A 56,547-nucleotide genomic window follows, 5' to 3' on the forward strand; every position below is an offset into this window, starting at 1 on the left:
GCTTATTCCATCTCTGCGCAATGAAGTCGCACAGAAAGATATCAAAGGCATTCACGACTTTATGCAGAAAATAGCAGCCCACAGCGACGCCAGTTTTATTGTAATTGGCGATAATAAAGGGCTGCATCTGTTCCATTCGGTGTTTGCTGACCGGGTAGGCAAAACGCTGGTCGGCGGGGATAACGACGAGGTGTTGCACGGTAAAAGCACCACCACCATTCGCAAGGGTGGTTTAGGCATTTCGCTGCGCAGCAAAGCCCCCATTTTTAACGATGCGGGACAGGTGGTCGGGATTGTCTCGGTGGGCTATCTCACCAGCTATCTTGATACCATCACCGTCAATAAAGTCGTCAATATTCTAATAGCCGCCGTACTGTTGTTAATCGCCCTGTTTGTCTTTTCCTGGTTTTTCACCCGCAGTATTAAAAAACAGATATTCTCTCTTGAGCCACGTGAAATCGGCCTGCTGGTGCGCCAGCAAAAGGCGATGATGGAGTCGATCTATGAAGGCGTGATCGCGATCGACGACGACCTGCGGATAGAAGTGATCAACCAGGCGGCGCGTAAGCTGCTGGGCCTGAGCCAGCCTGCACGCGAGCTGCGTGGTCAGCTGATTAGCCAGGTGATTGCCCCCGTTCCGTTCTTCAACACGCAGACCATGCTGGTGAAAGATACCCATGACGAAATCTGCCGCTTTAACGATCTCACGGTGATTGCCAGCCGGGTACGGATCATGCTGGAAAATTCGCTGCAGGGCTGGGTGATCACCTTTCGCGATCGCAATGAGATCGACTCCCTCAGCGCCCAGCTCAGCCAGGTGAAACGTTATGTCGATAACCTGCGCATCATGCGTCATGAGCAGTTGAACCGCATGACCACGCTCTCCGGCCTGCTGCATATGGGTCGCTACGAAGAGGCGATTGGCTACATTCAGGCGCAGTCGGAACACGCGCAGGAACTGCTGGACTTTGTCTCTGCACGCTTTAGCTCCCCGACGCTGTGCGGCCTGCTGTTAGGTAAAGCTGCGCGCGCACGGGAAAAAGGCGTTGAGCTGATTTTCGACCCGGCCTGCCGGATGGATAAACCGTTCCAGCCCCTGCTCGAATCAGAACTGATCTCGATTATCGGGAACCTGCTGGATAACGCCATTGAAGCGACGCAACGCGCTCCACTTCCGCATGAGCCGGTCGAAGTGCTGATAAAACTGAACGAACAGGAACTCATCATAGAAGTGGCCGACCAGGGCGTCGGTATCAAACCGGAGATCCGCGAACAGATATTTGAACGCGGCATCACCACCAAAACACGCGGGGATCACGGTATTGGCCTGTATCTGATCGAAAGTTATGTCACACAGGCTGGCGGGGCGATTGAAGTTGCCGATAACACGCCACGCGGTGCCATTTTCTCTCTGTTTATTCCCGCCACGGGAACCGCACGGCGTCCCGCACAGGAAATGGAAGATACTGATTATGCAACATGAACTTATCGACGTACTGATTGTTGAAGACGAGAACGAACTGGCGCAATTGCACGCGGAGCTTATCAGTAAACACCCGCGTCTGAGGCTGGCAGGGATTGCCTCATCGCTTTCAGACGCGCAGGCACAGCTGGAAAGCAAGCGACCACAGCTAATGTTACTGGATAACTACCTGCCGGACGGCAAGGGCATCACGCTTATCAGCAACCCAATGCTGGCTCGCGCCAACTGCTCGGTGATTTTCATTACCGCCGCCAGTGACATGGACACCTGCAGCCAGGCTATTCGTAACGGCGCGTTTGACTACATCCTGAAGCCGGTTTCCTGGAAGCGGCTCAGCCAGTCGCTGGAGCGCTTTGTGCAGTTCGCTGAGCAGCAGCGCGTCTGGAAGATTGTCGACCAGCAGAACGTGGACTCGTTGTATCAGCTACAGGCAAAAAACTACCGCCTGGATAACGGCAGCAAAGGCATTGAGGAGAACACGCTGGCGCGGGTGCAGACGCTGTTTAACGACAAGGCGACGCACTATTTTTCCGTGGATGAGGTGGTGAGCGAAACGGGGCTGAGCAAAACCACCACCCGGCGCTATCTGGAGCACTGCGTAGAGGTCGGGTTCCTGAGCGTGGAGATGCTGTACGGGAAGATTGGGCATCCGAGAAGGATGTACCGAAGGGCAGAGGCCTAAAAGATTTTTGTAGGCCCGGTAAGCCTGCGCCACCGGGCAAATCGCCGGGTGGCGCTAGTGCTTACCCGGCCTACGTTCGGGCAGAGGTCTACTTCAACACATACCCATACAACCGCTTAATCCCGTCCGCATCTTTTTCGCTGTAAACGCCCTGCAGTTCCGGCGAGAACCCCGGCAGCAGATTGACGCCCTCTTCCAGCGCCAGGAAGTACCGTTGCACCGCACCGCCCCAGATTTCACCCGGCACCACACACAGCACGCCTGGCGGGTAAGGCAGTGCGCCTTCAGCGGCGATACGGCCTTCAGCATCACGAATACGCACTAACTCCACGTTCCCGCGAATATATTCCTGATTCGCATCCTGCGGGTTCATCGCGACCGCAGGCAGACTCTCCTGACGGAACATCGCCTTTTGCAGATCCTTCACGTTAAAGCTCACGTAGAGATCGTGCATCTCCTGGCACAGCTGGCGAAGGGTGTAGTCGCGATAGCGCACCGGATACTTCTGGTAAATGGTCGGCAGCACGTCCGCGAGTGGCGTGTCGTCTTCAATATGCTGTTCAAACTGGCCGAGCATCGCCACCAGTTGCGCCATCTTCTCGTCGCTTTCGGCAGGCGTCAGCAGGAACAGGATCGAGTTCAGATCGCACTTCTCCGGCACGATGCCGTTCTCACGCAGATAATGCGCGAGGATGGTTGCCGGAATGCCGAAGCCAGTATAGTTACCGGTTTCCGCATCAATGCCCGGCGTGGTCAGCAGCAGCTTGCACGGGTCGACAACATACTGTTCGCTGGCATAGCCTTCAAAACCGTGCCATTTCGCACCCGGCTCAAAGCTGAAGAAGCGACGCTCGCTGGCAATGGCGTGAGTGGGATGATCCTGCCACGGACGCCCCGCCACCACTGGCGGAATAAAGGGTTTGATCATACGGCAATTGGCAATGATCGCCTTGCGCGCCTCAATGCCAAGCTCGACACACTCCGCCCAGAGCCTGCGCCCGCTTTCGCCTTCGTGGATTTTGGCGTTCACGTCCAGCGCAGCAAACAGCGGATAAAACGGACTGGTGGAGGCGTGAAGCATAAACGCATTGTTGAGGCGCTTGTGCGGGCAAAAACGTGCCTGGCCACGGATGTGGTTATCTTTTTTATGGATCTGCGAGGTTTGCGAGAACCCGGCCTGTTGTTTATGCACCGACTGAGTCACAAAAATGCCCGGATCGTTCTCATTCAGTTCCAGCAGCAGCGGCGAGCTGTCCGCCATCATCGGGATAAACTGCTCGTAGCCCACCCACGCGGAGTCAAAAAGGATGTAATCGCACAGATGGCCGATCTTGTCGATCACCTGACGGGCGTTGTAGATCGTACCATCGTAGGTGCCAAGCTGGATCACCGCCAGACGAAACGGCCGTTTCTCTGTGGCCTTTTCCGGCGCGACATCACGGATCAGATTTCGCAGAAAGGCGTCGTCAAAACAATGCGCGTCGATGCCACCGATAAAACCAAACGGGTTACGTGCCGCCTCCAGATAAACCGGCGTAGCACCCGCCTGGATCAGCGCACCATGGTGGTTAGATTTATGGTTGTTGCGGTCGAACAGCACCAGGTCACCGCGGGTCAATAGCGCGTTGGTCACCACTTTGTTGGCGGCCGACGTGCCGTTCAGAACAAAATAGGTTTTGTCTGCGTTAAAGACTTTTGCCGCGAACTTTTGTGCATGTTTGGCGGAACCTTCGTGGATCAATAAATCACCAAGTTTCACATCGGCATTGCACATATCGGCGCGAAAAATGTTCTCACCAAAGAAATCATAGAACTGCCGCCCTGCCGGGTGCTTTTTGAAAAACGCGCCGTGCTGGTGACCAGGGCAGGCAAAAGTGCTGTTTCCCATCGCCACATACTGACTCAGGGTGTCAAAAAAAGGCGGCAGCAGGTTCTCTTCATATTGGCTGGCGGCAGATTCCAGTTCCAGAAACTCCTGTGCTTTACCCGAGATCACGGCCGTGACACCATCAGGAACATCCGTCGGCTCTTGTGAGAACATAAATACCGGAAGCTGGAAGCCTGTGCGTTTCAGTAACGCCAGAATGCCGCTACAGCTTTCAGCGACCGTAATGACGACAGCCGCCACATCGGTGAAGTCGGTATTATCCAGCGTCACCTTTTCACGGTGCGTAGACACGGAGGACACCAGCGCGCGGCTGACGGCAATTTTCATGGATTTCATAGGCGCAGTTACCCTCACCGAATGGTGAGACAGGGAGGAGAAAATTCGCGCAATCATGTCACTTTTTATTTTTAGGTGCAACAAGGAATCAGTATGCACTAAAACTTCCAAAGCTAAGCGTAATGCAGTGTTGACGTGTCATAATCATGCAATACCAATGATTAAGTAACAGGAGTTAACGGTGGTAATTGGACCCTTTATCAACGCCAGTGCGGTATTACTGGGCGGCATACTTGGCGCAGTGTTAAGCCAGCGGTTACCGGAGCGTATTCGCTCATCCATGCCCTCCATATTTGGCCTGGCCTCGTTAGGCATTGGTATCCTGCTGGTGATCAAGTGCGCCAACCTGCCGGTGATGGTGCTGGCAACCCTGCTCGGCGCACTGATTGGTGAATTTTGCTATCTGGAAAAAGGCATCAACAACGCGGTAAGCAAAGCCAAAAACCTGATTTCACGCCCCGGCAAGGCGAAGAATGGCAGCCACGAGTCGTTTATTCAGAACTACGTTGCGATAATTATTCTGTTTTGCGCCAGCGGCACGGGGATTTTCGGCTCGATGCAGGAAGGGATGACCGGCGACCCCAGTATATTGATTGCCAAAGCATTCCTCGATTTCTTCACCGCCACCATTTTCGCCACCACGCTCGGCATTGCTGTAGCGGCGATTTGTGTACCGATGCTGATCATCCAGCTGGCACTTGCCACCTGCGCCACGCTAATTCTGCCGCTGACAACGCCCGCCATGATGGCGGATTTTACCGCCGTCGGTGGCCTGCTGTTGCTGGCAACGGGGCTGCGCATCTGCGGAATTAAAATGTTCGCGGTGGTGAATATGCTACCCGCGCTGTTGCTCGCCATGCCGCTTTCCGCGCTCTGGACGCACTTTTTCGCTTAAGTTTGCGGCGAACTGGCGAGGGATTGTGCAGTCTGTAACGAAAACAACAAATTTCGTTGACGGCGGAAGGCGGATCGGGTTTAATGCGCCCCGTTGCCCGGATAGCTCAGTCGGTAGAGCAGGGGATTGAAAATCCCCGTGTCCTTGGTTCGATTCCGAGTCCGGGCACCACTATTTAAAGAACCCGCCCAAAAGGCGGGTTTTTGCTTTTCTGTTACCGGATCGTCACCCACCACCACCCTGCCACCATCGTTCCGATGACAATCGTCACTCCCGCCGCCACATGCAGCAAAAAATCGACCGGATGTACTTCAACCGGATGGCAAAACGACAGCAGCGTTAACGCCATACAAGCCACGCCTGCCCCTGCCGTTGCAAGCGTACGCAGCGGATACAGTGCCCGTGTACGTCGCAGATAACCGATTACGATCGCCACCATTGGCGCACTGACCGCCATCATAAAGACATAGCAGTTCACCTCATCCGGGTGGTGATCCTGAACGTGCGTCTGTCCGAGGCTTAACATCACGCTCCCCAGCCAGATCGCAATCAGCGGTATAAACCCTCTCCAGCCAAGCGGTTTTCGCCCGGCAATGCTCAGCAGAAACGCATTGCGGATAGCCAGCGTCCCCGTGACAAATGCCACGATCAGCTGAAGCGCCGCCAGCAGTGCGCCCGACTGCGTCCAGTCCGTCGCCACACGCTGGAACACCAGGCTGCTTAACCAGCCGCACGGCAGAGCCATCAGTAACCAGGCGGCGACCCGTCGGTTACTTGCCCAGGTCCGTCGTATCGGCCTGGCATTCTGGCTCAGTTGCTCAATTAAAAGATCATGATCGGCCATGGTTTGCTCCCATCCGGCGAAGGTTGGTTAATGCTCTGTGTAATAACGATTTCACTGCCGCTACGCTTAAGTTGTTGCGTACAGCCGCCTCAGCGAGACTCATCTCTTGCAGATGGATATGCTCTACAATCTGGCGCTGACGTGCCGGAAGCTGGTCCAGTATCAGCGCCAGTTGCTCCTCTTTTTCATGATGGTCGGTGGTATCCGCGTAAACATCATCATCGACACGCTCTTCATCGGTTTCGCGCTGCCAGTGACGCCCGCGCTTGCGTAACGCATCGACGGTGCGGGCCTGGGCTATCGCCATCAGCCACGGCAGAAACGGACAGGCGGGATCGTAGGTATGACGCACCCGGTGAACCGTCAGCAGAACATCCTGGATAACATCGTCAACCAGTACGCTGTCGGTAATCTGCTTGCGGACAATCGCCCGAATAACCGGAACAATGGCCCGCAACAGCTGTGTATACGCGTTGCGATCGCCCGTCTGCGCTTGAGCCATCAGCGCGGGCCACGCATCACGCGGAGCCAGGCCGTTATCCATATTCCGCCACAATGGTTACCTCATGCTTTTTTATCGGCTGCCTGATTGAGGGCATTGACCACGATGGAGGGTGTCAGCACCTGCGGCAGCACTTTTGGCGCGCTACCGTCCGCCGGGTAGACCACATACAACGGCAACCCACCCTGCCCAAACGTATTCATAGCGTCGTCGATATCGGCGTTAAATTTGGTTGAGTCCGCCACCATATAAACGGTGCCCGTGCGCGAAAGCGCCTGTTTGACCGCTTCCGTCGACAGCGACGTTTTGTCGTTCACCTGGCAGGTAATGCACCACGATGCCGTAAAGTTCACAAAGATCGCTTTGCCCTGCCCGCGCATCTCTGCCACCGTCTGCGGCGACCATTTCACAGGTGTGATGTTTTTGGCGCTCTGCACTTCCGGCTGCGAAGGCTGCGTGTGCATCACACCCGGCAGCGGGCCGATGGCGGCAATCAACAGCACCATCGTGACGGCCAGCAGCGTTTTATACGGCTTGCCGGTATAGCGCCTGCGCTGAGCCATGCCGTACAGCCATGCCGCAAAGCTCACCACCACGGCGCAGGCAAGCATAGCCGCCAGCGCCGTGGTGCCTGCCTGTTGTGTCAGTACCCACACCAGCCAGGCGAAGGCTCCCAGCATCGGGAAAGCAAGCCCGCGTTTGAGAATGTCCATCCAGGCTCCTGGCCGCGGCAGGCGTTCGGCAATGGCCGGAAAGAGCGAAATCAGAGTAAACGGCGCAGCAAACCCGAGCGCCAGCGCCAGAAAAATCCCCAGTGAAACGGCCGGAGGCTGCACCAGTGCATATCCCACCGCGCCAGCCATAAACGGCGCTGAGCATGGCGTGGCAACCACAATCGCCAGCGCGCCGGTTAATGCCGAGCGCGTAAACGCGCCACGTCCAACCTGGATTTCACCCGCCCGCTGCAACGACAAGCCCACTTCAAACACGCCAAGCAGGTTGAGCGCCGCCCCAAGAATAATCAACGCCAGCGCGGCAATCACCAGCGGCGACTGAAGCTGGAACCCCCAGCCGACGGCCGTTCCCCCCGCACGTAGCGCCAGCAGAATGGCGGCCAGTACCAGCATGGTAAAGATCACCCCAAGCAGAAAGCCCAGCCCTTCGGTGCGCGCGCTTTTGGTGTCGCCCTGATGACGCAGAACACCCAGCGCCTTCAGGGAAATGACCGGGAACACGCAGGGCATAAAGTTGAGAATAATGCCACCCACAAAGGCGGCGAGAATGGCAGTGAGCATAGCGAACCCCGGTGGCTGAATTACGAATGCGAATTTGCGTACTTTTTCACAGCATCCATGGTTTTCTGGATATGCTCGTCAGGGTTACGGTCCGTGTAGCTCAGCAAAATTTTGCCATCCGGCGCGATGACGAACGAAGTACGGTCAGAAAGGGTTTTACCGTTCATCTGCATCAGGGTCTGGTACTCCGACGCCACTTTCGCACCAGGGTCGGCTGCGACGGCAAATTTATCCCGGCACTCCAGTTTCGAGAATTCGTCCACCTGATCCACATTCCCGGCGGTAACACCCACGACGGTTGCGCCCAGCTTTTTGAAATCATCGGTCGCTTCAGCGAAGGCGTGCGCCTCAAGGGTACAACCTTTGGTAAAAGCCGCCGGGAAGAAATAGAGCACCACCGGGCCTTTCTGCAGCGCCTGCTGGAGCGAGAAAGTCAGCGGTTTACCGCCGAGCGCACCTTGCAGGCTGAAGTCCGGCGCTTTCGCACCGGCTTCAAGCGCGGCGTGAGCGCTCATCGCGAAAAGGGAAAAACTCAGTACGGCAGCGGCTGACAAGGTTTTTAAACGTTTCATGGTCGGCTCCATCAGGGAAAAAGGTGCTGTATGAATAATAGTTCGCACGCTAACGCCCAAAGGTTTCGCTCGCCGATAAAAAAAATCCGCAAGGGTTACTTGCGGATCGGCGTTTAACCCTGGTGAAGGTTATTTGTCTTTCAGCACAATCAGCGGTTCAATATCGCTCTCTTTCTTCACCACCAGCGATTCATCCCCGCGCAGGCACGTTCCGCCGTAGTTCCCGCCCACGGTAAAGGTACAGACCTGAATGTACTTACCGTCAACCTTCGGCAGGCACCACAACTGCTGGTAGATGTTTTTGCGATCGACAAACTTACCGCTGGATTTATCCAGCAGTTCATCCTGGGCGCTGATCAGGTCAATATTGCTTCCGCAGCGTCCGGCAATCGGTTTGACGGCATAACCGGTCTGTTTCAGCAGATCGTTAACCTCGAAGTCGGTATCGAGCAGATAACGATGGTTCGGGAACAGTTGCCAGAGCACCGGCAAAATGGCCTTATTGCCGGGAATCACCGTCCATAGCGGTTCGAAGACCAGCACTTCCGGGCGCAGCAGGACATCAATCAGGCGCACTTCTCCTTCAGGGTGCCCGGTGCGGATCGGCACCGCAGCGTATTCGGTCTCACTCACCTCACGGATCTGCTCAATCGCCGTCTCCCACGCCCAGGTTTTCCACACGCAATTAACATGACGGCCTTCGTCGTCAATCAGCTGTCCGGCGGTATCCCAGCTCAGCGCCCCCAGCCCGTGCAGGATTTTAGTGTCGAACCCGGCCTGCATCAGCGAACGCTGGATAAAGAGCGCGTGGTAATCCTCTTCGACATCGTTGTCCTGCATGATGTGAACAAATGGACGCGCGTGGCTGTGTTTCCATGCACCGGTAAGTTCTTCCAGCAACCCTTCCGCCGGGTTGTGTCCGGTGCCGCGATAGCCGTTTTTCACCCACTCTTCGAGAATTAACCCGCCCTCAGTGTGGCATGAGGCAGAGTCGGCGTTGTACTCGTACACTTTGATGCCGCGCTCATCCATACAGAAATCCATACGACCGGTGATCATATGGTGGCGACGCCACTGCCAGGAGAGGCGCAGGCGCGGCCAGAGGATTTTCGGTATGTCAAAAAGTGCCAGTAAGTTGTCGTCTTTCAGCACTTTGTCGGTCGCGTGCAGGTACATCAGGTGCAGTTCGTTGGTGGCCTTGATCAGCTCCTGCTCGGCGCTTTCGGTGATAGTGAAATACTGGCAGGGATCTTTATTGATCACGTGACCGTTCGCGCGAACATACGCCTGCTGCAGGGCATCGTTTTCGTTGAGCCATTTCCCGTCGAACTGGCGTTTGTTCTTCAGCCGTGCACCGCTGATTTTCAACTGCTCGCCGTCGGGTTCCGGCTGCGGCAGACTATGTTCGGTGTCATCCGTCTGGATCATCCAGCCCAGAATTTCGGTGTCGTTGAAGGTGTCATGCAGCGTGTAGCAGCCGTTTTCCACGGTCATTCTCAGCTCACGCGTCCACTGCTGGCCCAGCGGGAGGGGAGAATGGATAACGTTCTGCTCGGCGATACGCACTTTATCGTTCAACAATTGGGTGATCACCGCAACGTGGCCGGTTTCGTGAAACTCACCGCCCTTTTGCCAGATCAACAGCGCCCCGGCCTGCGGTGTGCGTTTCGAGCCATTCGCAAACGCCTGAAGCGGCAGAATATTGTCGTTCACGACTTCACGTAAAAAGCGCAGGGAAAAAATCTCCCACGCCATGCCGACGTCAGTGAAGACACAACCGTAGTTGAGGAACAGGAAACGGCGCGCAAACTCAACACACTGCCATTTATGGCCCATGTATTCATTGCTGATATAGCTTCGGAAATCCGCATCTTCCGGGTAATGACGCGGATCGAGGCTGCCGTAATTTGAAGAGTAAATCGCCACGCCACCCGGCGCATAGCCTAACAACGTCCCAAACGGAGCGTCACTGCTTAACTTTCCTTTACGCATCTTTCCAACCTAAAACAGGCAGGCGGCAATTTTTTGAAGGGTTGTCGTCGTCTGCACGTTGTAATTAACCTGACAGAGGTGGATTCATCATACACCTACCCTATCCATTACGCTCACATCGTTAAACGGTTCATGCATCTCCTGCTACACTGCCTCAACACATCACATAAAAAGGCAGGCCAACATGTCAGACAACACTTATCAGCCACCGAAAGTGTGGGAATGGAAAAAGAATAACGGCGGCGCATTCGCCAATATCAACCGCCCGATTTCCGGCGCGACGCATGAGAAAGATCTGCCCGTCGGTTCGCATCCGCTACAGCTCTACTCCCTGGGCACGCCGAACGGCCAGAAAGTGACCATCATGCTTGAGGAGTTACTGGCGTTGGGCGTGACGGGGGCAGAGTACGACGCGTGGTTAATTCGCATTGGTGAGGGCGATCAGTTCTCCAGCGGTTTTGTGGACGTGAACCCGAACTCGAAAATACCGGCACTGCGTGACCACTCCACCACCCCGCCAACGCGCGTGTTTGAATCCGGCAGCATCCTGCTATACCTCGCAGAGAAATTTGGTCACTTCCTGCCAAAAGATCCGGCGGGCCGTACTGAAACGCTCAACTGGCTTTTCTGGCTGCAGGGCGCGGCACCGTTTCTCGGTGGCGGTTTCGGCCACTTCTACAACTATGCGCCGGTGAAGATTGAGTACGCGATCGACCGCTTCACGATGGAAGCCAAACGTCTGCTTGATGTTCTGGATAAGCAGCTGGCGCGCGGGCGTTACGTGGCAGGTGAAGAGTACACCATCGCCGATATGGCCATCTGGCCGTGGTTTGGCAGCGTGGCGCTCGGCAACGTCTATAATGCCGCCGAGTTCCTGGATGCAGAAAAATACACCAACGTGCAGCGCTGGGCGAAAGATGTGGCGAACCGTCCGGCGGTGAAACGCGGCCGTATCGTTAACCGCACCAACGGTGAGCTGAGCGAGCAGCTTCATGAGCGCCATTCGGCGAGCGACTTCGATACCCATACCGAAGATAAACGTCAGGGCTGATAAATTGCCCGGTGGCGCTGCGCTTACCGGGCGATCTGGTTTTACAGGCCGGGTAAGCGCAGCGCCGCCCGGCTGAATTACACGCCGAACCCTGCTTTGAGCAAGATCGTTTTTGCCTTTTCCGATACCAGATAATCCGCCAGGTCTTTCCCCTGTGCCGTCATCACCGCGCAGGCATACTCCGCGCGCGGGTTAAACGGTGCGGGGATGTCGATAACCGTCAGCCCATCAATCTGGCACAGTTTCTGAGCGTAGCTCGCATAACCGATAAACACCTCAGCCTGCCCGCTCCCGATGATCCACTCCGCCGCCAGCTTACCCGCAGGAATGGGGGGTGAATCACGTCCCCCTACCCGCGCCCTTGCCCGCGCTCTCACTGCCTTACCAGCCTCACCCATGCGGGTAAACAGTGCTTGCGTGTAGTCACCCGACGGATCGGCTCCGGCCGTTGAGGTGGCGATCCGTAACTCACTACGTGTGAGCAGCGATAACCAGTCATCACCCTCGCGCAGCGCATCGCTGCGCACCGTCAGGCAGAGTGTGTTGCTGGCAAACGGTACAACCGCTATCGCCCGGCCAGCGGCCAGCAGCGTCTGTGGATGTGCCCTGTTCGCTGACGCGAAGAGGTCGCACCGCTCACCTGCTTCAATACGTTCACGTAACAAACCAGCCGGACCAAACGCTGTTTCAACGGGTTCCTGAAAGTGCGCCATTAACGGCTGCCAGACCGCCCTCAGGCTCCCCGCCGCCAGCACGCGCATCAGTCGATGCCCTGGTAGGTGGTGCGGTAGAAGCGCTGATACCAGTCGTTTGCCACTTTGCGCATATCCACGTCCTTGAATTTTTCCGGGTAGAGTTTTTTCGCCATCCACAGTTCACCAATGCCCATTGCTTCCGGCATCGGGTAGCCCCAGGCTTTGGCGTAGTCCGGCATCAGGTAAACGCGCTTATTTTTCACCGCATCGATGACCTGCCACTGCGGGCTGGTGTTGATCTCATTGACCACGGACGGGTAGCGATCCTGCACGAAGATCACCTGCGGGTTCCAGGCGATCACCTGCTCCATCGCCACGGTTTTAAAGCCCTGGATGGTCGACGCAGCCACGTTAACTGCGCCCGCATGTGCCATCATCAAACCGGTGTATTTCCCGGAACCGTAGGTGGTGAGTTCCGGGTTAGCCATATACGCGCGAACGCGTTTTTCTGCCGGGATATCCTTAAGGCGCTCGCTGACCATCTTGCGGCCGTTATCCGTAGCATCAATCAACGCTTTGGCTTCTGACTGTTTATTGACGATCTCGCCAATCAGGGTGATCCCCTCGCGCAGCCCCAGATCATAGGCTTGTTCTTCATCGGCCATGGTCGGGTTCATTTTGGCTTTTTCACCGACGGCATCGTGACGCAGGGAGATCGCCACGACCGGAATACCAAGACGGCCGATCGCGTCGATCATCTCCTGCGGCGCATAGTTGGTGACAAACACCACCTGCGGCTTCAGAGCCACCAGTTTTTCCGGGTCGACGTGGGTGAGATCGCCCAGTGCCGCTTTCTGGTTCAGCTCAGGAGCCAGACGCGCATAGCCATCGCCAAGCTGCTGTTTCCAGTTCGCCATCACGCCGACGATTTTGTCGGTGGCGTTCATCTGCACCAGCAGGTTAAGAGTCTGATGCTGGAGTACCACCACGCGGTCGACCTCATCAGGAAGGGTGACGGTACGGCCAATTTGATCGGTTATCTGACGGGATGCCTGGGAAGATAACGGAAGTAAAATCAGTGCGCTAAAGACGACTGCCTGCCAGAAACGTTGCTTCATAATGCCCTCATATTTTCGTTATGCAATAGATTATACAACGATTAACCTGGTCAGTCGTGGTGTGCTTAGGGGGTAGAAGCGACAAGTATGATGACCCCGCAGGCTGGGTCAGGCACAACCGCTATCCGACAGCATGTCAGTCCTTAACGCAAATCACTCTCTTTTTTCAACATCATATTTACAAGCCCCCATAATCTGGCAAGAATCATTCTTATTTCCCCTAAGATTCTACGCATGTCAGAACAGGCGCTAAAACAGCAGATTCAAAATCTGAAAAAGCACAACGCCCGGCTTGTCAGGCTGGCGCGTGACGCCCGCAGCAAACTCAGCGCGGCGCTTGATGGCACAGGCCTGTGCCTGTGGCAGCTCGACGTGCCGACAGGGAAATTGATCATCTATAACCGCCGCTGGGGTTCGATGTTGGGCTATCAGCCAAAAGAGCTGAGCGCCCAGTTTGAGGTCTGGCGCGATCATCTGCACCCGGACGATAAACAGCAGGTGCTGGATGCGTTCTACGATCACCTGCACGGTAAAACGCCCTTTTATGAAGCGCTGCATCGTATGCAGCATAAAAACGGTACTATTACCTGGGTGCTGGATCGCGGACGCGTGAGCGAATGGGACGAGAACGGTAAGCCGCTGAAGGTTACCGGCACCCACATTGATATGACCAAAGAGAAGCAGTACGAGGAACAGCTTGCACAGCTTGCCAACCATGACCCGCTCACCGGGCTCGCCAACCGTCATGCCTTGATTAAGCACTTCGAAGCATTAAAAGACGCGGGGCCGTTGTGCGTGGCGTTTATCGACCTGGACAACTTTAAAACCGTTAACGATACCTTCGGTCATCGCTGCGGTGATGAACTGTTAATCCACCTCAGCCAGCGTCTGCGAGAAAATTGCCCGCAAGGCACCATCGTGGGCCGTCTCGGCGGGGATGAATTTGTCCTGCTGCTGCCCTTTCCGCTCTCCAGTTTGCTGGTTAACAGTACGGCACACAGCTGCCTGCGCGCAGCGCTGACGCCGTTTGAACTGGATAACGGCCAGGCGCAGGTTGGCGCATCGATTGGTATCGACGAAGTGCGCAGACAGGATGATTTTGTTAATGCGCTGAGGCGGGCAGATCGTTCGATGTATCAGATTAAACATACCGGGAAGAATGGTGTGGCGATCGGCACCACGTTGATCTCAATTTCCCGCACGGGGGCAGACGCATGAAACAGAACCGGCAGCAGCGCATTACCGAACTGCTGAGCGGCTGTGACTGGCTGACCACGGATGTACTCGCCGCACAGCTTGCCGTCAGCAAAGAGACGATCCGCCGCGATCTGAACGGACTCCAGCAGCAGGGGAAAATTTTACGTCAGCATGGCCGCGCACGGCTGATCCACCCGGACAGCCGTGATAACGGGGAGCCGTTCGGTGCACGGTTAAAAAGCCACTATGCCGATAAAGCCGATATCGCCCGCCACGCGCTGGACTGGATCAGCGCAGGAATGACGCTTGCGCTTGATGCCAGCTCCACCTGTTTTCACCTGGCGCGTCAGTTGCCGGATATCGAACTCACCGTTTTCACCAACAGTCTGCCTGTCTGCCTTGAGATGGCAAAACGCGAGAATATTACGCTGATTTCGTCCGGCGGTACGCTTGAGCGCAAATATCGCTGCTATGTGAATCCGGCGCTGGCCACTCAGCTTAAAGGGCTGGAAATCGATCTGTTTATCTTCTCCTGCGAAGGCGTCGATGAGCAGGGCACCCTGTGGGACCCGGTCGAACACAACGCCCGCTTTAAAGCACACCTGCTACACCGCGCCAGCCAGTCACTGCTGTTGATCGACAGAAGCAAATTTCAGCGCTCAAGCGAAGTGAAAATCGGCCAGCTTGCGCAGGTCACCCACGTGATTACGGATGCTCACCCTTCCAGGCGGTAACCTGCCATAAAATAGCGCAACGCAGCATTCGAGTGACTCTCTCTGAAGAAGTCCATCACCATGTCCCGATCCAGGCCGTAACGACGCGTCAAAATACCCGCCTCCCAGGCGCTAAGCTGACGATCGCCGGTTTTCTCGAACATCCGGTGTGAAAACCCCAGCACGAAACCACGTTTATAGTCCGAACAGAAATGTGCCACGTTCTTTGCCGTATCAGCCTGTGCGGCGCGCATGCCTGCCATCAGCCCTTTACCAAAATGATTATCCATCGCTATGCCCTCAATCGTTATATATAAAATTATATAGCGATATTTTGAGCGATAGCCAGTGAAAATTAAGGCCGCACAAAGCGGCCTTACGGGGCAGAAATTAAGCGGTGAGGCGGAATTTTTGCACCGAACGTTGAAGCTCTTCGGTCTGACGTTCAAGCGCGGACGCCGCAGCGGAAACTTGCTCCACCAGCGAGGCGTTCTGCTGAGTGACGCCATCCATCTGAGTTATGGCAATCCCTACCTGAGAAATGCCCTTACTCTGCTCCTCAGACGCGGAGGCGATTTGCTTCATGATGGTGGTCACTTCGGTCACATCGCGCAGAATCGCTTCCATAGTGGTGCCAGTGTCGTTCACCAGTTTTGCCCCCTGCTCCACGCGGGAAACAGAATCAGCGATCAGTCCTTCAATCTCTTTTGCCGCGTTGGCGCTGCGGCTTGCCAGGTTGCGGACTTCACCCGCCACCACAGCGAACCCGCGTCCCTGCTCACCCGCACGCGCGGCTTCCACCGCGGCGTTGAGTGCCAGGATATTGGTCTGGAAGGCGATACTGTTGATCACGGTGGTGATTTCGGCAATTTTCTTCGAGCTGTCAGAAATACCGCTCATGGTCGTGACCACATCGTCCACCAGCGAACCACCGCGGCTCGCTGTCGTCGATGCTATATCCGCCAGTTCGCTGGCCTGACGCGCGCTTTCAGCGTTCAGTTTTACCGTCGCAGTGAGCTGTTCCATGCTGGCCGCCGTCTCTTCCAGCGCAGCAGCCTGCTCTTCAGTACGTGAGGAGAGATCGTTGTTACCGCTGGAGATCTCAGTCGCCCCGCGCCAGATATTTTCACTGCCGGAGCGAATAGTGCTGACCGCTTCACGCAGGCTGTCCTGCATTGCGCTCAGCAGCGGCACCAGTTGTCCCACGCAGTTACGGCCGAAAGGTTCAATCGACTGGCTGAGGTCGCCCTGCGCAATCTGGCGGAACTGCTGGCGAATGCGGGCCAGCGGTTTCACCAGCATCGCCGCCAGGTAGCGGTCGGTAAAAAGCAGGATCAGCAGGCCGATAACCGTCGCCGTGATAATGACTGTGCGGGTCATGCTGGTGAGTCTGTCAACCACCACGCGGGTACTGTCGAGCGCCTTTGCCGCGGCGTTATTAAAGTTCTCCGCTGCCGCACCGAATGCCCGGCTCAGCGGCGGCGTGACATTGTTCGCCTGCTGGCGGTAACCATCCAGTGAAGCCTGTTTTGCCTGCTGCATCTGCGGAGTTACGCCCTGGTCGAGAAGCGCCTGCCAGGCCCCAATGACCTGCGCAGAAACCTGTTCGTCCATCGGACCCGGAGAGATGGCCTTCATCTCAGCCAGTTTTTTGCTCATGTTATCGAGCGCCTGCTGGGCAGAAGCCAGATCCGGCGTGCCGCCCGCCGCTTTGGCCTCCATCGCACGGCTCAGGCGAGTGACGAAGCGAAAATATTGATCGTTGCCCTGGCTGAGCACCGTCATTTGTTTAACCAGCAGACGATCGACATCATTACCGTCGGATACCCTGGACAGTGACCAGGTACTGTACAGGCCAACGCCTGCCCACATTAAACAAAAGATCCCCAGTATCGTCAGCATGACGAAGCGGATGGTGAAATTACGAAGCATCTGCATAGAACTTTCCTTGCCGTGAGGGTGAATTCGCCCAGAGACGAGACTTACCCTCGTTATCGGCAGGAACAGAGGAAAATATAACCTTTTGTGATTATTTTTAAGTTCAGATATCTGTCAACTGAGGTACTTTTCAAACCAGCTTAACGTTCGCTTCCAGGCCAGCTCCGCTGCGGGCTCATCGTATCTTAGGGTAGAATCGTTGTGAAATCCGTGGTTTACGCCCGGATAGATATACGCCTCATAGACCTTATTATTCGATTTAAGCGCTGCTTCATAGGTAGGCCAGCCTTCGTTAATATTTTTATCGAGTTCGGCATAATGAAGCAAAAGCGGCGCTTTTATTTTCGGCACATCTGTGGCGGCAGGCTGGCGACCATAAAACGGCACCGCGCAGTCCAGCTCCGGATACGCGACGGCTGCCGCATTCGAGACGCCCCCGCCATAACAGAAACCGGTGATCCCCACCTTGCCTGTTGCATCGGGGTGCTTCTTCATAAATTCGACGGCAGCGAAGAAGTCGTTCATCAGCTTTGTCGGGTCCACTTTCTGCTGCAACACCTTCCCCTCTTCATCGTTTCCGGGATAGCCGCCAACCGAACTTAAGCCGTCCGGTGCCAGCGCAATGTACCCGGCTTTTGCTACACGCCGCGCCACATCTTCGATATACGGGTTCAGGCCACGGTTCTCATGCACCACCACCACGGCAGGCACTTTGCCGTTGGCTTTAGTCGGTTTGACCAGATAGCCGCGCACTTCACCATGCCCGTTGGGTGACGGGTAGGTAATGTACTCCGGGAGGATATCGGGGTCGGTAAATTTGACCTGCTCTGCCAGGGCGTAGTTGGGTTTCAGCATATTGAACAGCGCCAGCGCCGTCACGCCGCCAACAGCATAGCGAGCTGCGAGATTCAGGAACTCACGTTTGGTGATTTTTCCGTGAGCGTAATAGTCGTAGTAATCGAGTAATTCCTGCGGAAAATCTTTAGCTGTCAGGCGCGTCATCGCTTATCTCCACAATTTGTGATTTGATAAGCATAGAATGAAAACGTTGTTTCGAAAATTCATCGACAAGAAAGGAGACATCATGTCCTGGCACCCTTACACCGGCCGCTATGAAAGTATGCAGTACCGCCACTGCGGGAAAAGTGGTCTGCGCTTACCGGCGCTGTCCCTCGGTCTGTGGCACAGCTTTGGCCACGTCCAGCCGCTTGATTCCCAGCGTGCGCTGCTGCGTAAAGCGTTCGACCTCGGTATTACCCATTTTGATCTCGCCAATAACTACGGGCCACCGGCGGGCAGTGCCGAAGAGAATTTTGGCCGCCTGCTGCGCGACGATTTTGCCGCGTATCGTGACGAGCTGATTATCTCCACCAAAGCGGGCTACGACATGTGGCCGGGGCCGTATGGTTCGGGCGGCTCACGTAAGTATCTGCTCGCCAGCCTCGACCAGAGCCTGAAGCGCATGGGCGTGGAATATGTTGATATTTTTTATTCCCACCGCGTGGACGAAAACACGCCGATGGAGGAGACCGCCGCTGCGCTGGCACATGCCGTTCAGAGCGGCAAAGCGCTGTACGTGGGGATTTCCTCCTACTCAACGGAACGCACGCAGAAAATGGCCGAACTGCTGCGCGAGTGGAAGATCCCGCTGCTGATCCACCAGCCCTCCTATAACCTGCTTAACCGCTGGGTAGACAAGACCGGGCTGCTGGATACGCTGGAGGCAAACGGCACGGGCTGTATCGCCTTTACACCGCTGGCGCAGGGGTTGTTAACTGGCAAATACCTGAACGGCATTCCTGACGGTTCACGTATGCAGCGCGAAGGCAAAAAGGTGCGCGGTCTTACTGAAAAAATGCTCACTGAAGCCAACCTGAACAGCCTGCGTCTGCTGAATGAGATGGCCCATTCCCGCGGGCAGACGATGGCGCAGATGGCGCTGAGCTGGCTGCTGAAGGACGAGCGCGTCACATCAGTGCTGATTGGCGCGAGCCGTCCGGAACAACTGGAAGAGAACGTGCAGGCACTGGTTAACCTGCGCTTTACTGACGATGAGCTGAAGCGGATTGACCAGCATGTTGCGGATGGAGAGTTGAACCTGTGGCAGGCGTCGTCTGATAAGTAGTGCGGTCTTTTATCCTCTCCCCACAGGGGAGAGGAGTCATTTACTTCTTACTGATTTTATCCAGATATCCCATCACAAACGCCGACAGCACAAACGTCAGGTGAATAATCACATACCACATCAGTTTATTGTCCGGGACATTCTTTGCGTCCATAAACACGCGTAGCAGATGAATAGAAGAGATCGCCACAATCGAGGCGGCCACTTTATTCTTCAGCGACGAGGCATCCATCTTGCCCAGCCAGTTCAGCTTTTCTTTGTGCGCGGCAATATCAAGCTGGGAGACAAAGTTCTCATAGCCGGAGAGCATCACCATGACCAGTAATCCTCCCACCAGCGTCATATCCACCAGCGACAGCAGAACCAGAATCAGATCGGCTTCCGCAATGGAGAAAATATCAGGCAAGACGTGGATAATTTCCTGGAAGAACTTAATCGTCAGTGCGACCAGAGCCAGGGAGAGGCCAAAATAGACGGGGGCCAGTAGCCAGCGAGAGGCGTACATTGCATTTTCAAAGAAGCGTTCCATAAAGTCCTGTCTGCAAACGAAACCAGCATTCAGTATATCTCAACGGCGCTCACTGTTTGCAACAACAAACCTACACAACGCTTACACGTCGTCCGGGTTAACCTCAGGACGCGCATACTCCGGCCAAACCAGCACCACCAGCTCCGGGTAGGCTTCCAGGCTGAACTCACGAAAACACTGGCGCAGGTTTAATACGTCTAAATCGGAATACGATACTTTCTCACCATTCAGACAGCGCTTTTTGATATTGTCATAATATTTATACACCGCCGAATTGAGATCGCTACAGCGGCGCTGTGCTTCAAACAGCCCTGGCGTATCGTTAATTTCCGACATTTTCATACGCTTTATTGTCGCATGCAGAAAGTCGATATATTCGTGGTTCACCCGCCAGTACCAAACCGGTGTTACCGAGTTCATCAAAACGGAGAAATGATCTTCCCCTTCCTCTTTTGTCATCAGCTCGGGTTGTGGCAGTTCGCTGGCATCTTTCGACGCTTTCGTTTTATTGAACTCTTGCATCAATAAAAGAACGCCAGCGGTCAGTAATAGTAATGTAATGACCGTAAAAGAAATGCTGTTCATGGGTAGGCTCCATTTTTTTTGATTTTAAAATTGCCTCATGTTATTGTCAACGAATCTCACGCCTTTACCAACCCCACCCTGTTGAAATTAAAGGACATTAAAATGCTGCCCGACAATCTTGTCCCGGCTAAGTACCACATTACGCCTGTGGAACAGCCTTCGACGGAAGCAGAAAAGGAGGCTAATTTCACTCAGGGAAAAAGAAAACTCTCGGATTTCGAACCTGACATATTAATTGGTGTTTCCCGAACCGGGAAATCCCGTAATATGTTGCTGGAAGAGCACGACCGTCATATTAAAGACCGCTTATTTCGCGCGCTAAAAATTGAAGCCTTTGTGCATCTGCTGGATGACCTGCAGGCCGAAGGTGAAATAGATGCTCAGAAACTAAGTCAAATAATGGCGGAAAAAACCAAAGAAATAAACGAAGCTGGCAATGAAATTTGGCTTAATTTAATTACTCGCGAAAAAAACAACCCTATATTTTATAACCTGGGGGAAGATTAACGTGACAGAAGTTAATGATAATAACGTTTATTTGACTTTAGATGATAAAAAGAGTGACGAATTTATCTTAAAGCAAAATCTTGATGCGCTGAGAAAAACTAAAAACGATGAGATGGCGCGTATTACGCAAGATCTGGTTTCAATCCCGGCGACTCTGGTGCGCCTGAAGTGGCAGCATCGCCGCGAGATATATTCCCTGCAGGTGAAAGAAGAGATTTACGGTGCCGTGATGAACGCCATCATGGAGCAGCGGCCTGAACTGAAGGAGAAGATCCTGGGCCGTCTGGAGGCCAACTACCAGTACCTGCTGGCGAGAGAAACCGCCACCCTGCGACTGACCCGCAAACTGTCCGACGGCAAATACCGCACGCCGAATGTCACCTGTGTCGCACTCGATGAAGGCGTCTTACCCACCGGCCTTGCCGAAACAGAACGCTAACGTTTAACGCGCAAAAAAAAGCTGGCTTTCGCCAGCTCTCCGTTTTATTTCGCGGCCGTTTTTTCTTCGCCGACCAGACCAATTTTCAGATAACCCGCCTGATGCAGCGTGTCCATTACCTTCATCATGGTTTCATAATCCACCGTTTTATCCGCGCGGAAGAAGACGGTGGTGTCTTTCTTACCGCCGGTAAGCTGGTCCAGCGCCGGAATAACAGACGTATCCGTCACCGGATCGTTACCCAGGAACATGGATTTATCCGCTTTCACCGACAGATAGATTGGCTTTTCCGGGCGCGGCTGCGGCTGGCTGGAAGACGCCGGTAGATTCACCTTCACGTCAACCGTCGCCAGCGGCGCTGCCACCATGAAGATAATCAGCAGAACCAGCATGACGTCGATAAACGGCGTCACGTTGATTTCATGCATTTCACCGTTATCGTCCAGATTTTCGTTAAGACGCATTGCCATAGAATCAACCTACACGCAGTTTGGACGCAGAGTGCACCGGTTTAACAGAGCTGGCATTCAGGTCCAGGTCACGGCTTTGCAGCAGCAGAACCTGTGCAGCAACGTCACCCAGCGTGGCTTTGTAGCTGCCAATCATACGCGCGAAGATGTTATAGATAACCACCGCCGGGATAGCGGCAACCAGGCCGATGGCGGTCGCCAGCAGCGCTTCTGCAATACCCGGTGCCACAACGGCAAGGTTGGTGGTCTGCGTCTGGGCAATGCCGATAAAGCTGTTCATGATGCCCCAGACCGTACCGAACAGGCCGACGAACGGGGAGATTGCACCGATAGTGGCCAGATAACCGTTACCGCGGCCCATATGACGGCCAACGGCAGCGACGCGACGTTCCAGGCGGAAACCAGTACGTTCTTTAATGCCTTCGTTATCTTCACTGCCTGCGGAGAGTTCCAGCTCGTTCTGCGCTTCGTTCACTAACAGGGCGGTCAGGCTTTTCGCATGGAAAGATGAGGTCATATCAGATGCCTGATCCAGAGAGCGGGCTTCGGCCAGCTGCTGCTGCTCGCGCTTGAGACGACGCTTCTGCGAGATAAGCTCTGCGCTCTTGCTGAAGAAGATAGCCCAGGTGATCACGGACGCCAGAATCAGGCCGATCATCACAATCTTAACCACGATGTCAGCATGATGATACATGCCCCAAACGGAGAGATCCGTCTGCATCAAATTATTACCCACTCTGTATCTCCAGGACGCAAATCACAAATTCTGAGCGTAATAATATCAAAACGTCGTCGAATTGATAGTAGTTCTCATTAGTATTTACATAGTGCCGTAAATTCCGCTCACTTTCCTTGCGCTTACGCAGTAAAAATTTCTTATGCGTATTTTTCATAACATTTTCTGCTTATTCGATAAGCATCCGGGTGCACATTTTTGCAATCGTGGTAGTCTGGACGTCCAGACGTATAAAAACAGGGTTAGCGAACATGACTAAGAAGCATCTTGAAACCACGCTGGTACAGGCCGGACGCAGCAAAAAATACACGCAGGGATCGGTGAACAGCGTGATTCAACGGGCCTCCTCGCTGGTGTTTGATACCGTTGAAGATAAAAAAACAGCTACGCGTAACCGTGCCAAAGGCGGCTTGTTTTATGGTCGTCGTGGCACGCTAACCCATTTTTCGCTGCAGGAAGCGATGTGCGAACTGGAGGGCGGCGTGGGGTGTGCGCTGTTTCCGTGCGGTGCGGCGGCGGTCGCCAACACCATTCTGGCGTTTGTGGAACAGGGCGATCATATCCTGATGACCAACACGGCTTACGAGCCAAGCCAGGACTTCTGCACCAAAATTCTCAGCAAGCTCGGCGTGACGACCGGCTGGTTTGACCCGCTGATTGGTGAAGGTATTGCAGAACTTATTCAGCCGAACACGCGCCTTGTGTTCCTGGAATCTCCCGGTTCCATCACCATGGAGGTGCACGACGTACCGGCCATCGTAAGGGCCGTGCGCAGCAAAGCGCCAGAGGCGATCATCATGATCGACAATACCTGGGCGGCAGGCGTGCTGTTTAAGGCGCTGGAGTTTGATATTGATATCTCCATTCAGGCGGCGACCAAATACCTGATAGGGCACTCCGACGGTATGATCGGCACGGCTGTGTCTAACGCCCGCTGCTGGGATCAACTGCGCGAGAATGCTTACCTGATGGGCCAGATGGTTGATGCCGACACCGCCTACATGACCAGCCGCGGCATCCGCACGCTCGGTGTGCGTTTGCGTCAGCACCATGAAAGCAGCCTGAAGATAGCCGAATGGCTGGCGCAGCACCCTCAGGTGGAACGCGTTAATCATCCGGCATTACCGGGCAGTAAAGGCCACGAATTCTGGCAACGAGATTTTACGGGCAGCAGTGGGTTGTTCTCGTTTGTTCTCAAAAAACGGCTGAATAACGACGAGCTGGCACACTATCTGGATCATTTTTCCCTCTTCAGCATGGCCTACTCCTGGGGCGGGTTTGAATCGCTGATCCTGCCGAACCAGCCGGAACAGATCGCCGCTCTGCGTCCTGGCGGCGAAGTGGACTTCAGTGGAACCCTGATCCGACTGCATGTTGGTTTAGAAAATGTGGACGATTTAATTGCGGATTTAGCGGCAGGGTTTGCGCGTATCGTGTAAAGTGCTGGCTGAAAATGTACTCCCTGGACGCTTTTGTGAACACTGCGCACGGAAAAGTCTGCATGAGTTGCGTCCGCGATCAAACCCGGTGGGCGAAATAGGGAGTACAATAGCGCTATATCTGCTGTTCCACAGGAAAGTCCATGGCTGTTATTCAAGATATTATCGCTGCGCTCTGGCAACACGATTTTGCTGCGCTGGCGGACCCGCATGTTGTGGGTATTGTCTATTTCGTGATGTTCGCGACACTGTTTCTGGAAAATGGATTACTGCCAGCCTCATTTTTACCCGGTGACAGCCTGCTTCTGCTTGCAGGGGCATTAATCGGCAAGGGCGTCATGGACTTCGCACCAACGATGGTGATCCTTACTTCTGCCGCCAGCCTGGGCTGCTGGCTGAGCTATATGCAGGGCCGCTGGCTCGGCAATACCCGCGTGGTGAAAAGCTGGCTGGCACAGTTGCCGCACAAATATCATCAGCGGGCGACCTGCATGTTTGACCGTCACGGCCTGCTGGCGCTGCTGGCGGGCCGTTTTCTGGCGTTTGTCCGCACCCTGCTGCCAACCATGGCGGGCATCTCCGGCCTCTCAAACCGCCGCTTCCAGTTCTTTAACTGGCTGAGCGCGCTGCTGTGGGTCGGCGTGGTGACAACGCTCGGCTACGCGCTGAATATGATCCCGTTAGTGAAGCGTCATGAAGATCAGGTGATGACGTTCCTGATGGTACTGCCGATTTTCCTGCTGGTTGCAGGGCTGGTGGGGACGATCGCGGTGGTAATTAAGAAAAAGTATTGCAGCGCCTGATCCCCTCACCCTGACCCTCTCCCCATAGGGGAGAGGGGAAAAAACCTAAGCTCCCTGCATGGTTCGGATGCGCGAAGCATCTTCTCCCGGCGTGACGCCGAAATAGCGCTTAAACTCCCGACTAAACTGTGACGCACTTTCATAGCCAACGCGCATCGCCGCTGCGCTGGCCTTCATACCGTCGTGGATCATCAGCATCCGCGCCTTATGCAGCCGGTAGGTTTTGAGGTACTGCAGCGGCGACGTGCTGGTCACCGATTTAAAATTATGGTGAAACGCCGAGACGCTCATGTTCGCTTCCGCCGCCAGTTGGTCAACGCTGAGGTTTTCCGTGTACTGGCTTTCAATGCGTTTCAGCACGCGGCTGATCAGGCTGAAGTGGGTCTGTCGGCTCACCAGCGCCAGCAACGCCCCGCCACCCGGCCCTAACAGCACGTGGTAGAGGATTTCGCGGATAATCTGCCTGCCGAGAATGCGCGCATCCAGTGGCCGCTCCATAACATCCAGCAGGCGTTCAATGGCGCAAAGAATTTCGTCCGATAACGTCGCTGAGTTGATCCCGCTCGCCGCAACAGACGGCTGAAACAGCTCGTCTTCGCCAATCTCCATCAGTAGCTCCTGCAACTGCAGAATATCAACATTTAGCCGAATCCCCGCCAGCGGGACCGCCTCTGTCGCGAAAGTTTCACACTCAAAGGGTAAAGGTACTGTCAGGAGCAGGTATTCATTAGTGTCGTAACGAAACACGCGTTCATTGATATAGCCAATTTTATGGCCGGAAAAGAGAAAAACGATGCCCGGCTGGTACATCACCGGCGTGCGCGTGCCTGGCTGTGTCCCGTAGAGGAGACGGATGTCCGGCAACAACGCGTCAACGTTATTCTTTTTATCTATCAATTGCTTAATCTGAGAGGTTAGCTGCAAACAGATTTCTTCGCGATTCATTTTTTCCTGCTCCGGGTACGGTTTCCGACGCACACAGTGTGCGCATTTTCTCGCGGATTCTCCAGCGCCGTGTAGAAATGGGCAAGACATCGGCAGGAATGTGCATTGAGAGCATAGCCTCAGCCAGCCACAATGTGCAGCATCAGGTAGCCTTCTGCGCCGCCACGGTTTTTCACCCACATAAGGGAACGAGCAATGAACAACTTCAATCTTCACACCCCAACCCGCATCCTGTTTGGCAAAGGCGCTATCGCCGACCTGCGCGAGCAAATCCCGGCTGACGCCCGCGTGCTGATTACCTACGGCGGCGGCAGCGTGAAAAAAACCGGCGTGCTGGATCAGGTTTACAGCGCGCTGGAAGGTCTGGACGTACGTGAGTTCGGCGGCATCGAACCAAACCCGTCTTACGAAACGCTGATGAACGCGGTGAAAATCGCCCGCGAAGAGAACATTACTTTCCTGCTGGCGGTCGGCGGCGGTTCTGTACTGGACGGCACAAAATTCATCGCCGCTGCAGCGCACTACGCGGACGGCATCGATCCGTGGCATATCCTGGAAACCCGCGGCAGCGACATTAAAAGCGCGATCCCGATGGGCTCCGTACTGACTCTGCCCGCTACCGGTTCGGAGTCCAACAAAGGCGCGGTCATCTCGCGTAAAACCACGGGTGATAAGCAGGCCTTTATGAACGAACACGTTCAGCCTGTGTTCGCCATTCTGGACCCGGTTTACACCTACACCCTTCCTGCCCGCCAGGTGGCTAACGGTGTGGTCGACGCCTTTGTTCACACCGTTGAGCAGTACGTTACCTACCCGGTTGATGCCAAAATTCAGGATCGCTTTGCGGAAGGCATTCTGCTGACGCTTATCGAAGAAGGCCCGAAAGCGCTGAAAGAACCGGAAAACTATGACGTGCGTGCCAACGTGATGTGGGCGGCGACTCAGGCACTGAACGGCCTGATTGGGGCGGGTGTGCCGCAGGACTGGGCGACCCACATGCTGGGCCACGAACTGACGGCGATGCATGGTCTGGATCACGCACAGACGCTGGCCATTGTTCTGCCTGCGCTGTGGAACGAAAAACGTGATACCAAACGCGCCAAACTGCTGCAGTACGCTGAGCGCGTGTGGAATATCACCGACGGTTCTGACGATGCGCGCATTGATGCGGCCATCGAAGCGACCCGCAGCTTCTTTGAAGCTCTGGGCGTGCCAACACGTCTCTCCGGCTACGGCCTGGACGGTAGCTCCATCCCTGCCCTGCTGGCAAAACTGGAAGCACACGGAATGACCCAACTGGGCGAGCACGGTGACATCACGCTGGACGTGAGCCGCCGTATCTACGAAGCGGCGCGCTAAGCGTTTTTGTTATCCCGCCTTTCGTTTTTTGACATTTCGTCCAGACTTAATGCACACCACATCGTCGGAGGAACCCTTCGACGATGAGCACCTGAAGGAGGAAAAATGGCAAACCAAACCGTAATTAAGCTGCAGGATGGCAACGTAATGCCCCAACTGGGGCTCGGTGTATGGAAAGCCGGTAACGACGAGGTCGTCTCCGCCATTCATAAAGCACTGGAAGTCGGCTATCGGTCTATTGATACCGCAGCCGCCTACAAAAATGAGGACGGCGTGGGCAAAGCCCTGGCCAGTGCTGGCGTTTCCCGCGACGAGTTATTCATTACCACCAAACTGTGGAACGACGATCAAAAGCGCCCCCGCGAAGCCCTGCAGGAGAGCCTGGATAAACTCCAGCTTGATTTCGTCGACCTGTATCTGATGCACTGGCCGGTTCCGGCAATCGATCATTACGTTGATGCCTGGAAAGGGATGATTGAGCTGCAAAAAGAGGGGCTGGTGAAGAGCATCGGCGTGTGCAACTTCCAGGTGCATCACCTGCAGCGCCTGATTGATGAAACGGGCGTGGCACCGGTGATCAACCAGATCGAGCTGCACCCGCTGATGCAGCAGCGTCAGCTTCATTCATGGAACGCGACGCACAAAATCCAGACTGAGTCCTGGAGCCCGCTGGCACAGGGTGGAGAAGGCGTTTTCGACCAGAAAATTATCCGTGAACTGGCGGATAAGTATGGAAAAACGCCGGCACAGATTGTTATCCGCTGGCATCTGGACAACGGTCTGGTGGTGATCCCGAAATCGGTCACGCCATCGCGTATCGCTGAGAACTTCGACGTCTGGGATTTCCGCCTGGACAAAGACGAACTGGGCGAGATTGCAAAGCTGGATCAGGGCAAACGGCTTGGGCCGGACCCGGATCAGTTTGGCGGGTAATAGTAAAAAAGCCGGGTGGCGGCTCCGCCTTACCCGGCCTACGCTCTGACCTGTAGGCCCGGTAAGCGCAGCGCCACCGGGCATTTTTACAGGTTTAACCGATCTTACGTTTTCCCGTTTTTTTCGTCCCCGTAGCGCCACCGTTCGAACGCTGATGCACAATCGGCGTATGTTTGGTCAGCGCCGGGCGCGTATGGCGATTCTGACGACGCGCTTCGCGCATCTCATCCAGCGTCGGGGCCGGCACCAGGCAGTCGCGGCGCGAGCCGATCAGATGTTTTTTACCCATCTCTTCCAGCGCCTGGCGGATCAGCGGCCAGTTTTTCGGATCGTGGTAACGCAGCAGCGCTTTATGCAGACGGCGCTGTTTATCCCCTTTCGGCACCACCACGTCTTCACTCTTATAGCCAATCTTACTCAGCGGGTTTTTGCCGGTGTAATACATGGTCGTCGAGTTGGCGAGCGGCGACGGGTAGAAGTTCTGCACCTGATCCAGACGGAATCGACGCTGCTTCAGCCACAGCGCCAGGTTCACCATGTCTTCATCACGGGTGCCGGGGTGTGCGGAAATGAAGTAAGGGATCAGATACTGCTCTTTCCCCGCCTGTTTTGAATAGGTATCAAACAGCTGTTTAAAGCGGTCATAGCTGCCCATGCCCGGCTTCATCATTTTGGACAGCGGGCCTTCTTCGGTGTGCTCCGGGGCGATCTTCAGATAACCACCAACGTGGTGCGTCGCCAGCTCTTTGATGTAACGCGGATCTTCCACGGCGATGTCGTAACGCACCCCGGAGGCGATCAGGATCTTCTTGATGCCTTTCAGGTCACGCGCGCGGCGATAGAGATTGATCGTCGGCTCGTGGTTAGTGTCCATATGCTGGCAGATATCAGGGTAAACGCACGACAGGCGGCGGCAGGTCTGCTCCGCACGCGGCGATTTACAACGCAGCATGTACATGTTGGCAGTTGGACCACCCAGATCGGAGATCACGCCGGTAAAGCCCGGCACCGTGTCGCGAATGGCTTCGATCTCGTTAATGATCGAATCTTCAGAGCGGCTCTGAATAATGCGACCTTCGTGCTCGGTAATGGAGCAGAATGAACAGCCGCCAAAACAGCCGCGCATGATGTTGATCGAGAAGCGGATCATCTCATATGCCGGGATACGGGCGTTGCCATAGGCAGGATGCGGAACACGTTTGTACGGCAGGGCAAAAACGCTGTCCATCTCTTCAGTCGAGAGCGGGATCGCCGGAGGGTTAATCCAGATAAACCGCTCGCCGTGCTTTTGCATCAGTGCGCGCGCGCAGCCAGGGTTGGTTTCATGGTGCAGAATACGGGACGCATGGGCGTAAAGCACCTTGTCGCTTTTCACTTTCTCAAAAGACGGCAGCAGCACGTAGGTCTTTTCCCACGGCTTCGGACGCGGTGGCTGTACGACAATGGCTTTCGCTTCGGCTTTTTTCGGTTCCACCGGTTTGTTATCCGCGCACGGCAGATCCTCGCCGTAAGGATGCGGGATCGGGTCGATTTTGCCTGGCATATCGATAATGCGGGAATCCACCCCGCTCCAGCCCGGCAGCGCTTCTTTCACCATAATCGCGGTGTTGCGCACGTCGCGGATGCTGCTCACCGGCTCGCCCTGCGCCAGACGGTGCGCCACTTCCACCAGTGGGCGCTCGCCGTTGCCGTAGATCAGCATGTCGGCTTTGGAATCCACCAGCACTGAACGACGCACGGTATCAGACCAGTAATCATAATGGGCGGTACGGCGCAGGCTCGCTTCGATGCCGCCCAGGATGACCGGCACCTCTTTCCAGGCTTCTTTGCAACGCTGAGTGTAGACCAGCGTCGCGCGGTCCGGACGTTTGCCCGCCACGTTACCGGCGGTGTAGGCGTCATCATGGCGCAGTTTACGATCCGCGGTATAGCGGTTGATCATCGAGTCCATGTTGCCTGCGGTCACACCGAAGAACAGGTTAGGTTTGCCCAGACGCATAAAGTCGTCTTTGCTGTTCCAGTCAGGCTGGGAGATGATCCCCACGCGGAAGCCCTGGGCTTCAAGCATGCGGCCACAGATCGCCATGCCAAAGCTCGGGTGATCGACATACGCATCACCCGTCACCAGAATGATATCGCAGCTATCCCAGCCCAGTTGGTCCATCTCTTCGCGGGACATCGGCAGGAACGGAGCCGGTCCAAAGCAGGCCGCCCAGTGCTGGGGCCAGGAGAAGAGGTCTCGATCCGGCTGGATCAGGGAAATTGCGCTCATAATGCTTCCGAAGAAAAAACAGACAAAAGGAGCGGGATTATACGCTGGATTATTGTGGGAAATGAAGGGGTATTTATTGCCCGGTAGCGCTTCGCTTACCGGGCCTACGGGCCTGTAGGTCGGGTCAGGCGAAGCCGCCACCCGACACGTTTACGGCGCTGGATTGACCAGCATCTGCCCCACGGAACCCCTGTCCATCATCTCCAGCGTCTGGCTGTGGAACAGGAACGGGAAGTGCGGCCACGAAGGCTGGCCATAGTAGACCAGCAGTTCAACCTGCCCATCCACCCAGACGGTATCTTTCCAGCCACGGTCTTCCGGGAACGGCATTGCCCCGTTGACGTTGCGGATCAGGAATGACACCCCTTCAATATGGAACGACTGCGGCATGTCCGAGCGAACCGTCCAGCGCTCCCAGGTGCCTTGCTGGGCAGTGATATCAATGCGATTGACGTCCCACAGCGCACCGTTGATCCCCGGATCGTCGCCCAGGCTGATATCGCGGCTGCGCACGGGCGATCCATTGAGGATCTCCTGCGGCAGTAAACGCATTGGCAGGCTATCGGTGACCAGTGGCAGCAGGCCAGTCGGGCGCAGAGTCAATACCAGCGTGGAGACCAGAATGCTCGATGGTTCGAAGAACCCGCGAATGCGATCCACAATGCTCGCCGCTTCACCGCAGGTAACAGACACTTCATCCCCGTTGGTCATGTCCACGAGAATTTCCCGACGTTCGCCCGGTGCCAGCGCCAGTTGCTTGACGGAAACCGGCGCAGGTAAAAAGCCCTGATCGCCTGAGATCACATGCAACGCGCGGCCATCACTCATCTGAAGCTGGTAGCGGCGCGAGTTGGACGCGTTAAGCAGACGCAGGCGCACCCAACCGCGAGAGACTTCGACATACGGGCTTTGTGCGCCGTTGACCAGCAGCGTGTCACCGACAAAGCCGCCGCTGCCCGGCTCGCTGTACTCCGGCGTGCCGAAGTTATCCAGACGTTTGTCCTGAATAATGACCGGGAAATCATCCACACCGTAGTGGTTCGGGATCGGCAGTGATTTGCTGATTTCATCTTCGATCAGCCACATTCCGGCGAGACCGTTATAAACCTGCTGCGCCGTGCGGTTAGGGGTGTTGGCGTGATACCACAGCGTAGCCGCGCTCTGACGGATCGGCAGCACCGGAGCCCAGTCAGCATTTGGCGACATCATGCGCGCCGCGCCGCCCATCAGCGGGCCAGGAACCTGTAAACCGCTGACGGTCATGGCGACATTTTCAGTCGTGCGGTTACTGTAAATCAGCTTAACGTCATCGCCGTTCCACACGCGGATGGTCGGCCCAAGATAGCGCCCGTTAATTCCCCAGACGGACGCGCGCGTCCCCTGGGTAAAGGACCAGTGGCTGCGCTGCAGGGTCAGGAAAAGTGGCTGCCCGCGACGGGATTCAATCAACGGCGGAATGGGCAGCGGCTGCTGCTGCCCGGCGGCGCTGGCTCTCAGCGGCATCGCACCCGCACAGAGGGCGATCCCCGAAGCCTGAATAAACTGACGCCGACTGAGTGACATATAAGCTCCATCTGAAACGACTAACAACGCGGGAATTCGTTTTCCCTGTAACGCCGGATTAAATTTTCCCGGCGGCTTCTCTCTCTGCGACTTCTTTGTCGAGCTGCGCAATATGCTGAGCCATCAGCTCACGGCAGTGTGCTGCCAGCTCGCGCACCTGATCTTTACCGTACTTACTGGTGTCCACCGGCGGCAGCATTTCGACAATAACCAGCCCGTTATTCAGACGGTTGAGATTAATCTTATTAGAAGTATTGGAAACACACACAGGAATAATTGGAACGCCTGCCGCAATTGCAGCATGAAACGCACCGGTTTTGAACGGCAGCAGGCCGCGACCACGGCTGCGCGTCCCTTCCGGGAACATCCAGATGGAGATTTTGCGTTTCTTAAAGTGATTCACCACTTCCGCAATGGTGCCGTGCGCTTTCGCGCGATTGTTACGGTCGATCAGCAGGTTACCGGTGAGCCAGTACAGTTGACCGAAAAACGGTATCCACAACAGGCTCTTTTTCCCTACGGTCACGGTCGGCGGCAGTACGATGTTTGAGGCCGTCACCATATCGTAGTTGTTCTGATGATTTGCGATATAAATGGCGTTCCCGAAATGCTCAGCTCCTTCAGGCAGGCGTTTTTCAACCTTCAGACCAAACAGTGGCGCAAGACGACCAAACATATGCCCAAAGGTGGCAACATGCTTTGGATTACGCGGGCTGAACAGGCAATAGATGCAGCCGAAAACACAGACCAGAATGCAGTAGATAACGGTAAGAATGAGACGAACAATGTATAGCATAGCGACCTCTGAAGCCCCAACAGCGACAATTATACTTCACCTGTGGCCAGGTAAGGACTTTATTACGAGCGCGTATTGTTAATCGCAACGCACGAATTAACAACGTTTTTACGGGAAATTTTCCTGAAATACCCCCTCCGGAACAGAGGGGGCTAAATCTGGTTACGCTTCGCTGTCGTCCGCTTTTGGACGAACCGGAGAATCAACATCTATCCGGTCGATACGCTGCAGGCCACGCATCAGTGAACCGCGGCGACCGCGCTCACCGACTACCTTCTGCAACTCTTCCGGACGAAGTTTGATTTTACGTTTGCCGACATGAATGGTCAGCGTGCTCTGCGGCGGCAGAAGGAAGAGGTGCGCCAGGCCATCTTCGCCTTTTGCTGCTTCCGCCGACGGAATGTTAATGATCTTGTTGCCTTTCCCTTTCGACAGCTCCGGCAGATCGCTGACCGGGAACATCAGCATACGTCCGGCAGCGGTGATCGCCAGCAGCATGTCGCTCTCGTTCTCAATCACCAGCGGCGTCATGACGTGCGCGTTATCCGGCAGGCTGATCAGCGCCTTACCGGCACGGTTGCGCGACACGAGATCATTGAAAGTACAGATAAAGCCGTAACCAGCGTCAGAGGCCATCAGCAGTTTTTGGTCGTCGGCTTCCATCAGCATATGCTCAACGGTCGCACCCGGCGGCAGCGTCAGCTTGCCGGTGAGGGGCTCGCCCTGCCCACGCGCAGATGGCAGCGTGATTGGGTCGATGGCGTAGCTGCGGCCCGTGGAGTCGATAAACGCCACCGGCTGGTTACTCTTCCCTTTCACCGCCGCTTTGAAGCTGTCGCCGGATTTATAACTCAGCCCCGGCGCGTCGATATCGTGACCTTTGGCGCTACGCACCCAGCCGCTTTGCGACAGCACAATGGTCACCGGCTCGGACGGCTGCATGTCGTGCTCGTTCATCGCCTTCGCTTCTTCGCGCTCGTGCAGCGGAGAACGACGGTCGTCGCCGAAGGCATCGGCATCGGCCTGCAGCTCTTTCTTCAGCAGGTTATTCATCTTGCGCTCGGAGGCGAGGATCGCCTGCAGCTGATCGCGCTCTTTTTCCAGCTCGTTCTGCTCACCGCGGATCTTCATCTCTTCCAGTTTGGCGAGATGGCGCAGCTTCAGTTCGAGGATCGCTTCGGCCTGGGTTTCGCTGATACCAAAGCGCGACATCAGCGCGGGCTTCGGCTCGTCCTCGGTACGAATGATCTCTATCACTTCGTCAATATTGAGGAACGCCACCAGCAAACCTTCAAGGATATGCAGGCGCTTAAGCACTTTTTCCAGACGATGATTCAGACGGCGACGCACCGTATCGCGGCGGAACGTCAGCCATTCGGTGAGGATCTCCAGCAGGTTTTTCACCGCCGGGCGACCATCAAGGCCGATCATGTTCAGGTTGATGCGGTAACTTTTTTCCAGATCGGTGGTGGCAAACAGGTGGTTCATCACCTGCTCCATGTCCACGCGGTTAGAACGCGGCACAATCACCAGACGAGTCGGGTTCTCGTGATCGGATTCGTCACGCAGGTCGTCCACCATCGGCAGCTTTTTATTGCGCATCTGGGAGGCGATCTGTTCCAGCACTTTCGCGCCAGAAACCTGGTGCGGCAGCGCGGTGATCACCACCGCACCATCTTCTTTTGTCCATACCGCGCGCATACGCACGGAGCCGCGACCGTTCTGGTAGATTTTGCGGATTTCCGCGCGCGAGGTGATGATCTCTGCTTCGGTCGGGTAGTCCGGCCCCTGCACGATATCCAGCAGATCGTCCAGCGAGGTTTTCGGCTGTTCAATCAGGGTGATGGCGGCTTTCGCCACTTCACGCAGGTTATGCGGCGGAATGTCCGTCGCCATACCGACCGCAATACCGGTAGTACCGTTCAGCAGGATGTTCGGCAGACGCGCAGGCAGCATCTTCGGCTCCTGCATCGTACCGTCGAAGTTTGGCACCCAGTCGACGGTGCCCTGCCCCAGCTCGCCCAGCAGCACTTCGGCATATTTAGACAAACGGGATTCGGTATAACGCATCGCCGCGAAGGATTTCGGATCGTCCGGCGCACCCCAGTTCCCCTGCCCGTCCACCAGCGGATAGCGGTAAGAGAACGGCTGCGCCATTAACACCATCGCTTCATAACAGGCGCTGTCACCGTGCGGATGGTATTTACCCAGTACGTCACCGACGGTACGGGCGGATTTTTTGAACTTGGCGGTGGCGTTCAGCCCCAGTTCGGACATCGCATAGACGATGCGGCGCTGAACGGGCTTCAGGCCATCCCCGATAAACGGCAACGCCCTGTCCATGATGACGTACATGGAGTAGTTCAGGTAGGCGTTTTCCGTGAATTCATGTAGCGCGAGGCGCTCTGCCATATCGCTCATTACGTGTGATTCCTCAACTCAGAAACCGATGGGTTTCAGGCAATATTGCCGCAGATACTACCTTATCTGACGAGTTGAGTCACAAAGAAAAAGGGCCGGATGAGCGGCCCTTTTCTGCATTATTTGTTCAGCCTGATAACCTGCTTCACGTCGATTTCGAATTCGTTCCAGTCTTTGTCGACTTTCCCCTGCAGTTCCACTTTATCCTGCGGCGTCACGGTCACGCCGTTCCAGCGCTTGTGGTCAATCTCGACCACTACCGTGCCGGTTTCATCGCGGAAGGTGTAGCGGTCATCGGACAGGCGCTCGGTGATGTTCCCGCGCAGCTTCACCCAGGCATCGTCCTTCAGATCTTTCACTTTTGCCGCCGTCGTCAGGTTAGCGTTGTTATCGACAAAACCGCCCTGCTGGGTTTGCGTCTGGGTTGCGGTTGCAGACGGGCCGTTAAAACCACCCTGTGCAGCAAAGACCGGCGCGGTGGTCATCATCATGATGGCCGCAATAGCAGCGAATTTTTTCATATTAATCTCTCCCTTTAATGTCGTTTCGCAGTCCATTAAACAGGGTAAACCTTAACAACTTCTTAAGGGGAAAATTTATTTATTTTTACTGTACAGCAGGCAGATGCAGAGGGTTTACTGACGGCATCAAGGAGGGAATATGCGCATTTTACTGGTTGAAGACGACAAGTTAATCGGCGATGGCATCAAAGCGGGCTTAAGCAAAATGGGGTTTAGCGTGGACTGGTTTACCGACGGGAAAACCGGCCAGACTGCACTGTACAGCGCCCCCTATGATGCCGTGGTGCTCGACCTGACGCTGCCGGAAATCGACGGGCTGGAGATCCTGCGCGCCTGGCGCGAAAGCGGACGCAGTGAGCCGGTACTGATCCTGACCGCGCGGGATGCGCTTAACCAGCGCGTCGAAGGGCTGCGTCTGGGCGCAGATGATTACCTGTGCAAGCCGTTCGCGCTGCTTGAAGTGGCTGCCCGCCTTGAAGCGCTGGTGCGCCGCAGCCACGGCCAGACGCGCAGCGAACTACGTCACGGCAACGTCACGCTCGATCCGACAAGTCTTGTCGCCATGCGGGATGGCGAAACGCTGGCGCTCAAACCGAAAGAGTTCGCCCTGCTGGAACTGCTGATGCGCAATGCAGGCCGCGTATTGCCGCGTAAACATATCGAAGAAAAACTTTATAACTGGGATGACGATGTCTCCAGTAACGCCGTGGAGGTTCACGTTCATCACCTGCGCCGCAAGCTCGGCAGCGGGTTTATCCGCACCGTCCACGGCATCGGCTATACCCTGGGTGACGCATGAAACTGACCCAACGCCTGAGCCTGAAGCTGCGTCTGACGCTTCTTTTCCTGTTGCTGTCGCTGGCGGCCTGGTTTGCCGCAAGCGTGGTGGCCTGGCAACAGACCACCCATAAGCTCGATAAACTGTTCGATACCCAACAAATGCTGTTCGCCAAACGGCTGCTGACGATGGAACTTAACGAGCTTCGCGCGCCAGAACGCATGCGCGAGGTGCCGAAAAAAGCCAGACACGGGCATCTGGACGACGACGCGCTGGCCTTCGCCATCTTCACGACTGACGGCAAAATGGTGCTTAACGACGGCGAGAACGGGCGCGATATTCCGTACCACTATCGTCGGGATGGGTTCGATGACGGACGGCTTCAGGACGATAACGACGAATGGCGCTTTTTATGGCTGACGTCGCCAGACGGTAAATACCGCGTGGTGGTCGGCCAGGAGTGGGAGTATCGGCAGGAGATGGCGCTGGACGTGGTCAGTTCCCAGCTGACGCCGTGGCTGGTGGCGCTGCCCGTGATGCTGCTGTTGCTTATCGTCCTGTTAAGCCGCGAACTGAAGCCGTTGAAAAAGCTGGCGCAGACGCTGCGTTCACGCTCACCTGACGCCACCGATTCACTGCCGACGCAAGGCGTGCCCACAGAGGTTCGTCCACTGCTCGACGCGCTGAATCATCTGTTTGCTCGCACCCAGGAGATGATGACTCGCGAGCGCCGCTTCACCTCCGATGCCGCCCACGAATTGCGCAGCCCGTTAGCCGCGCTGAAGGTGCAAACCGACGTGGCGCAGCTCTATCTGGACGATCCTGAGGCACAATCTAAAGCCCTGTCGCAGCTTCATGCGGGTATCGACCGCGCCTCACGTCTGGTGGATCAGCTCCTCACGCTGTCGCGCCTGGATTCGCTGGACAACCTGGACGATGTCGAACCGGTGACGATGGCTGATTTACTGCAGTCTGCGGTGATGGATATTTATCATCCGGCACAACAGGCAGGTATCGACGTTCGGCTCAACGTCAACGCACCGCAGGCCACGCGCAACGGGCAGCCACTGCTGCTGAGCCTGCTGGTGCGCAACCTGCTGGATAATGCCGTGCGTTACAGCCCGCGCGGCAGCGTGGTGGACGTTACGCTGGACGCGCGCAGCTTTACCGTGCGCGACAATGGCACCGGTATTTCACCGGACGCGCTGGCCCGGATCGGTGAGCGCTTTTATCGCCCGCCAGGGCAGGATGAAACGGGCAGCGGGCTGGGATTGTCGATTGTGAAGCGCATTGCTGCGCTTCACGGTATGCGTGTGTCGCTGGCGAATGCCGCAGACGGTGGATTTGAGGTTAACGTCAACTGGTGAGGGATTATTGCTGCTCAGGCAAAAGACTTTGCACATTTTGCTCATTTTACCGTTACGCCCTCGCGCGTAGAATACCCGGCATACTCTCTTCTCCGAGGACAAATAATGAGCAACATTCTGATTATCAACGGCGCGAAAGAATTTGCGCACTCTAAAGGCCAGCTGAATGACACCCTGACCGAGGTCGCGGACGGTTTCCTGCGCGACGCCGGACATGATGTTAAGGTCGTGCGCGCGGACAGCGATTATGACGTAAAAGCCGAAGTGCAGAATTTCCTGTGGGCGGACGTGGTGATCTGGCAGATGCCGGGCTGGTGGATGGGCGCGCCGTGGACGGTAAAAAAATACATGGATGACGTGTTCACCGAAGGTCACGGCTCACTGTATGCCAGCGATGGCCGTACCCGTTCAGACGCGTCCAAAAAATACGGTTCCGGCGGCCTGATTCAGGGCAAAAAATATATGCTGTCCCTGACCTGGAATGCCCCGATGGAAGCCTTCACCGAGAAAGATCAGTTCTTCGAAGGCGTGGGCGTCGACGGCGCGTATCTGCCGTTCCACAAGGCGAATCAGTTCCTGGGCATGGAGCCGCTGCCGACCTTTATCGTCAACGACGTGATTAAAATGCCGGATGTCCCGCGCTATATCGCAGAATATCGCAAGCATCTCGCAGAAATTTTTGCTTAACTGGTAGCCTGGAATTAGAAGGAGTTAACCATGCTTACCGTTATTGCTGAAATCCGTACTCGTCCAGGCCAACATCATCGCCAGGCGGTGCTGGATCAGTTCGCGAAGATTATCCCGACCGTACTGAAAGAAGAAGGCTGCCATGGCTATGCGCCGATGGTGGATGCTGCCACAGACGCGAGCTTCCAGGCGACCGCGCCAGACTCCATCATCATGGTTGAGCAGTGGGAAACCGTAGCGCATCTTGAGGCGCATCTGCAAACCGCACACATGAAAGCCTGGAGCGACGCGGTGAAGGGTGACGTTCTCGAAACCCATATCCGTATTCTGGAGCAGGGAGTTTAAGTTTCCCCTCACCCCGCCCTCTCCCACTGGGAGAGGGAGAACCCATCCAGACCCGGTAAGCGTTAGCGCCGCCGGGCTTTTTTTATCACCTTAAAACCCAACTGCTATGCTTATTCTGACTTCATGATTAACAGGAGGATGGAATGGGTCTTTTTAACTTTGTAAAAGAAGCAGGCGAAAAGCTGTGGGATAACCTGACCGACCACAAAGGTCAGGGCGACAAAATCACCGAGCACCTCAAAAAACTCAATATTCCCGGCTCAGATAAAGTTCAGGTTAACGTTACCGACGGCAAAGCCAGCGTGACGGGCGACGGGCTGACTCAGGAGCAGAAAGAGAAAATCCAGGTCGCCGTCGGGAACATCGCGGGCGTCAGCGAGGTTGAGAACAACATCACCGCGACCGACGCCAAAGATGAAGCCACTTACTATACGGTGAAATCAGGCGATACCCTGAGCGCCATCTCCAAAACCGTGTACGGCGATGCCAACCAGTACAACAAGATTTTTGAGGCTAACCGCCCGATGCTCTCCAGCCCGGACAAAATTTATCCCGGCCAGACGCTGCGTATTCCTAAGGCGTAACCCGGCAGTCGGGGGTCGCCCCCCGACTGTTTTTACCAGTACAGTTTCCAGCTCTGCGTAAAACGCACCAGTGCCTCAACGTAGAAGTAATCGCCCCAGCTCGCACACTCATCCACGCCTTTATTGCTCGCCAGATGATACACCGAGTGCTTAAGCAGCCCGTTGCCCTTTTCGTCTTTGCCCATCAGATAGTGCTTTGTCAGCGAGGACATAATCCCTTTCGCCCATTCGAGGTAACGTTCGCGATCCGGATCTGTGACCGGCAGATGTTTCACCAGCTCCAGCAGCCCACACACCGCAATCGCCGCCGAGGAAGAATCACGCAACGCATCGGTGCCCACCAGCGCCAGATCCCAGTGGCAGACGTTGTCTTCCGGCAGACGGTTGAGGAAGTAGTTCGCCAGCCGTTTTGACAGGGCAATCATTGTCTCATCGCCGGTATAGATATAGCTCAGCAGGAAGCCGTAAATCCCCCACGCCTGCCCGCGCGACCAGCAGGAGTCATCGGCATAACCTTGCTGCGTGTTGCCGTAGCGCGGCGCACCGGTTTCCACATCCATATAGTAGGTGTGGAACGTCGAGGCATCTTCACGAATGAGATACGTCGCCGCCTGCATCACGTGCGCTTTTGCGGCGTCAGCAAAGCGCGGATCGCCCGTTTGTTCGGTCGCCCAGTAGAGCAGCGGCAGGTTCATGTTGCAGTCGATGATCATGCGTCCGGCCTGCTCCGGATCGGCCAGATCCCCCCACGCCTGAATGATCTTCGCCTTCTCATGGAAGCGTTCCAGTAAGGCTTCCGCCGCCAGCAACGAGAAGCCACGCGCCTCCCGGTTACCCGTCAGCCGCCAGGCCGCCACGCAGGAGAGTGTGTAGAGGAAGCCCAGATCGTGAGTGTTGGTGTCGTTGCGCCCGGCGATGCGCAGGCCAAACGAACGCACATGTTTTTCCGCCATCGCGCGGAATTTCTCCTCGCCGCTCATCTCCCACGCCAGCCACAACTGACCGGTCCAGAAGCTGGTGGTCCACTCCACGTTGTCAGTCAGCGGATAAAACCCCTCTTTGCAGGTTTCCGCCGGGAATTGCTCACCGAATTCCGTTAAATGACGGCTAATCAGGTCGAGGACATGGCTGCGCGCCGAGCTAAGTTCATCGCTAAATGCACGTGGATCAACAGGCTCAGAAATCGCGGGCAGGCGTTCCTCTTTGATACGACTTAACATATTTCGGTTCCTTCTTTGACGGCGTAATTATCGGGTTGGATTGTGTTCTGCAATATTCATCGTTTGTGCGCCGCGCCATTTACTCTGGCAGGCGGATAACGTAAAGACAGAAATAAGGGTAAAGGTCAGCGCGGTAGCGCCCATGATGATATATGTCTGCTCAAAGCCGATGCGGTCATAGAGATATCCGGCCGGGGAAGAGACCACCACATTGCCGACATACAGCATCGCCTGATAGCCCAGCAAATACATCGTGGCGTTTACGCGTTTATCGAAATGCTCGGCGATATATTTAAAGACAGAGACCAGCAGCAGACAAATTTCCAGGCCGTACAGCGGTTTAAGAATCGAGATTAATAGATGCGAATCGCACAGACCGGAAATAATCAGACGCGCACCCACCACCAGCCCGACAATTAACAGCCCGCGCTTGGCACCAATAAAGTTTACAAACAGCGGGATCACCATATACATGACGAACTCCATCCCCGACTGGACGGTTCCCAGATAACCAAACACCGCATTGCCCTGGTGGATATCATCGAAGAAGGTGACGAAATAACGCGAGAACTGCTGTTCAGCAATAAACATCATCCACGCCACACCCGCCACATACAGGCAGAACGCCCAGAATTTACGGTTCCGCAGCAGGGCATACACATCTGACGGGGCGATTTTCTCTTTGGTTAACACCTCACCTGCATGAGCGGAGTTAGTGTTCACTTTCAGGCTCAGCAGGACAATCAGCATCACCACTGAGGCCACGCTGCCCATAATGAAGTTATATGCCGGAGAGAGATTAAACAGCAGCCCGGAGAAGGACGACGCCACCGCCCAGCCGAGCGATCCCCACATACGGATTTGACCAAACTCCATGCCGTTTAAGCGACTGAAACGATCGGAATAGGATTCGCATGCCGCCACGCCCGCATACCAGGCAAAACTTAAATAGAGCGCACCGATAATAATCCCGAGCATGGTGTTGGACATCAGCAGAGGCTGGTAAACGTAAATAAAGAACGGTGCCATCAGAGCAGACATCGCCACTACAAAATAGAGCAGATATTTGCTCATGCCGATTTTATCGAGAATATAGCCGTAAATCGGTTTAAGAATAACGGAGAAGACGCCGTTAACCGCGAATACCGTGCCAATCACCGAACCGCTGAGATTCGCTTTCTGGCCGAGCCAGATGGCCAGCAAGCCAATACTGGCTGACCAGGTAAAGAAGTAGAGAAAAATAAAACTGCTGATTTTGTAATATTCGGTTTTGTTCGTTGTAGATGTGTTTTTCATACCATCCTCGCCGACGTGTAGGGGCCAGAGTTTTTATAAGGTGAACGACAGCTGGCGTTCGCTTCCGGGTTCGCGAATAACGACCTGATTATGGGTAATATTCAGCTGCGGCGTGACCGCAAAATATTTTTGTTTTTCACTGGCCGTAACGGCACAGCACAGCCAGCTCTCTCCTTGCGGAATGTCAGTTTTGAGCAGCGGAATGGCGGCACACTCCGGGAACATCACGCTGCTGTTGGGTGGCGTGACCATGCTGTCCGGTTCGCGCGTAATTACCGGCGAGAGATCGACAATCGCGCTGCTGCCATTTTCTGCGGCCAGGTAACAGCCACGATCGCGGATCTGGTGTTCGGTTTTCATCACCGCAAAGCCGCCTTCCGCCGTTTGCAGGGTTCGCCCACTGTTAATGCGGTGCAGGCGCAGATGCCACTCCCCAAACGGCACTTGCCAGGTTTCGATATGCACGTCATGCCACGGCGACCAGCGAGAGAAAATGTAATTTTCCTCGACTCGCACCGCTTCACACTCGCGGCGTCCGCGGAAATAGTTGTCCCCGTCCGCCAGCAGCAGCATGGAGTCGCAGGCGGCATGTTTCAGGCCAAAGCGTCCGCGCTCAATGGTGAAACCAAAGCGGCTGGAGTAGGCAAATTTGGTGTATTTCGCTTCGGTGTTGACGTAGTTGTTCAGCTCAAGCTGTCCGGCAGTGAGCATTGTGACGTGCTGTGAGCCATTTGAATGCATCAGGATCTGCTGCGCATGCGGGATCACATGTTTTTCTGCAAGCGCGGGTAACGGTTGTTCTTCCGCCTGCCAGAACGGGTGTTCTTCCGGCAGTGCCAGGATCAGAAAGGTTTTCAGCGCCCAGTATGGCGATCCGGGGGAGTTGTAATCTTCGCACATGGCCAGGTTCGGATACGCAAACCCGAGGGTCAGAATACCGTCGCGATCGGTAATGGGTTGCTGTTGCCACCAGCGCAGATGACGCAGCACAATGCCCTTCACAACGCCTGGTGTGAATACCTCCAGCCCGGAAAAGGCCACCGCGCTCCAGAAGGCGACCATCGCAAAGCGGTAGGTCAGGCTACGGCCAAACGGCACCGATGCACCATCGGCAGCGGACCAGTAGATAAAGTCTTCAGCAAACAGACGAGAACGCTCGCGTAAGACCATCGCCCTCTCTTCATCACCGCTTAGCGTGGCGTAAATCAGGCCATAGAAGTGAAACGCCATTGAGATGTAATAGTCTTTCGGGCGGCCCGCACCGTCGGAATACCAGCCGTCGCCCAGGTAATAGGCATCCATCATTGCAAAACGGCGGTCAACCGCGGCCTGGTCATACGGCAGCCCGGCGCGTTTGAAACCAAGCTGCACCATAATGGCAAAATAGTTCCAGTTACTGTCCGGCATCTGCGCATCGGTGATCTGGTTGAGCCACGCGTGCAGATTCATCACTTCACGCTCAGTGAAGCGTTCGGTGAGTTTATCTCCCAACAGAGAAAGCCCCAGACCGTAAGCAGCCATCTCCACCAGGCGCTGATCGTATGGCCCGGTATCGCCCCAGTAGCCTGCGTTTTGCGGATCGGTTCCTTGCTTAATCGCCGTGATGTATTTCTCGCTGAACGGCGTGGACTCGCCGGATGCCATCAGCGGAAACAGCCCCCACAACGCGCGGGAAAGCCCTTCCATCTGCGCAATATCCGTCGCGTAATGCGCGCAGGTATCACCCAGCGAGAAACGCGAACTTTCTGCCGGAAACTGTTTATCCAGCGCGCCCAGCATCGCGTTTAATGACGCCACCACATCCTGGCGTGAAGACAACGGATTTGATTTTTCTTTGTTTGCCGCCCACATAGGTTCACCCTCGTAATCAACTGCGGCAAAGCATAGTGAATCCGCAAGGTGCAGAAATGTTAGCCATGTCACAGGTGTGAACGATGAATAAACCCACAGTTGAGAAAATTTAAAAAGGTGGTTTATAAATACATTCCAGTGGGGAAAAATTGAGTTTTATTGCACTATGCGCGATACGCCGACGTCCGATCATCTGGAGCTGATCACGCTGAACGATACCGTGGTGTCGTTCAGTCGCCTCTTTGCGAACACCGTTCGCTATCATCACTGGCACCAGTGTCTGGAAATTCTTTATGTAGAAGAAGGGTTTGGCGTGGCGATTGTCGATAACCGTCACTACACCATGCGTCCCGGACGCCTATTTTTCTTCCCGCCTTTTACCCTGCATAAGGTGATGGTCGACGAGCAGGCAGAGTCCCTTTATCGGCGCACGATTATTCATCTTGACCAGCACGCCGTGCTGAAAGCCCTTCGCGATTTCCCACATACTCAGCAGCGACTGCAAGTGCTTTCACGCCGGGGCGGAGAGGCATGGGTGGCGGATCTGGCGCACTGTCATAGCCATATTGACCATCTGTTTAGCTGCTATCAGACGCCCATGAACAGCGAGGGCATTGCGGGGCTGCTGATCAGCCTGTTTGCCATGCTGCCTGATGACAACGACGGAGCGCCGGGCAACAGCCAGGGGATCGCCAGTCAGGTGATGTTCTGGCTGGATGAGCATTATCAGGAGAAATTTCGGCTGGATACGCTGGCAGAAGAACTGGGTAAATCGCGAAGCTATGTGTCACGAAAATTCCATGCGGAAACGGGCGAGAAAATTCATGATTATCTGAATACGCTACGGCTGCGTAAGGCGTGTGAATGCCTGCTTCACTCGGATGCGAGCGTGCGTGAGATCGCCACGCGGGTCGGGTTTTCTGACGTCACGTGGTTTATCAGCGCGTTTAAAAAGGGGATTGGGGAGACGCCGCTGCAGTACCGGAAAAATCATTCTGGCCACTGAGCGGCTGTTTTGAATCCCCTCTCCTGCTCAGGAGAGGGTCAGGGCATCAGGCTTCAATATCCGCCATATCGCCTTTCTCCTGCAGCCAGTTACGTCGGTCTTCCGAACGTTTCTTGGCAAGCAGCATATCCATTACGGCATTGGTTTGCTGTTCGTCTTCGTCGCTGATCGTCAGTTGCACCAGACGGCGGGTATTCGGGTCCAGCGTGGTTTCACGCAGTTGCATCGGGTTCATCTCGCCCAGCCCTTTAAAGCGCTGCACGTTCGGTTTGCCCTTCTTACGCTTCAACTGCTCCAGCACGCCCGCTTTCTCTTCTTCCGTCAGCGCATAATAAACCTCTTTGCCGAGGTCGATACGGTACAGCGGCGGCAGCGCCACGTGGACGTGACCGTTTTTCACAAGCGTTCTGAAGTGCTTCACGAACAGCGCGCACAGCAGCGTGGCAATGTGCAGACCATCGGAGTCCGCATCCGCGAGGATACAGATTTTGCCGTAGCGCAGCTGGCTCAGATCGTCGCTGTCCGGATCGATACCGATCGCCACCGAAATATCATGCACTTCCTGCGAGGCCAGCACTTCATCAGAAGAGACTTCCCAGGTGTTCAGGATCTTCCCCTTGAGCGGCATGATCGCCTGATATTCACGATCGCGTGCCTGCTTGGCCGATCCGCCTGCCGAGTCCCCTTCCACGAGGAAAAGTTCGGTACGGTTGAGATCCTGTGCGGTGCAGTCAGCCAGCTTGCCCGGCAGCGCAGGGCCGCTGGTCAGCTTTTTACGCACCACTTTCTTCGCCGCGCGCAGACGACGCTGGGCGCTGGAGATAGCCATTTCAGCCAGCATCTCTGCCGCCTGAACGTTCTGGTTCAGCCACAGGGTGAATGCATCTTTCACCACACCGGAGACGAACGCCGCACACTGGCGTGAAGAGAGACGCTCTTTAGTCTGGCCAGCAAACTGCGGGTCCTGCATCTTCACGGAGAGCACGTAGGCGCAGCGATCCCAGATATCCTCTGCCGACAGCTTCACGCCGCGCGGCAGAATGTTGCGGTATTCGCAGAACTCGCGCATCGCGTCCAGCAACCCCTGACGCAGGCCGTTAACGTGCGTCCCGCCGAGCATGGTCGGGATCAGGTTGACGTAGCTTTCTGTGAGCAGCTCACCGCCTTCCGGCAGCCACAGCAACGCCCAGTCCACCGCTTCGGTATCACCGGTAAAATTACCGACAAACGGTTTTTCCGGCAGCGTCGGCAGGCCGTTGACCGCTTCGCACAGATAGTCGTTCAGACCATCTTCGTAGCGCCAGGTCTGCTCGGTGTTGTTGACGTTGTCTTTAAAGGTAATTTCCACGCCGGGGCACAGCACTGCTTTCGCTTTCAGCAGATGCGTCAGGCGGGAAACGGAAAAACGCGGGCTGTCGAAGAAACTTTCGTCAGGCCAGAAGTGAACGCTGGTGCCGGTGTTGCGTTTGCCGCATGTCCCGACGACCTGCAAATCCTGGACTTTTTCGCCATTTTCAAACGCAATATTGTAGATCTGGCCGTCGCGACGGACATTCACTTCCACGCGTTTAGACAAGGCGTTAACAACGGAGATCCCCACGCCGTGCAAACCACCTGAGAACTGGTAGTTTTTGTTGGAGAACTTACCGCCCGCATGCAGACGGCAGAGGATCAGCTCAACGGCTGGCACACCCTCTTCCGGGTGGATGTCTACCGGCATGCCGCGCCCGTCGTCGATGACTTCCAGCGACTGATCGGCATGCAGGATAACGTCGACGCGTTTGGCATGGCCTGCCAGCGCTTCGTCCACACTGTTATCAATCACTTCCTGGCCCAGGTGGTTTGGGCGCGTCGTATCAGTGTACATCCCCGGACGGCGGCGAACCGGCTCAAGCCCGGTGAGTACCTCAATGGCATCAGCGTTATAGGTTTGCGTCATGATTTAAGCTAGCAATTCGCATTGATTGTCAGAGGCTGTGCAGTCCAAGAAAATCGACAATCTGGGTGAAATGATCTTCAAAGCCCGTGAAAGCATGGTTTCCGCCCTCTTCTATAGTCTGGCGGCAGGATGCGTAATACGCCACTGCCTGGCGGTAATCCAGCACTTCATCACCCGTCTGTTGCAGCAGCCAGATGAGATCGGGCGCTTCAAGCGGGTCTACCTGCATAACTTTGAGATCGTAAATATGGCGTGACTCTAGCACATATTGCTGCCCGGTGTAGGGGTTCTCGTTTTCACCAAGAAAGTCCCGCAACAGCTCAAAGGGCCGTACCGCCGGATTAACAACGACAGCGGGCAGCATAAAGCATTGTGACAGCCAGGTCGCGTAGTAACCCCCAAGCGACGACCCGACAATGCCAAAGGACTCCCCGCCGTGTTCAAGCACCACAGATTCCAGCATTTCCGCCGCATCCGCCGGGTAAGGCGGCAGTTGCGGAACAATCATCTCAATGTGTGGATGATGCTCGCTCAGCCACTGGCGAAATTGTGTCGCTTTCGCAGAACGTGGCGAACTGTTGAACCCGTGCAGATAGAGGAGCGTAGACATCAATAGCCTTCTGAAGCGGTATCAGGACGGAATTTTGTCCCTGATAAACGGCTGACTTCGGTTGTCAGCGAGCCATCCGCATGCAATTCCAGCCATCTCCAGCCCGGCGCGATGGTATCCAGGGTAAAGTTGGCGCAGTGCGGCTTAAACTGAACGCAGGTGGACGGTGTCGCCAGCAGTCGGCGGCCATTCCAGTCGAGATCCTGTTCCTGGTGAATGTGTCCGCACAGCAGATTTTTCACCCGCGGGAATTTCACCAGCACGCTGTCCAGCGCCGCAGAGTTGCGCAAGCTGTGCTGGTCAAGCCAGCTACAACCCGCAGGCAGCGGGTGATGATGAAGCAACAGCAGCGTATTACGCTCCGGTTCGGCGGCCAGCTTTTTCTCCAGCCATTCAAGCTGAAAATCGCTCAGCTCACCGTGCGGGACGCCAAACACCTGGCTGTCGAGCAGCAGGATTTGCCAATGGTCACCTGTAAATACACACTTTGCCGGCGATATCCCTGCCTCCTGAAGCGAGCTGTACATCGCAGGCTGGAAATCGTGATTGCCCGGTAGCCAGACGCAAGGCACGCTGAAGCTCGCGATCCCTTCAGCGAAATGCTGATAGGCTGCGGAGGATTGATCCTGCGCCAGATCGCCCGTTGCGACGATCAAATCGCATGCGCGGTTTTCGGCATGGATCGCGCTAAGTACGGCCTGATAACTCTCCCAGGTGTTTACGCCCAGCAGAGTCTCATGCTTTTCGGCAAAAAGGTGGGTATCGGTGATTTGTAATATCCTGACTGGCGTCCCACCAGCAACAGTCAGGTTCAACAGGCTTTCCAAATGGTGTCCTTAGGTAGGTTTATGACGCTAACAAACCGGAATCGCCATTGCTCCATGTGCTAAACAATATCTTAGCCAGTCAGCTAAAAACTGGTTAATTTGATGCTTTTCGTCGCGTTGATGCAACTTTTTATTCGGATAATCATACCGCGCTTTGAAGCGAAAGATCTGCTGGCTTGAACACACTTCAGCGACCATCGCATCGTGGTAGAGGCGCACCGTCATCGACGGCAGGCTCCAGTAGCTAATACTGGGAGCCGTTTGCTCAATTTCCACCAGCGTAGTGTAGCGCGTTGATTCTGTTATCGTTAACCGATACTGCGCGTTGCTCACCTGATAGCTTACCGTTTCGCCGGGTGCGTCATTTCGTGGCAACAGGCGGCGCAACTGCGCGAAATTGGTTTCGCACAGGCGCATCATTTCTGGGAAGTCAGGTGTATAACGCTTCATTTTTTCCACTCGTGTCGTAATGTCTGATGATGCAGTTGCAGCCATTGCAGGGCGATGACAGACGCTGCGTTGTCGATTGTCCCCTCTTCTACCCACTGGTAAGCCTGTTCCCGGCTCACCACATGAACCCGAATATCTTCGTTTTCATCGACCAGACCGTGAATACCTTCCGCGGTCGTGGCATCCACTTCGCCCACCATAATGGACAAACGCTCGCTCGTGCCGCCAGGGCTTGCCAGATAGCTCAGCACCGGTTTCGTGCGGCCAACCACCAGACCTGCTTCTTCCAGCGCCTCGCGGCGGGCGACGTCTTCAACCGATTCACCCTCTTCGATCATCCCGGCCACCATCTCCAGCAACCACGGGCTTTCACTGGTGTCGTAAGCGGCAATGCGGATCTGTTCAACCAGCACCACTTCATCACGCACTGGGTCAAAGGGTAGCAAGACTGCCGCATGCCCGCGCTCAAAAATTTCGCGTTTAATTTCGCCGCTCATCTCACCGTTAAACAGGCGATGCCTGAAACGGTAAAGATCCATTGAAAAAAAACCGCTATATAGCGTTTCTCGTGCAATAATTTCTACATCGTTTTTGGCGAATGTCACGGGCAACTTTTCTGGTTTTTGCATGAGTCGAGTCCTGGTAGCAATGGTGATGAAATTGTGAATTTCAAGGCTGTTTGGCTGCCGTTTGTAAGGCTATATGGTAGATTGGTGCAAATTACCGCCAGATGGCACGTAACGCCAACCTTTTGGTGTGGATGATTCTGTTAGAATCGGCAATTATTTTTAATTAGATCAGCGCTAATACTGCTTCACAACAAGGAATGCAAATGAAGAAATTGCTCCCCATCCTTATCGGCCTGAGCCTGACGGGCTTCAGTGCAATGAGCCAGGCAGAGAACCTGCTACAGGTCTACCAGCAGGCACGTCTGGGCAACCCTGATTTACGTAAATCAGCGGCCGATCGTGATGCTGCGTTTGAAAAGATTAACGAAGCACGTAGTCCGCTGCTGCCGCAGTTGGGCCTAGGTGCAGATTATACCTACAGTAACGGTTTCCGCGATAACAACGGCATTAACTCCAATGCCACCAGTGCGTCGCTGCAGTTAACCCAGACGCTGTTTGATATGTCCAAATGGCGTGCCCTGACCCTGCAGGAAAAAAGCGCAGGTATCCAGGATGTGACGTATCAGACCGATCAGCAAACGCTGATCCTGAACACCGCCACCGCGTATTTCAACGTGCTGAGCGCCATTGACGCGCTCTCCTACACCGAAGCGCAGAAACAGGCCATTTACCGTCAGTTGGATCAAACCACTCAACGCTTCAACGTGGGTCTGGTCGCGATCACCGACGTGCAGAACGCCCGTTCACAGTACGACACCGTGCTGGCTAACGAAGTGACCGCGCGTAACAACCTTGATAATGCGCTGGAATCACTGCGTCAGGTCACCGGTAACTACTACCCTGAGCTGGCCTCTCTGAACGTGGACAGCTTCAAAACGGACAAACCGCAAGCCGTCAATGCGCTGCTTAAAGAAGCGGAAAACCGCAACCTGACCTTGCTTCAGGCGCGTCTGAGCCAGGATCTGGCGCGCGAGCAGATTCGTCAGGCGCAGGATGGTCATTTGCCAACGCTGAGCCTGAGCGCCTCGACCGGGGTATCTGATACCACCTATAACGGTTCTAAAACCAACACGGCGCAATATGACGACAGCAACGCGGGCCAGAATAAAGTCGGCCTGAGCTTCTCCCTGCCGCTGTACCAGGGCGGAATGGTAAACTCCCAGGTGAAACAGGCGCAGTACAACTTTGTTGGCGCAAGCGAGCAACTGGAAAGCGCCCATCGCAACGTGGTGCAGACGGTTCGTTCTTCCTTCAACAACGTGAACGCTTCGATCAGCAGCATTAACGCCTACAAACAGGCCGTTGTCTCGGCCCAAAGTTCACTGGATGCGATGGAAGCGGGCTACTCCGTTGGTACGCGTACCATTGTTGACGTTCTGGATGCAACAACCACGCTGTACAACGCCAAACAGCAACTTTCCAGCGCACGTTACCAGTACCTGATTAACCAGCTGAACATTAAACAAGCACTGGGTACGCTGAACGAGCAGGATCTGCAGATGCTGAACAGCACGCTGGGCAAACCGGTTTCAACGTCGCCAGAAAGCGTCGCGCCGGAGAACCCTGATCAGGTTGCCGCCGTTGATAACTTTAACGGTAACGGTAGCGCGCCAGCCGCACAGCCAGCGGCAGCGCGTAGCACAACGCCTGCCAGCAACGGTAGCAATCCGTTCCGTAACTAAGCCTTGCCCGATGGCGCTTCGCTTATTGGGCCTACTTAATCGTAGGCCGGGTAAGCGCAGCGCCACCTGGCGCAAAATCACATCCGAACGTAAGCCAACGTAAAGATCCCCCTGATTCCGCCCCTCTTCGCTTCATTTTCAACCACTCATCCTCTATCCTGAGCGTTATTACCACTGGGTCCTGGAAGACAAAGATGAAACGGACAAAAACGATTAACCACGCTTCGTTCCGCAAGAGCTGGAACGCGCGTCATCTCACCCCTGTTGCGCTGGCGATCACCGCCGTCTTTATGCTGGCGGGTTGTGAGAAAAGCGACGAAACGGTTTCGCTGTATCAGAACGCGGACGACTGCTCGACCGCTACCGGCAAAACAGCAGAATGTACCACGGCTTATAACAACGCCCTGAAAGAAGCGGAACGAACCGCGCCGAAGTACGCCTCACGCGAAGACTGTGTGGCTGAATTTGGTGAAGGTCAGTGCCAGCAGGCACCGGCGCAGGCGGGAATGGCACCGGAAAACCAGGCACAGGCGCAGTCCAGCGGCAGCTTCTGGATGCCGTTAATGGCCGGTTACATGATGGGCCGACTGATGAGCGGCGGTGCAGGCTACCAGCAGCAGCCGCTGTTTAGCTCTAAAAATCCTAACAGCCCGGCTTACGGTAAATACACCGATGCCAGCGGCAAGAACTACGGTGCAGCAACGCCTGGCCGTACTATGACCGTACCGAAAACGGCGATGGCACCAAAACCGGCGACCACCAGCACCATTACCCGTGGTGGTTTCGGGGAGTCTGTGGTGAAACAAACCACCATGCAGCGTAGCGCGACCGGCACCTCAACTCGCTCAATGGGCGGCTGATCATGGAACGAGTGAGTATTGTTGAGCGCCCGGACTGGCGCGAAAAAGCCACTGAGTACGGTTTTAACTTTCACACCATGTATGGCGAGCCGTACTGGTGTGAAGACGCCTACTACACGCTCACGCTCGCCCAGGTCGAGAAACTGGAAGAGGTGACCGCTGAGCTGCACCAGATGTGCCTGAAGGTGGTGGAAAAGGTTATCGATAGCGATGAGCTGATGGCCAAATTCCGTATCCCGAAGCATACCTGGAGCTTTGTTCGTCAGTCATGGAAAACCAGCCAGCCGTCGCTTTACTCTCGCCTTGACCTGGCCTGGGACGGTGTGGGTGAACCTAAGCTGCTGGAAAACAACGCCGATACCCCGACCTCGCTGTATGAAGCCGCGTTCTTCCAGTGGATCTGGCTGGAAGATCAGGTCAATGCAGGGAACCTGCCGGAAGGGAGCGATCAGTTCAACAGCCTGCAGGAGAAGCTGATTGAACGTTTCGCAGAACTGCGTGAACAGCATGGTTTCAACCTGCTCCATCTCGCCTGCTGTCGCGACACGGTAGAGGATCGCGGGACGGTTCAGTATCTGCAGGATTGTGCGGCTGAAGCGGAAGTCGCGACCGAATTCCTTTATATCGAGGACATCGGTCTGGGCGAGAAAGGTCAGTTCACCGATCTGCAGGATCAGGTGATCAGTAACCTGTTCAAGCTCTATCCGTGGGAATATATGCTGCGCGAGATGTTCTCCACCAAGCTGGAAGACGCTGGCGTGCGCTGGCTGGAACCGGCGTGGAAAAGCATTATTTCCAATAAAGCCCTGCTGCCGATGCTGTGGGAGATGTTCCCGGACCATCCTAACCTGCTGCCAGCATACTTTGCCGAAGACGACTTCCCGCCAATGGAAAAATACGTCGTTAAGCCGATCTTCTCCCGCGAAGGGGCGAACGTGTCGATTATCGAAAACGGCAAAACGCTGGAAGCGGTTGAAGGGCCATACGGTGAGGAAGGGATGATCGTCCAGGAATTCTATCAACTGCCGAAATTTGGCGACAGCTATACGCTGATTGGTAGCTGGCTCATCAACGATCAGCCCGCCGGGATTGGCATCCGTGAAGATCGCGCGCTGATCACGCAGGATCTGTCACGGTTCTATCCGCATATTTTTGTGGAGTAAGTCCTGCCGGGTGGCGGTTTCGCCTGACCCGGCCTACGGTTTTGTAGGACCGGTAAGCATCGCGCCACCGGGCATGTTTTTACCCCACCTGCACCGACAGCATACTCAAACTGCCCATCTCAATACCGTCTACCGGGACGGTAATCGGCTCCTCACCATCCCATGCGCCCAATATATACAACAGCGGCAGGAAGTGTTCCGGCGTCGGGTTAGAGAGCGAGCCACCTTCGTGATCCAGATAGTTCACCAGCGGGTGCTGCTCCGCCGGGCCTTTCCAGGTGAGGTTTTCTTTGACAAAGCCGTTGAAGGAGGTCGCCCACGGGTAGGGTGTATTTTCGCCGTGCCAGCGCGCTGTGCGCAGGTTATGCACCACGTTACCACTCGCCACCAGCATGATGCCTTCATCACGCAGCGTCGCCAGCTTGCGGCCAATCTCCAGATGCCAGGCTGCCGGTTTGGTACTGTCGATGCTCAGTTGCACCATCGGGATATCGGCATCAGGATACATTTTAATAAGCACGCCCCATGAACCGTGGTCAAAACCCCAGGCCTCTTTATCCAGCGCGACAGGAACAGGTGCCAGTAAATCGACAAGTTGCTGTGCCAGCTCAGGCGATCCGGGTGCCGGGTAATGTGTGTCATACAGCGCCTGCGGGAAGCCGCCAAAATCATGGATAGTTTTCGGCGCTTCCATCGCGGTGACGCCTGTACCACGGGTAAACCAGTGTGCAGACACCACCACAATGGCTTTCGGACGCGGCAACGTCTCACCCAGATGACGCCATGCGCGGGTATAGACGTTATCTTCCAGCACGTTCATTGGGCTGCCGTGGCCTAAAAACAGTGCTGGCATACGGGGAGAAGTCATGATGATATCCTTACAGAAGATGTCAATTTGATGGTGTCAGATTACGCGCAATGTGGGAAAGATGAACGCAGATAACCATGACGATCATCATCAGGAAATTTGAATATCAGGAACAGATACAGGAGAGGTGAATGTCAGTACCCTTGATTTTGACCCTACTTGCGGGTGCCGCTACCTTCATAGGCGCGATACTCGGCGTACTCGGCCAAAAGCCGTCTAACCGCGTGCTGGCTTTTTCTCTGGGTTTTGCCGCCGGGATCATGCTGCTCATCTCCCTGATGGAGATGCTGCCCGCAGCGCTTCACACCGAGGGAATGTCTCCGGTTCTGGGCTACGGCATGTTTGTATTAGGCCTGCTGGGTTACTTTGCCCTCGACCGCATGCTGCCGCACGCGCACCCTCAGGACTTGATGCAAAAAAGCGTTACCCCCATTCCGGGTAATATCAAACGAACGGCCATTCTGCTGACGCTCGGTATCAGCCTGCATAACTTCCCGGAAGGCGTCGCCACGTATGTCACGGCCAGCAGCAACCTGGAGATGGGTTTTGGGGTGGCGCTGGCGGTGGCCTTACACAATATTCCTGAAGGACTGGCCGTTGCCGGACCGGTTTATGCTGCGACAGGTTCAAAACGCACCGCCGTTTTCTGGGCGGGAATTTCCGGTATGGCTGAAATTCTTGGCGGCGTGCTGGCGTGGTTGATACTCGGCAGCCTGGTTTCCCCTGTTGTGATGGCCGCTATTATGGCAGCCGTTGCAGGAATTATGGTTGCGCTGTCGGTTGATGAACTCATGCCCCTGGCGAAAGAGATAGACCCTAATAATAATCCGAGTTACGGCGTGCTGTGTGGGATGTCTGTAATGGGATTAAGCCTGGTTTTACTCCAGACATCCGGCATTGGTTGATGCCATCTGCGCTTTCGGAAAAACGAAAGCGCACATTTTTATGCGAACAGCATACTATTATTAAGATGAATAATTTCCACTATCATCCTCGCCTGCCTGATCTATAATAATCAAGTTTTTTATAAGATATTTTCATCCATTATAAGACGCGCATTAAAAGTCAGGCATTATCTCTACAATTTTCGAAAATCATCCACTTACAATTATTATTATTTATATTTTAACCCTAACTACAATTATTTTTAAGTCATATTAATCGCATTGCGTTACTGTCGACAGTTATACTTTTATGGCATTATTCTGAAAATAGCATTCAGGATGTGAATTAATTTGGAAAAGGATATTTTCATGCATAAAGGTAAAAAGGTATTGTTAGCTGCTGTAATGGCGACCATTTTCTCTGGTTCCGCTTTTGCTGACGACCAGGGCTCAGGTAAGATCACATTCAAAGGCGTTATTATCGACGCACCATGCAGTATTGCTCCAGACAGCGTGGATAAAGAAATTGATCTTGGCCAGGTTACGACAGACGTTATCAATGCCAATAAAAAATCCGCGCCAGTTCCAGTGGATATCAATCTGAAAAACTGCCAGCTTGACGATCCAGGCGATGAAACCGCCGATCCGGTAACGAAAGTCGATGTCACATTCACCAGCGCAGCAACAGACGCTACGGATACCAACCTGATGAGCAACACCTATGCAAGCGGTGCTCAGAATGTCGGCGTTCGTCTGCTGGATAATGCTGAAGCCAACATCACCCTCGGCAGCGCTACGGAAGTGGCATTACTGGAAGGTTCAGACACTCAAACGCTGCATTTTAAAGCACAGATGGAAGTGCTGAGCGGTAAAACGGCTACTGCAGGCCAGGTTGAATCGACTGCTAACTACGTGTTGGCGTATAAATAAGTATACCCACCTCGCTATCTACCGACTGGTATTTATGCCAGTCGGCATTTTTTATTTACATTGAGCAATATGATGATGAAATACAAATTAGAAAAGATAATCATCATTACTATTCTGCTATTATCAAAAGTCGCCTCTGGTACTGAATTCAATATTAATGCCATAGATAAAGATCAGCGTGACAGTGTAGATTTAACCCAATTCAAAGACCAAACGTCTATTGTGCCAGGACGTTATTTCGTCACCGTCTCAATTAATGACACTCCGCTGGCCAATGGCTGGCAACTCACCTGGAAACAGGTCGGCAACACTGTTCAGGTTTGTATTCCAACAGAGCTTGCCGATTCGTTTGGCTTGCAGGATAAAATACGTAATAGCTTGCCCGAAAAAGACGGTTGCGTTGATTTTACATCATTGCCTGATATCAAATTTACCTTTGAACAGGCAAGCCAGACCTTAAAAATTACTGTCCCCCAGGCCTGGTTACAGTACCGCTCGGTCGACTGGATGCCGCCCTCAACCTGGGACAACGGCGTCGCTGGCGTACTTCTGGATTACAACCTCTTTGCCAGCCATTACCAACCTACGAGTGGCGGCAGCTCTGATAATGCCAATACCTACGGTACTGCTGGTGCGAATATGGGCCCATGGCGGCTACGCAGTGATTACCAGTACAACCAGACGCATACCGAAAGCGGTTCAGACCACGACGGACGCTTCTCTCGTGTTTATATGTTCCGCCCGCTCCCTTCAATTGGAGCAAAGCTGACGCTCGGAGAGACGGATTTTCAGTCCGCTATTTTCGATGGATTTACCTATACCGGAGCCTCACTGATCAGCGATGAGCGCATGTTGCCATGGTCACTACGCGGCTACGCCCCACAAATATCGGGAATCGCCCAAACAAACGCTACGGTAACGGTGAGC

General features: G+C 55.0%; 55 protein-coding genes and 1 tRNA gene (2 of these 56 cut by a window edge). 26 read left to right on the forward strand and 30 right to left on the reverse strand.

Annotated elements, in window-relative coordinates:
• Nucleotides 1-1,483, forward strand: the 3' portion of a protein-coding gene (locus EoCCA6_RS07880) for an ATP-binding protein (RefSeq protein ID WP_152082211.1). Its footprint begins 155 nt before the window's first position; 1,483 of the gene's 1,638 nt are visible here — the last part of the coding sequence; its start codon lies beyond the left edge, outside the window; its stop codon occupies nt 1,481-1,483.
• The gene (locus EoCCA6_RS07885; RefSeq protein ID WP_152082212.1) at nt 1,473-2,165 is read left to right on the forward strand and encodes a response regulator; all 693 of its coding nucleotides are present in this window, start codon (nt 1,473-1,475) and stop codon (nt 2,163-2,165) included. Before EoCCA6_RS07880 ends, EoCCA6_RS07885 begins: the two co-directional genes overlap by 11 nt.
• 88 nt (nt 2,166-2,253) lie before the next feature.
• Here EoCCA6_RS07885 and EoCCA6_RS07890 read toward each other — a convergent pair whose 3' ends face one another.
• Nucleotides 2,254-4,389: an ornithine decarboxylase gene (locus EoCCA6_RS07890; protein WP_152082213.1), complete on the reverse strand. Its 2,136-nt coding sequence runs from the start codon at nt 4,387-4,389 to the stop codon at nt 2,254-2,256.
• A 181-nt stretch (nt 4,390-4,570) separates the two neighbouring features.
• Between EoCCA6_RS07890 and EoCCA6_RS07895 the strand changes: the two genes are divergently transcribed.
• Both EoCCA6_RS07895 and EoCCA6_RS07900 read left to right on the forward strand, forming a co-directional pair.
• A complete protein-coding gene (locus EoCCA6_RS07895) occupies nt 4,571-5,284 on the forward strand; it encodes a DUF554 domain-containing protein (RefSeq protein ID WP_152082214.1) in 714 nt (237 codons plus the stop codon).
• Nucleotides 5,285-5,379: 95 nt separating this feature from the next.
• Nucleotides 5,380-5,455, forward strand: a tRNA-Phe gene (locus EoCCA6_RS07900).
• A 43-nt stretch (nt 5,456-5,498) separates the two neighbouring features.
• On the opposite strand, the gene EoCCA6_RS07905 is transcribed toward EoCCA6_RS07900, so the two are convergent.
• From EoCCA6_RS07905 to gss, 5 genes are all read right to left on the reverse strand, one after another.
• A complete protein-coding gene (locus tag EoCCA6_RS07905) occupies nt 5,499-6,128 on the reverse strand; it encodes a DUF1109 family protein (RefSeq protein WP_152082215.1) in 630 nt (209 codons plus the stop codon).
• Complete coding sequence (locus EoCCA6_RS07910; RefSeq protein ID WP_152082216.1) at nt 6,115-6,672, reverse strand: sigma-70 family RNA polymerase sigma factor; 558 nt, start codon at nt 6,670-6,672, stop codon at nt 6,115-6,117. Before EoCCA6_RS07910 ends, EoCCA6_RS07905 begins: the two co-directional genes overlap by 14 nt.
• A gap of 20 nt (nt 6,673-6,692) precedes the next feature.
• Nucleotides 6,693-7,925, reverse strand: coding sequence for a protein-disulfide reductase DsbD family protein (locus EoCCA6_RS07915; protein WP_152082217.1), 1,233 nt, complete (start codon nt 7,923-7,925; stop codon nt 6,693-6,695).
• A 20-nt stretch (nt 7,926-7,945) separates the two neighbouring features.
• Entirely contained in the window at nt 7,946-8,497 is a 552-nt protein-coding gene (locus EoCCA6_RS07920; RefSeq protein WP_152082218.1) for a peroxiredoxin, read from the reverse strand.
• A gap of 129 nt (nt 8,498-8,626) precedes the next feature.
• Nucleotides 8,627-10,489 carry a bifunctional glutathionylspermidine amidase/synthase gene (gss, locus tag EoCCA6_RS07925; RefSeq protein WP_152082219.1) on the reverse strand — a complete coding sequence of 621 codons (1,863 nt, stop codon included), beginning with the start codon at nt 10,487-10,489 and terminating at the stop codon, nt 8,627-8,629.
• Between the two features lie 184 nt (nt 10,490-10,673).
• On the opposite strand from gss, the gene yghU reads away from it, so the two are divergent.
• Nucleotides 10,674-11,540: a glutathione-dependent disulfide-bond oxidoreductase gene (gene yghU / locus EoCCA6_RS07930; protein WP_152082220.1), complete on the forward strand. Its 867-nt coding sequence runs from the start codon at nt 10,674-10,676 to the stop codon at nt 11,538-11,540.
• Nucleotides 11,541-11,617: 77 nt separating this feature from the next.
• On the opposite strand, the gene EoCCA6_RS07935 is transcribed toward yghU, so the two are convergent.
• A complete protein-coding gene (locus EoCCA6_RS07935; protein ID WP_152082221.1) occupies nt 11,618-12,301 on the reverse strand; it encodes a molybdate ABC transporter substrate-binding protein in 684 nt (227 codons plus the stop codon).
• A complete protein-coding gene (locus EoCCA6_RS07940; RefSeq protein ID WP_152082222.1) occupies nt 12,301-13,353 on the reverse strand; it encodes an ABC transporter substrate-binding protein in 1,053 nt (350 codons plus the stop codon). The genes EoCCA6_RS07935 and EoCCA6_RS07940 overlap by 1 nt, the downstream gene beginning before the upstream one ends.
• 234 nt (nt 13,354-13,587) lie before the next feature.
• On the opposite strand from EoCCA6_RS07940, the gene EoCCA6_RS07945 reads away from it, so the two are divergent.
• Entirely contained in the window at nt 13,588-14,571 is a 984-nt protein-coding gene (locus EoCCA6_RS07945; protein WP_152082223.1) for a sensor domain-containing diguanylate cyclase, read from the forward strand.
• On the forward strand, nt 14,568-15,284 hold the full coding sequence (gene fucR, locus EoCCA6_RS07950) for an L-fucose operon activator (RefSeq protein ID WP_152082224.1): 717 nt from the start codon (nt 14,568-14,570) through the stop codon (nt 15,282-15,284). Before EoCCA6_RS07945 ends, fucR begins: the two co-directional genes overlap by 4 nt.
• Here the strand turns inward: fucR and EoCCA6_RS07955 are convergent.
• The 3 genes from EoCCA6_RS07955 to yghX all read right to left on the reverse strand — a co-directional run bounded on the left by EoCCA6_RS07955 (nt 15,266) and on the right by yghX (nt 18,203).
• Nucleotides 15,266-15,553: a DUF2623 family protein gene (locus tag EoCCA6_RS07955; RefSeq protein WP_152082225.1), complete on the reverse strand. Its 288-nt coding sequence runs from the start codon at nt 15,551-15,553 to the stop codon at nt 15,266-15,268. The genes fucR and EoCCA6_RS07955 overlap by 19 nt on opposite strands.
• Nucleotides 15,554-15,653: 100 nt before the next feature.
• Nucleotides 15,654-17,201, reverse strand: coding sequence for a methyl-accepting chemotaxis protein (locus EoCCA6_RS07960; protein ID WP_152082226.1), 1,548 nt, complete (start codon nt 17,199-17,201; stop codon nt 15,654-15,656).
• 114 nt (nt 17,202-17,315) lie between these two features.
• Nucleotides 17,316-18,203, reverse strand: coding sequence for a YghX family hydrolase (yghX, locus tag EoCCA6_RS07965; RefSeq protein ID WP_152082227.1), 888 nt, complete (start codon nt 18,201-18,203; stop codon nt 17,316-17,318).
• A gap of 82 nt (nt 18,204-18,285) precedes the next feature.
• On the opposite strand from yghX, the gene EoCCA6_RS07970 reads away from it, so the two are divergent.
• Nucleotides 18,286-19,326, forward strand: coding sequence for an aldo/keto reductase (locus EoCCA6_RS07970; protein ID WP_152082228.1), 1,041 nt, complete (start codon nt 18,286-18,288; stop codon nt 19,324-19,326).
• 40 nt (nt 19,327-19,366) lie between these two features.
• Here EoCCA6_RS07970 and EoCCA6_RS07975 read toward each other — a convergent pair whose 3' ends face one another.
• Both EoCCA6_RS07975 and EoCCA6_RS07980 read right to left on the reverse strand, forming a co-directional pair.
• Nucleotides 19,367-19,855, reverse strand: a complete 489-nt coding sequence (locus EoCCA6_RS07975) for a TIGR00645 family protein (RefSeq protein WP_152082229.1) — start codon at nt 19,853-19,855, stop codon at nt 19,367-19,369.
• An 81-nt stretch (nt 19,856-19,936) separates the two neighbouring features.
• Nucleotides 19,937-20,440, reverse strand: a complete 504-nt coding sequence (locus EoCCA6_RS07980) for an ESA_00282 family adhesion-associated protein (protein WP_152082230.1) — start codon at nt 20,438-20,440, stop codon at nt 19,937-19,939.
• Nucleotides 20,441-20,542: 102 nt separating this feature from the next.
• Between EoCCA6_RS07980 and EoCCA6_RS07985 the strand changes: the two genes are divergently transcribed.
• On the forward strand, nt 20,543-20,947 hold the full coding sequence (locus EoCCA6_RS07985) for a hypothetical protein (protein WP_152082231.1): 405 nt from the start codon (nt 20,543-20,545) through the stop codon (nt 20,945-20,947).
• A gap of 1 nt (nt 20,948) precedes the next feature.
• On the forward strand, nt 20,949-21,386 hold the full coding sequence (locus tag EoCCA6_RS07990; RefSeq protein WP_152082232.1) for a cytoplasmic protein: 438 nt from the start codon (nt 20,949-20,951) through the stop codon (nt 21,384-21,386).
• A 44-nt stretch (nt 21,387-21,430) separates the two neighbouring features.
• Here the strand turns inward: EoCCA6_RS07990 and exbD are convergent, their stop codons facing one another.
• Together exbD and exbB are read right to left on the reverse strand one after the other, a co-directional pair.
• Nucleotides 21,431-21,856, reverse strand: a complete 426-nt coding sequence (exbD, locus tag EoCCA6_RS07995) for a TonB system transport protein ExbD (protein WP_006178535.1) — start codon at nt 21,854-21,856, stop codon at nt 21,431-21,433.
• A gap of 4 nt (nt 21,857-21,860) precedes the next feature.
• Nucleotides 21,861-22,592 carry a tol-pal system-associated acyl-CoA thioesterase gene (exbB, locus tag EoCCA6_RS08000; RefSeq protein WP_152082233.1) on the reverse strand — a complete coding sequence of 244 codons (732 nt, stop codon included), beginning with the start codon at nt 22,590-22,592 and terminating at the stop codon, nt 21,861-21,863.
• A gap of 251 nt (nt 22,593-22,843) precedes the next feature.
• On the opposite strand from exbB, the gene metC reads away from it, so the two are divergent.
• Nucleotides 22,844-24,031: a cystathionine beta-lyase gene (gene metC / locus EoCCA6_RS08005; protein ID WP_152082234.1), complete on the forward strand. Its 1,188-nt coding sequence runs from the start codon at nt 22,844-22,846 to the stop codon at nt 24,029-24,031.
• A 143-nt stretch (nt 24,032-24,174) separates the two neighbouring features.
• Nucleotides 24,175-24,834, forward strand: coding sequence for a DedA family general envelope maintenance protein YghB (yghB, locus tag EoCCA6_RS08010; protein WP_152082235.1), 660 nt, complete (start codon nt 24,175-24,177; stop codon nt 24,832-24,834).
• 45 nt (nt 24,835-24,879) lie between these two features.
• Here the strand turns inward: yghB and EoCCA6_RS08015 are convergent, their stop codons facing one another.
• Nucleotides 24,880-25,779, reverse strand: coding sequence for an AraC family transcriptional regulator (locus tag EoCCA6_RS08015; protein ID WP_152082236.1), 900 nt, complete (start codon nt 25,777-25,779; stop codon nt 24,880-24,882).
• Between the two features lie 195 nt (nt 25,780-25,974).
• On the opposite strand from EoCCA6_RS08015, the gene yqhD reads away from it, so the two are divergent.
• Both yqhD and dkgA read left to right on the forward strand, forming a co-directional pair.
• Nucleotides 25,975-27,138 (forward strand): alcohol dehydrogenase, encoded by a 1,164-nt coding sequence (yqhD, locus tag EoCCA6_RS08020; protein WP_152082237.1) that lies wholly within the window; start codon nt 25,975-25,977, stop codon nt 27,136-27,138.
• A 105-nt stretch (nt 27,139-27,243) separates the two neighbouring features.
• A complete protein-coding gene (gene dkgA / locus EoCCA6_RS08025) occupies nt 27,244-28,071 on the forward strand; it encodes a 2,5-didehydrogluconate reductase DkgA (RefSeq protein WP_152082238.1) in 828 nt (275 codons plus the stop codon).
• A gap of 94 nt (nt 28,072-28,165) precedes the next feature.
• Here the strand turns inward: dkgA and EoCCA6_RS08035 are convergent, their stop codons facing one another.
• From EoCCA6_RS08035 to EoCCA6_RS08055, 5 genes are all read right to left on the reverse strand, one after another.
• Complete coding sequence (locus tag EoCCA6_RS08035) at nt 28,166-30,343, reverse strand: YgiQ family radical SAM protein (RefSeq protein ID WP_152082239.1); 2,178 nt, start codon at nt 30,341-30,343, stop codon at nt 28,166-28,168.
• Between the two features lie 150 nt (nt 30,344-30,493).
• On the reverse strand, nt 30,494-31,906 hold the full coding sequence (gene ftsP, locus EoCCA6_RS08040) for a cell division protein FtsP (RefSeq protein WP_152082240.1): 1,413 nt from the start codon (nt 31,904-31,906) through the stop codon (nt 30,494-30,496).
• Between the two features lie 58 nt (nt 31,907-31,964).
• Complete coding sequence (gene plsC / locus EoCCA6_RS08045) at nt 31,965-32,702, reverse strand: 1-acylglycerol-3-phosphate O-acyltransferase (protein WP_152082241.1); 738 nt, start codon at nt 32,700-32,702, stop codon at nt 31,965-31,967.
• Between the two features lie 162 nt (nt 32,703-32,864).
• The gene (gene parC / locus EoCCA6_RS08050) at nt 32,865-35,123 is read right to left on the reverse strand and encodes a DNA topoisomerase IV subunit A (RefSeq protein ID WP_152082242.1); all 2,259 of its coding nucleotides are present in this window, start codon (nt 35,121-35,123) and stop codon (nt 32,865-32,867) included.
• A gap of 119 nt (nt 35,124-35,242) precedes the next feature.
• Entirely contained in the window at nt 35,243-35,644 is a 402-nt protein-coding gene (locus tag EoCCA6_RS08055; protein WP_152082243.1) for a YgiW/YdeI family stress tolerance OB fold protein, read from the reverse strand.
• A gap of 139 nt (nt 35,645-35,783) precedes the next feature.
• Here EoCCA6_RS08055 and qseB point away from each other — a divergent pair, with 139 nt between their 5' ends.
• The 5 genes from qseB to lysM all read left to right on the forward strand — a co-directional run bounded on the left by qseB (nt 35,784) and on the right by lysM (nt 39,405).
• Nucleotides 35,784-36,443, forward strand: coding sequence for a quorum sensing response regulator transcription factor QseB (qseB, locus tag EoCCA6_RS08060; protein ID WP_152082244.1), 660 nt, complete (start codon nt 35,784-35,786; stop codon nt 36,441-36,443).
• A complete protein-coding gene (qseC, locus tag EoCCA6_RS08065; RefSeq protein ID WP_152082245.1) occupies nt 36,440-37,789 on the forward strand; it encodes a quorum sensing histidine kinase QseC in 1,350 nt (449 codons plus the stop codon). Before qseB ends, qseC begins: the two co-directional genes overlap by 4 nt.
• Before the next feature lie 105 nt (nt 37,790-37,894).
• Nucleotides 37,895-38,476, forward strand: coding sequence for an NAD(P)H-dependent oxidoreductase (locus tag EoCCA6_RS08070; protein WP_152082246.1), 582 nt, complete (start codon nt 37,895-37,897; stop codon nt 38,474-38,476).
• Between the two features lie 30 nt (nt 38,477-38,506).
• Complete coding sequence (locus tag EoCCA6_RS08075) at nt 38,507-38,821, forward strand: putative quinol monooxygenase (RefSeq protein ID WP_008502984.1); 315 nt, start codon at nt 38,507-38,509, stop codon at nt 38,819-38,821.
• A gap of 143 nt (nt 38,822-38,964) precedes the next feature.
• A complete protein-coding gene (gene lysM, locus EoCCA6_RS08080; RefSeq protein ID WP_014885249.1) occupies nt 38,965-39,405 on the forward strand; it encodes a peptidoglycan-binding protein LysM in 441 nt (146 codons plus the stop codon).
• Nucleotides 39,406-39,437: 32 nt separating this feature from the next.
• Here lysM and EoCCA6_RS08085 read toward each other — a convergent pair whose 3' ends face one another.
• The 3 genes from EoCCA6_RS08085 to EoCCA6_RS08095 are packed head-to-tail and all read right to left on the reverse strand — an operon-like array spanning nt 39,438 to nt 43,772.
• Complete coding sequence (locus tag EoCCA6_RS08085; RefSeq protein ID WP_152082247.1) at nt 39,438-40,625, reverse strand: glycoside hydrolase family 88 protein; 1,188 nt, start codon at nt 40,623-40,625, stop codon at nt 39,438-39,440.
• Between the two features lie 27 nt (nt 40,626-40,652).
• The gene (locus EoCCA6_RS08090; RefSeq protein WP_152082248.1) at nt 40,653-41,921 is read right to left on the reverse strand and encodes an oligosaccharide MFS transporter; all 1,269 of its coding nucleotides are present in this window, start codon (nt 41,919-41,921) and stop codon (nt 40,653-40,655) included.
• Between the two features lie 33 nt (nt 41,922-41,954).
• Complete coding sequence (locus tag EoCCA6_RS08095) at nt 41,955-43,772, reverse strand: DUF2264 domain-containing protein (protein WP_152082249.1); 1,818 nt, start codon at nt 43,770-43,772, stop codon at nt 41,955-41,957.
• A gap of 166 nt (nt 43,773-43,938) precedes the next feature.
• On the opposite strand from EoCCA6_RS08095, the gene EoCCA6_RS08100 reads away from it, so the two are divergent.
• Nucleotides 43,939-44,778: an AraC family transcriptional regulator gene (locus EoCCA6_RS08100; RefSeq protein WP_152082250.1), complete on the forward strand. Its 840-nt coding sequence runs from the start codon at nt 43,939-43,941 to the stop codon at nt 44,776-44,778.
• 46 nt (nt 44,779-44,824) lie between these two features.
• On the opposite strand, the gene parE is transcribed toward EoCCA6_RS08100, so the two are convergent.
• The 5 genes from parE to nudF are packed head-to-tail and all read right to left on the reverse strand — an operon-like array spanning nt 44,825 to nt 49,233.
• Entirely contained in the window at nt 44,825-46,717 is a 1,893-nt protein-coding gene (gene parE, locus EoCCA6_RS08105; RefSeq protein ID WP_152082251.1) for a DNA topoisomerase IV subunit B, read from the reverse strand.
• Nucleotides 46,718-46,745: 28 nt separating this feature from the next.
• Nucleotides 46,746-47,327 carry an esterase YqiA gene (gene yqiA / locus EoCCA6_RS08110; protein WP_152082252.1) on the reverse strand — a complete coding sequence of 194 codons (582 nt, stop codon included), beginning with the start codon at nt 47,325-47,327 and terminating at the stop codon, nt 46,746-46,748.
• Nucleotides 47,327-48,154: a 3',5'-cyclic-AMP phosphodiesterase gene (gene cpdA / locus EoCCA6_RS08115; RefSeq protein WP_152082253.1), complete on the reverse strand. Its 828-nt coding sequence runs from the start codon at nt 48,152-48,154 to the stop codon at nt 47,327-47,329. Before cpdA ends, yqiA begins: the two co-directional genes overlap by 1 nt.
• A 27-nt stretch (nt 48,155-48,181) precedes the next feature.
• Nucleotides 48,182-48,604, reverse strand: a complete 423-nt coding sequence (locus EoCCA6_RS08120; protein ID WP_003862516.1) for a DUF1249 family protein — start codon at nt 48,602-48,604, stop codon at nt 48,182-48,184.
• Nucleotides 48,601-49,233: an ADP-ribose diphosphatase gene (nudF, locus tag EoCCA6_RS08125; protein ID WP_152082254.1), complete on the reverse strand. Its 633-nt coding sequence runs from the start codon at nt 49,231-49,233 to the stop codon at nt 48,601-48,603. Before nudF ends, EoCCA6_RS08120 begins: the two co-directional genes overlap by 4 nt.
• Nucleotides 49,234-49,436: 203 nt before the next feature.
• Here nudF and tolC point away from each other — a divergent pair, with 203 nt between their 5' ends.
• The 3 genes from tolC to EoCCA6_RS08140 all read left to right on the forward strand — a co-directional run bounded on the left by tolC (nt 49,437) and on the right by EoCCA6_RS08140 (nt 52,938).
• Nucleotides 49,437-50,915: an outer membrane channel protein TolC gene (tolC, locus tag EoCCA6_RS08130; protein ID WP_152082255.1), complete on the forward strand. Its 1,479-nt coding sequence runs from the start codon at nt 49,437-49,439 to the stop codon at nt 50,913-50,915.
• A gap of 194 nt (nt 50,916-51,109) precedes the next feature.
• On the forward strand, nt 51,110-51,775 hold the full coding sequence (locus tag EoCCA6_RS08135; RefSeq protein WP_152082256.1) for a DUF1190 family protein: 666 nt from the start codon (nt 51,110-51,112) through the stop codon (nt 51,773-51,775).
• 2 nt (nt 51,776-51,777) lie between these two features.
• Complete coding sequence (locus tag EoCCA6_RS08140) at nt 51,778-52,938, forward strand: glutathionylspermidine synthase family protein (RefSeq protein WP_152082257.1); 1,161 nt, start codon at nt 51,778-51,780, stop codon at nt 52,936-52,938.
• A gap of 79 nt (nt 52,939-53,017) precedes the next feature.
• Here EoCCA6_RS08140 and ygiD read toward each other — a convergent pair whose 3' ends face one another.
• Nucleotides 53,018-53,806, reverse strand: a complete 789-nt coding sequence (gene ygiD / locus EoCCA6_RS08145; RefSeq protein ID WP_152082258.1) for a 4,5-DOPA-extradiol-dioxygenase — start codon at nt 53,804-53,806, stop codon at nt 53,018-53,020.
• A 131-nt stretch (nt 53,807-53,937) separates the two neighbouring features.
• Here ygiD and zupT point away from each other — a divergent pair, with 131 nt between their 5' ends.
• The 3 genes from zupT to EoCCA6_RS08160 all read left to right on the forward strand — a co-directional run.
• Nucleotides 53,938-54,711 (forward strand): zinc transporter ZupT, encoded by a 774-nt coding sequence (gene zupT, locus EoCCA6_RS08150; protein ID WP_152082259.1) that lies wholly within the window; start codon nt 53,938-53,940, stop codon nt 54,709-54,711.
• 348 nt (nt 54,712-55,059) lie between these two features.
• Nucleotides 55,060-55,620, forward strand: coding sequence for a fimbrial protein (locus EoCCA6_RS08155; RefSeq protein WP_152082260.1), 561 nt, complete (start codon nt 55,060-55,062; stop codon nt 55,618-55,620).
• Nucleotides 55,621-55,695: 75 nt separating this feature from the next.
• On the forward strand, nt 55,696-56,547 hold the beginning of the coding sequence (locus EoCCA6_RS08160; RefSeq protein ID WP_152082261.1) for a fimbria/pilus outer membrane usher protein. The gene runs 1,593 nt beyond the window's last position; the window shows 852 of its 2,445 coding nt (coding positions 1-852); its start codon is at nt 55,696-55,698; its stop codon lies beyond the right edge, outside the window.

The sequence above is a fragment of the Enterobacter oligotrophicus genome (genome assembly GCF_009176645.1).
Taxonomy (GTDB): domain Bacteria; phylum Pseudomonadota; class Gammaproteobacteria; order Enterobacterales; family Enterobacteriaceae; genus Enterobacter; species Enterobacter oligotrophicus.

Excerpts from the sequence above, each read along its gene's own strand:
- EoCCA6_RS07885 (WP_152082212.1), top strand. The coding sequence starts at position 1,473 with ATGCAACATGAACTTATCGACGTACTGATTGTTGAAGACGAGAACGAA.
- EoCCA6_RS07890 (WP_152082213.1), bottom strand. The coding sequence starts at position 4,389 with ATGAAATCCATGAAAATTGCCGTCAGCCGCGCGCTGGTGTCCTCCGTG.
- EoCCA6_RS07905 (WP_152082215.1), bottom strand. The coding sequence starts at position 6,128 with ATGGCCGATCATGATCTTTTAATTGAGCAACTGAGCCAGAATGCCAGG.
- EoCCA6_RS07910 (WP_152082216.1), bottom strand. The coding sequence starts at position 6,672 with ATGGATAACGGCCTGGCTCCGCGTGATGCGTGGCCCGCGCTGATGGCT.
- EoCCA6_RS07915 (WP_152082217.1), bottom strand. The coding sequence starts at position 7,925 with ATGCTCACTGCCATTCTCGCCGCCTTTGTGGGTGGCATTATTCTCAAC.
- EoCCA6_RS07920 (WP_152082218.1), bottom strand. The coding sequence starts at position 8,497 with ATGAAACGTTTAAAAACCTTGTCAGCCGCTGCCGTACTGAGTTTTTCC.
- gss (WP_152082219.1), bottom strand. The coding sequence starts at position 10,489 with ATGCGTAAAGGAAAGTTAAGCAGTGACGCTCCGTTTGGGACGTTGTTA.
- yghU (WP_152082220.1), top strand. The coding sequence starts at position 10,674 with ATGTCAGACAACACTTATCAGCCACCGAAAGTGTGGGAATGGAAAAAG.
- EoCCA6_RS07935 (WP_152082221.1), bottom strand. The coding sequence starts at position 12,301 with ATGCGCGTGCTGGCGGCGGGGAGCCTGAGGGCGGTCTGGCAGCCGTTA.
- EoCCA6_RS07940 (WP_152082222.1), bottom strand. The coding sequence starts at position 13,353 with ATGAAGCAACGTTTCTGGCAGGCAGTCGTCTTTAGCGCACTGATTTTA.
- EoCCA6_RS07945 (WP_152082223.1), top strand. The coding sequence starts at position 13,588 with ATGTCAGAACAGGCGCTAAAACAGCAGATTCAAAATCTGAAAAAGCAC.
- fucR (WP_152082224.1), top strand. The coding sequence starts at position 14,568 with ATGAAACAGAACCGGCAGCAGCGCATTACCGAACTGCTGAGCGGCTGT.
- EoCCA6_RS07955 (WP_152082225.1), bottom strand. The coding sequence starts at position 15,553 with ATGGATAATCATTTTGGTAAAGGGCTGATGGCAGGCATGCGCGCCGCA.
- EoCCA6_RS07960 (WP_152082226.1), bottom strand. The coding sequence starts at position 17,201 with ATGCAGATGCTTCGTAATTTCACCATCCGCTTCGTCATGCTGACGATA.
- yghX (WP_152082227.1), bottom strand. The coding sequence starts at position 18,203 with ATGACGCGCCTGACAGCTAAAGATTTTCCGCAGGAATTACTCGATTAC.
- EoCCA6_RS07970 (WP_152082228.1), top strand. The coding sequence starts at position 18,286 with ATGTCCTGGCACCCTTACACCGGCCGCTATGAAAGTATGCAGTACCGC.
- EoCCA6_RS07975 (WP_152082229.1), bottom strand. The coding sequence starts at position 19,855 with ATGGAACGCTTCTTTGAAAATGCAATGTACGCCTCTCGCTGGCTACTG.
- EoCCA6_RS07980 (WP_152082230.1), bottom strand. The coding sequence starts at position 20,440 with ATGAACAGCATTTCTTTTACGGTCATTACATTACTATTACTGACCGCT.
- EoCCA6_RS07985 (WP_152082231.1), top strand. The coding sequence starts at position 20,543 with ATGCTGCCCGACAATCTTGTCCCGGCTAAGTACCACATTACGCCTGTG.
- exbD (WP_006178535.1), bottom strand. The coding sequence starts at position 21,856 with ATGGCAATGCGTCTTAACGAAAATCTGGACGATAACGGTGAAATGCAT.
- metC (WP_152082234.1), top strand. The coding sequence starts at position 22,844 with ATGACTAAGAAGCATCTTGAAACCACGCTGGTACAGGCCGGACGCAGC.
- yghB (WP_152082235.1), top strand. The coding sequence starts at position 24,175 with ATGGCTGTTATTCAAGATATTATCGCTGCGCTCTGGCAACACGATTTT.
- EoCCA6_RS08015 (WP_152082236.1), bottom strand. The coding sequence starts at position 25,779 with ATGAATCGCGAAGAAATCTGTTTGCAGCTAACCTCTCAGATTAAGCAA.
- yqhD (WP_152082237.1), top strand. The coding sequence starts at position 25,975 with ATGAACAACTTCAATCTTCACACCCCAACCCGCATCCTGTTTGGCAAA.
- dkgA (WP_152082238.1), top strand. The coding sequence starts at position 27,244 with ATGGCAAACCAAACCGTAATTAAGCTGCAGGATGGCAACGTAATGCCC.
- EoCCA6_RS08035 (WP_152082239.1), bottom strand. The coding sequence starts at position 30,343 with ATGAGCGCAATTTCCCTGATCCAGCCGGATCGAGACCTCTTCTCCTGG.
- ftsP (WP_152082240.1), bottom strand. The coding sequence starts at position 31,906 with ATGTCACTCAGTCGGCGTCAGTTTATTCAGGCTTCGGGGATCGCCCTC.
- plsC (WP_152082241.1), bottom strand. The coding sequence starts at position 32,702 with ATGCTATACATTGTTCGTCTCATTCTTACCGTTATCTACTGCATTCTG.
- parC (WP_152082242.1), bottom strand. The coding sequence starts at position 35,123 with ATGAGCGATATGGCAGAGCGCCTCGCGCTACATGAATTCACGGAAAAC.
- EoCCA6_RS08055 (WP_152082243.1), bottom strand. The coding sequence starts at position 35,644 with ATGAAAAAATTCGCTGCTATTGCGGCCATCATGATGATGACCACCGCG.
- qseB (WP_152082244.1), top strand. The coding sequence starts at position 35,784 with ATGCGCATTTTACTGGTTGAAGACGACAAGTTAATCGGCGATGGCATC.
- qseC (WP_152082245.1), top strand. The coding sequence starts at position 36,440 with ATGAAACTGACCCAACGCCTGAGCCTGAAGCTGCGTCTGACGCTTCTT.
- EoCCA6_RS08070 (WP_152082246.1), top strand. The coding sequence starts at position 37,895 with ATGAGCAACATTCTGATTATCAACGGCGCGAAAGAATTTGCGCACTCT.
- EoCCA6_RS08075 (WP_008502984.1), top strand. The coding sequence starts at position 38,507 with ATGCTTACCGTTATTGCTGAAATCCGTACTCGTCCAGGCCAACATCAT.
- lysM (WP_014885249.1), top strand. The coding sequence starts at position 38,965 with ATGGGTCTTTTTAACTTTGTAAAAGAAGCAGGCGAAAAGCTGTGGGAT.
- EoCCA6_RS08085 (WP_152082247.1), bottom strand. The coding sequence starts at position 40,625 with ATGTTAAGTCGTATCAAAGAGGAACGCCTGCCCGCGATTTCTGAGCCT.
- EoCCA6_RS08090 (WP_152082248.1), bottom strand. The coding sequence starts at position 41,921 with ATGAAAAACACATCTACAACGAACAAAACCGAATATTACAAAATCAGC.
- EoCCA6_RS08095 (WP_152082249.1), bottom strand. The coding sequence starts at position 43,772 with ATGTGGGCGGCAAACAAAGAAAAATCAAATCCGTTGTCTTCACGCCAG.
- EoCCA6_RS08100 (WP_152082250.1), top strand. The coding sequence starts at position 43,939 with ATGCGCGATACGCCGACGTCCGATCATCTGGAGCTGATCACGCTGAAC.
- parE (WP_152082251.1), bottom strand. The coding sequence starts at position 46,717 with ATGACGCAAACCTATAACGCTGATGCCATTGAGGTACTCACCGGGCTT.
- yqiA (WP_152082252.1), bottom strand. The coding sequence starts at position 47,327 with ATGTCTACGCTCCTCTATCTGCACGGGTTCAACAGTTCGCCACGTTCT.
- EoCCA6_RS08120 (WP_003862516.1), bottom strand. The coding sequence starts at position 48,604 with ATGAAGCGTTATACACCTGACTTCCCAGAAATGATGCGCCTGTGCGAA.
- nudF (WP_152082254.1), bottom strand. The coding sequence starts at position 49,233 with ATGCAAAAACCAGAAAAGTTGCCCGTGACATTCGCCAAAAACGATGTA.
- tolC (WP_152082255.1), top strand. The coding sequence starts at position 49,437 with ATGAAGAAATTGCTCCCCATCCTTATCGGCCTGAGCCTGACGGGCTTC.
- EoCCA6_RS08135 (WP_152082256.1), top strand. The coding sequence starts at position 51,110 with ATGAAACGGACAAAAACGATTAACCACGCTTCGTTCCGCAAGAGCTGG.
- EoCCA6_RS08140 (WP_152082257.1), top strand. The coding sequence starts at position 51,778 with ATGGAACGAGTGAGTATTGTTGAGCGCCCGGACTGGCGCGAAAAAGCC.
- ygiD (WP_152082258.1), bottom strand. The coding sequence starts at position 53,806 with ATGACTTCTCCCCGTATGCCAGCACTGTTTTTAGGCCACGGCAGCCCA.
- zupT (WP_152082259.1), top strand. The coding sequence starts at position 53,938 with ATGTCAGTACCCTTGATTTTGACCCTACTTGCGGGTGCCGCTACCTTC.
- EoCCA6_RS08155 (WP_152082260.1), top strand. The coding sequence starts at position 55,060 with ATGCATAAAGGTAAAAAGGTATTGTTAGCTGCTGTAATGGCGACCATT.